Annotated in this window: 57 protein-coding genes (2 of these 57 only partly in view); 32 read left to right on the forward strand and 25 right to left on the reverse strand. The window is 65.5% G+C overall.

The window, feature by feature from the left end; genetic code table 11:
* Positions 1-590, forward strand: partial view of an ATP-binding cassette domain-containing protein gene (locus tag P7644_RS18090; RefSeq protein WP_404300627.1) — the 3' end only. The gene continues 1,297 nt to the left of window position 1, outside the view; 590 of the gene's 1,887 nt are visible here — the last part of the coding sequence; its start codon lies off the left edge, out of view; it ends in the stop codon at positions 588-590.
* 12 nt (positions 591-602) lie between these two features.
* Here the strand turns inward: P7644_RS18090 and P7644_RS18095 are convergent, their stop codons facing one another.
* The 7 genes from P7644_RS18095 to P7644_RS18125 form a co-directional block, all read right to left on the reverse strand.
* A complete protein-coding gene (locus P7644_RS18095) occupies positions 603-1,715 on the reverse strand; it encodes a chemotaxis response regulator protein-glutamate methylesterase (RefSeq protein WP_404300628.1) in 1,113 nt (370 codons plus the stop codon).
* 37 nt (positions 1,716-1,752) lie between these two features.
* Positions 1,753-2,475 carry a chemoreceptor glutamine deamidase CheD gene (gene cheD / locus P7644_RS18100; RefSeq protein WP_404303248.1) on the reverse strand — a complete coding sequence of 241 codons (723 nt, stop codon included), beginning with the start codon at positions 2,473-2,475 and terminating at the stop codon, positions 1,753-1,755.
* A gap of 28 nt (positions 2,476-2,503) precedes the next feature.
* Positions 2,504-3,415 (reverse strand): CheR family methyltransferase, encoded by a 912-nt coding sequence (locus P7644_RS18105; RefSeq protein WP_404300629.1) that lies wholly within the window; start codon positions 3,413-3,415, stop codon positions 2,504-2,506.
* Complete coding sequence (locus P7644_RS18110; RefSeq protein WP_404300630.1) at positions 3,415-3,903, reverse strand: chemotaxis protein CheW; 489 nt, start codon at positions 3,901-3,903, stop codon at positions 3,415-3,417. Before P7644_RS18110 ends, P7644_RS18105 begins: the two co-directional genes overlap by 1 nt.
* Positions 3,904-3,937: 34 nt before the next feature.
* Complete coding sequence (locus P7644_RS18115; protein ID WP_404300631.1) at positions 3,938-6,064, reverse strand: chemotaxis protein CheW; 2,127 nt, start codon at positions 6,062-6,064, stop codon at positions 3,938-3,940.
* A gap of 51 nt (positions 6,065-6,115) precedes the next feature.
* Complete coding sequence (locus tag P7644_RS18120; protein ID WP_404300632.1) at positions 6,116-6,478, reverse strand: response regulator; 363 nt, start codon at positions 6,476-6,478, stop codon at positions 6,116-6,118.
* A gap of 64 nt (positions 6,479-6,542) precedes the next feature.
* Positions 6,543-6,992, reverse strand: coding sequence for a hypothetical protein (locus tag P7644_RS18125; RefSeq protein WP_404300633.1), 450 nt, complete (start codon positions 6,990-6,992; stop codon positions 6,543-6,545).
* A 103-nt stretch (positions 6,993-7,095) separates the two neighbouring features.
* Here P7644_RS18125 and P7644_RS18130 point away from each other — a divergent pair, with 103 nt between their 5' ends.
* Together P7644_RS18130 and P7644_RS18135 are read left to right on the forward strand one after the other, a co-directional pair.
* Positions 7,096-8,217, forward strand: a complete 1,122-nt coding sequence (locus tag P7644_RS18130; protein WP_404300634.1) for an ATP-binding protein — start codon at positions 7,096-7,098, stop codon at positions 8,215-8,217.
* A complete protein-coding gene (locus P7644_RS18135) occupies positions 8,214-8,843 on the forward strand; it encodes a response regulator (protein WP_404300635.1) in 630 nt (209 codons plus the stop codon). Before P7644_RS18130 ends, P7644_RS18135 begins: the two co-directional genes overlap by 4 nt.
* A 97-nt stretch (positions 8,844-8,940) precedes the next feature.
* Here the strand turns inward: P7644_RS18135 and fliR are convergent, their stop codons facing one another.
* The 13 genes from fliR to fliF all read right to left on the reverse strand — a co-directional run bounded on the left by fliR (position 8,941) and on the right by fliF (position 20,264).
* Positions 8,941-9,711: a flagellar biosynthetic protein FliR gene (gene fliR, locus P7644_RS18140; protein WP_404300636.1), complete on the reverse strand. Its 771-nt coding sequence runs from the start codon at positions 9,709-9,711 to the stop codon at positions 8,941-8,943.
* Positions 9,712-9,716: 5 nt separating this feature from the next.
* A complete protein-coding gene (gene fliQ / locus P7644_RS18145; RefSeq protein ID WP_404300637.1) occupies positions 9,717-9,986 on the reverse strand; it encodes a flagellar biosynthesis protein FliQ in 270 nt (89 codons plus the stop codon).
* 10 nt (positions 9,987-9,996) lie between these two features.
* Positions 9,997-10,752, reverse strand: coding sequence for a flagellar type III secretion system pore protein FliP (fliP, locus tag P7644_RS18150; protein ID WP_404300638.1), 756 nt, complete (start codon positions 10,750-10,752; stop codon positions 9,997-9,999).
* Entirely contained in the window at positions 10,745-11,086 is a 342-nt protein-coding gene (locus tag P7644_RS18155; protein ID WP_404300639.1) for a FliO/MopB family protein, read from the reverse strand. The genes fliP and P7644_RS18155 overlap by 8 nt, the downstream gene beginning before the upstream one ends.
* Positions 11,087-11,111: 25 nt before the next feature.
* Positions 11,112-11,534, reverse strand: coding sequence for a flagellar motor switch protein FliN (gene fliN, locus P7644_RS18160; protein WP_404300640.1), 423 nt, complete (start codon positions 11,532-11,534; stop codon positions 11,112-11,114).
* A complete protein-coding gene (gene fliM, locus P7644_RS18165) occupies positions 11,524-12,528 on the reverse strand; it encodes a flagellar motor switch protein FliM (RefSeq protein WP_404300641.1) in 1,005 nt (334 codons plus the stop codon). The genes fliN and fliM overlap by 11 nt, the downstream gene beginning before the upstream one ends.
* Positions 12,529-12,543: 15 nt before the next feature.
* Positions 12,544-13,125: a flagellar basal body-associated protein FliL gene (gene fliL, locus P7644_RS18170; RefSeq protein WP_404300642.1), complete on the reverse strand. Its 582-nt coding sequence runs from the start codon at positions 13,123-13,125 to the stop codon at positions 12,544-12,546.
* Positions 13,126-13,289: 164 nt separating this feature from the next.
* A complete protein-coding gene (locus tag P7644_RS18175) occupies positions 13,290-14,939 on the reverse strand; it encodes a flagellar hook-length control protein FliK (RefSeq protein ID WP_404300643.1) in 1,650 nt (549 codons plus the stop codon).
* Positions 14,940-14,944: 5 nt separating this feature from the next.
* Positions 14,945-15,403: a flagellar export protein FliJ gene (gene fliJ, locus P7644_RS18180; RefSeq protein WP_404300644.1), complete on the reverse strand. Its 459-nt coding sequence runs from the start codon at positions 15,401-15,403 to the stop codon at positions 14,945-14,947.
* 5 nt (positions 15,404-15,408) lie between these two features.
* Complete coding sequence (gene fliI / locus P7644_RS18185; protein ID WP_404300645.1) at positions 15,409-16,827, reverse strand: flagellar protein export ATPase FliI; 1,419 nt, start codon at positions 16,825-16,827, stop codon at positions 15,409-15,411.
* Complete coding sequence (locus P7644_RS18190) at positions 16,817-17,557, reverse strand: FliH/SctL family protein (RefSeq protein WP_404300646.1); 741 nt, start codon at positions 17,555-17,557, stop codon at positions 16,817-16,819. The genes fliI and P7644_RS18190 overlap by 11 nt, the downstream gene beginning before the upstream one ends.
* Positions 17,544-18,539, reverse strand: coding sequence for a flagellar motor switch protein FliG (fliG, locus tag P7644_RS18195; RefSeq protein ID WP_404300647.1), 996 nt, complete (start codon positions 18,537-18,539; stop codon positions 17,544-17,546). Before fliG ends, P7644_RS18190 begins: the two co-directional genes overlap by 14 nt.
* Positions 18,540-18,569: 30 nt before the next feature.
* On the reverse strand, positions 18,570-20,264 hold the full coding sequence (fliF, locus tag P7644_RS18200) for a flagellar basal-body MS-ring/collar protein FliF (RefSeq protein WP_404300648.1): 1,695 nt from the start codon (positions 20,262-20,264) through the stop codon (positions 18,570-18,572).
* A gap of 175 nt (positions 20,265-20,439) precedes the next feature.
* On the opposite strand from fliF, the gene fliE reads away from it, so the two are divergent.
* Positions 20,440-20,751 carry a flagellar hook-basal body complex protein FliE gene (gene fliE, locus P7644_RS18205; RefSeq protein WP_404300649.1) on the forward strand — a complete coding sequence of 104 codons (312 nt, stop codon included), beginning with the start codon at positions 20,440-20,442 and terminating at the stop codon, positions 20,749-20,751.
* Between the two features lie 343 nt (positions 20,752-21,094).
* Here fliE and P7644_RS18210 read toward each other — a convergent pair whose 3' ends face one another.
* Both P7644_RS18210 and fliS read right to left on the reverse strand, forming a co-directional pair.
* The gene (locus P7644_RS18210; protein ID WP_404300650.1) at positions 21,095-21,418 is read right to left on the reverse strand and encodes a flagellar protein FliT; all 324 of its coding nucleotides are present in this window, start codon (positions 21,416-21,418) and stop codon (positions 21,095-21,097) included.
* 9 nt (positions 21,419-21,427) lie between these two features.
* A complete protein-coding gene (fliS, locus tag P7644_RS18215; RefSeq protein ID WP_404300651.1) occupies positions 21,428-21,832 on the reverse strand; it encodes a flagellar export chaperone FliS in 405 nt (134 codons plus the stop codon).
* A 361-nt stretch (positions 21,833-22,193) separates the two neighbouring features.
* On the opposite strand from fliS, the gene P7644_RS18220 reads away from it, so the two are divergent.
* The 18 genes from P7644_RS18220 (at position 22,194) to P7644_RS18305 (ending at position 46,328) form a co-directional block, all read left to right on the forward strand.
* Positions 22,194-23,018, forward strand: coding sequence for a flagellin (locus P7644_RS18220; protein WP_404300652.1), 825 nt, complete (start codon positions 22,194-22,196; stop codon positions 23,016-23,018).
* Between the two features lie 129 nt (positions 23,019-23,147).
* On the forward strand, positions 23,148-24,533 hold the full coding sequence (fliD, locus tag P7644_RS18225; RefSeq protein WP_404300653.1) for a flagellar filament capping protein FliD: 1,386 nt from the start codon (positions 23,148-23,150) through the stop codon (positions 24,531-24,533).
* Positions 24,534-24,876: 343 nt separating this feature from the next.
* Positions 24,877-25,704: a flagellin gene (locus P7644_RS18230; protein ID WP_404300655.1), complete on the forward strand. Its 828-nt coding sequence runs from the start codon at positions 24,877-24,879 to the stop codon at positions 25,702-25,704.
* Between the two features lie 22 nt (positions 25,705-25,726).
* Complete coding sequence (locus P7644_RS18235; protein WP_404300656.1) at positions 25,727-27,409, forward strand: hypothetical protein; 1,683 nt, start codon at positions 25,727-25,729, stop codon at positions 27,407-27,409.
* Complete coding sequence (locus P7644_RS18240) at positions 27,406-28,746, forward strand: SDR family NAD(P)-dependent oxidoreductase (RefSeq protein WP_404300658.1); 1,341 nt, start codon at positions 27,406-27,408, stop codon at positions 28,744-28,746. The genes P7644_RS18235 and P7644_RS18240 overlap by 4 nt, the downstream gene beginning before the upstream one ends.
* Positions 28,747-28,834: 88 nt before the next feature.
* The gene (locus P7644_RS18245) at positions 28,835-29,530 is read left to right on the forward strand and encodes a class I SAM-dependent methyltransferase (protein ID WP_404300659.1); all 696 of its coding nucleotides are present in this window, start codon (positions 28,835-28,837) and stop codon (positions 29,528-29,530) included.
* A 263-nt stretch (positions 29,531-29,793) separates the two neighbouring features.
* Positions 29,794-31,617, forward strand: a complete 1,824-nt coding sequence (locus P7644_RS18250; protein ID WP_404300660.1) for a tetratricopeptide repeat protein — start codon at positions 29,794-29,796, stop codon at positions 31,615-31,617.
* A 405-nt stretch (positions 31,618-32,022) separates the two neighbouring features.
* Positions 32,023-35,754, forward strand: coding sequence for a hypothetical protein (locus P7644_RS18255; RefSeq protein WP_404300661.1), 3,732 nt, complete (start codon positions 32,023-32,025; stop codon positions 35,752-35,754).
* Between the two features lie 106 nt (positions 35,755-35,860).
* On the forward strand, positions 35,861-36,655 hold the full coding sequence (locus P7644_RS18260) for a TylF/MycF/NovP-related O-methyltransferase (RefSeq protein WP_404300662.1): 795 nt from the start codon (positions 35,861-35,863) through the stop codon (positions 36,653-36,655).
* Positions 36,656-36,749: 94 nt separating this feature from the next.
* On the forward strand, positions 36,750-37,610 hold the full coding sequence (gene motA, locus P7644_RS18265; RefSeq protein ID WP_404300663.1) for a flagellar motor stator protein MotA: 861 nt from the start codon (positions 36,750-36,752) through the stop codon (positions 37,608-37,610).
* 3 nt (positions 37,611-37,613) lie between these two features.
* A complete protein-coding gene (gene motB / locus P7644_RS18270; RefSeq protein WP_404300664.1) occupies positions 37,614-38,543 on the forward strand; it encodes a flagellar motor protein MotB in 930 nt (309 codons plus the stop codon).
* 77 nt (positions 38,544-38,620) lie between these two features.
* A complete protein-coding gene (locus P7644_RS18275; protein WP_404300665.1) occupies positions 38,621-39,007 on the forward strand; it encodes a response regulator in 387 nt (128 codons plus the stop codon).
* 2 nt (positions 39,008-39,009) lie between these two features.
* Complete coding sequence (locus tag P7644_RS18280) at positions 39,010-39,642, forward strand: protein phosphatase CheZ (protein ID WP_404300666.1); 633 nt, start codon at positions 39,010-39,012, stop codon at positions 39,640-39,642.
* A 296-nt stretch (positions 39,643-39,938) separates the two neighbouring features.
* Positions 39,939-41,129 carry a flagellar biosynthesis protein FlhB gene (locus tag P7644_RS18285; protein ID WP_404300668.1) on the forward strand — a complete coding sequence of 397 codons (1,191 nt, stop codon included), beginning with the start codon at positions 39,939-39,941 and terminating at the stop codon, positions 41,127-41,129.
* Positions 41,126-43,216, forward strand: a complete 2,091-nt coding sequence (flhA, locus tag P7644_RS18290; protein WP_404300669.1) for a flagellar biosynthesis protein FlhA — start codon at positions 41,126-41,128, stop codon at positions 43,214-43,216. The genes P7644_RS18285 and flhA overlap by 4 nt, the downstream gene beginning before the upstream one ends.
* Positions 43,213-44,817: a flagellar biosynthesis protein FlhF gene (flhF, locus tag P7644_RS18295; RefSeq protein WP_404300670.1), complete on the forward strand. Its 1,605-nt coding sequence runs from the start codon at positions 43,213-43,215 to the stop codon at positions 44,815-44,817. Before flhA ends, flhF begins: the two co-directional genes overlap by 4 nt.
* On the forward strand, positions 44,807-45,607 hold the full coding sequence (locus tag P7644_RS18300; RefSeq protein WP_404300671.1) for a hypothetical protein: 801 nt from the start codon (positions 44,807-44,809) through the stop codon (positions 45,605-45,607). The genes flhF and P7644_RS18300 overlap by 11 nt, the downstream gene beginning before the upstream one ends.
* A gap of 4 nt (positions 45,608-45,611) precedes the next feature.
* A complete protein-coding gene (locus tag P7644_RS18305; protein WP_404300672.1) occupies positions 45,612-46,328 on the forward strand; it encodes an RNA polymerase sigma factor FliA in 717 nt (238 codons plus the stop codon).
* A 254-nt stretch (positions 46,329-46,582) separates the two neighbouring features.
* On the opposite strand, the gene P7644_RS18310 is transcribed toward P7644_RS18305, so the two are convergent.
* The 3 genes from P7644_RS18310 to flgA form a co-directional block, all read right to left on the reverse strand.
* Positions 46,583-46,921: a hypothetical protein gene (locus P7644_RS18310; RefSeq protein WP_404300673.1), complete on the reverse strand. Its 339-nt coding sequence runs from the start codon at positions 46,919-46,921 to the stop codon at positions 46,583-46,585.
* Positions 46,922-46,961: 40 nt separating this feature from the next.
* Positions 46,962-47,285 (reverse strand): flagellar biosynthesis anti-sigma factor FlgM, encoded by a 324-nt coding sequence (gene flgM / locus P7644_RS18315; RefSeq protein WP_404300674.1) that lies wholly within the window; start codon positions 47,283-47,285, stop codon positions 46,962-46,964.
* Positions 47,286-47,378: 93 nt separating this feature from the next.
* Positions 47,379-48,119, reverse strand: a complete 741-nt coding sequence (gene flgA, locus P7644_RS18320; protein ID WP_404300675.1) for a flagellar basal body P-ring formation chaperone FlgA — start codon at positions 48,117-48,119, stop codon at positions 47,379-47,381.
* Positions 48,120-48,341: 222 nt separating this feature from the next.
* On the opposite strand from flgA, the gene flgB reads away from it, so the two are divergent.
* The 10 genes from flgB to flgJ form a co-directional block, all read left to right on the forward strand.
* Positions 48,342-48,758, forward strand: a complete 417-nt coding sequence (flgB, locus tag P7644_RS18325) for a flagellar basal body rod protein FlgB (protein WP_404300676.1) — start codon at positions 48,342-48,344, stop codon at positions 48,756-48,758.
* Positions 48,759-48,782: 24 nt separating this feature from the next.
* Complete coding sequence (gene flgC / locus P7644_RS18330; RefSeq protein ID WP_404300677.1) at positions 48,783-49,187, forward strand: flagellar basal body rod protein FlgC; 405 nt, start codon at positions 48,783-48,785, stop codon at positions 49,185-49,187.
* A gap of 13 nt (positions 49,188-49,200) precedes the next feature.
* On the forward strand, positions 49,201-49,875 hold the full coding sequence (locus P7644_RS18335) for a flagellar hook assembly protein FlgD (protein WP_404300678.1): 675 nt from the start codon (positions 49,201-49,203) through the stop codon (positions 49,873-49,875).
* Between the two features lie 36 nt (positions 49,876-49,911).
* Positions 49,912-51,189 carry a flagellar hook protein FlgE gene (flgE, locus tag P7644_RS18340; protein ID WP_404300680.1) on the forward strand — a complete coding sequence of 426 codons (1,278 nt, stop codon included), beginning with the start codon at positions 49,912-49,914 and terminating at the stop codon, positions 51,187-51,189.
* A gap of 25 nt (positions 51,190-51,214) precedes the next feature.
* A complete protein-coding gene (gene flgF, locus P7644_RS18345) occupies positions 51,215-51,955 on the forward strand; it encodes a flagellar basal-body rod protein FlgF (RefSeq protein WP_404300681.1) in 741 nt (246 codons plus the stop codon).
* A gap of 62 nt (positions 51,956-52,017) precedes the next feature.
* Entirely contained in the window at positions 52,018-52,791 is a 774-nt protein-coding gene (gene flgG / locus P7644_RS18350; protein WP_404300682.1) for a flagellar basal-body rod protein FlgG, read from the forward strand.
* A 22-nt stretch (positions 52,792-52,813) separates the two neighbouring features.
* Positions 52,814-53,527: a flagellar basal body L-ring protein FlgH gene (locus P7644_RS18355; protein ID WP_404300683.1), complete on the forward strand. Its 714-nt coding sequence runs from the start codon at positions 52,814-52,816 to the stop codon at positions 53,525-53,527.
* On the forward strand, positions 53,528-54,499 hold the full coding sequence (locus tag P7644_RS18360; RefSeq protein WP_404300684.1) for a hypothetical protein: 972 nt from the start codon (positions 53,528-53,530) through the stop codon (positions 54,497-54,499).
* Between the two features lie 424 nt (positions 54,500-54,923).
* A complete protein-coding gene (locus tag P7644_RS18365) occupies positions 54,924-56,048 on the forward strand; it encodes a flagellar basal body P-ring protein FlgI (RefSeq protein WP_404300685.1) in 1,125 nt (374 codons plus the stop codon).
* Positions 56,048-56,320: the start of a flagellar assembly peptidoglycan hydrolase FlgJ gene (gene flgJ, locus P7644_RS18370; RefSeq protein WP_404300686.1), read on the forward strand. It continues 663 nt past the right edge of the window; 273 of the gene's 936 nt are visible here — the first part of the coding sequence; its start codon is at positions 56,048-56,050; its stop codon lies off the right edge, out of view. Before P7644_RS18365 ends, flgJ begins: the two co-directional genes overlap by 1 nt.

The following is a 56,320-nucleotide window of genomic DNA, read 5'->3' on the forward strand; positions in this document are numbered from 1 at the left end:
CACTCTCGGGCGGCGAACGCAACCGGCTGCTGCTGGCGCGGCTATTTGCCCGCCCGGCGAATGTGCTGGTGCTGGATGAACCGACCAACGACCTGGACATCGACACGCTGGACCTGCTGGAAGAGCTGCTGCAGAGTTACGACGGCACGGTGTTCCTGGTGAGCCACGACCGGACCTTCCTGGACAACGTGGTCACCAGCACCATCGCCAGCGAGGGCGGGGGCCTGTGGCGCGAGTACGAAGGCGGGGTGCAGGACTGGCTGACCCAGTCGCGGCGCAGCCGCGAACTGGCTGGAGCACCAGCGGCGGCCGGCAGGAATACCAGTCAAAATGACGTCAAGCGCTCTCCAGAAAAGCGCGAGCAGCTACAAAAAAGAAAGCTGAGCTACAAGGAGCAGCGCGAGCTGGAGCTGCTGCCCACACAGATCGACGCGCTGGAGGCCGAGCAAAAGGCCATCCGTGACGAGCTGGCCGATGGCGGCCTGTATGCCCGCGATGGCGCCCGCGCCACATCGCTGCACGAGCGCGACGGCGAGATCGAGGAGCTGCTGATGCAGGCGCTGGAGCGCTGGGCCGAGCTGTCGGCCTGAGGCGCCCGCAGCTCAGATGCGGTGGTGCAGCCGCTCGGTGGATCCACGCAGGCGCGCGATCAACGCCGGGGCGATCTGCGTGAGCGGCAGTACCTCGTCGGCCGCGCCATGGGCGATGGCCTCGCGCGGCATGCCGAAGACGATGCAGCTGGCCTCGTCCTGCACGTAGTTGTAGCTGCCCGCGTCCTTCATTTCACGCATGGCTGCCGCACCGTCGGCACCCATGCCGGTGAGCATGATGCCGTAGGCATTGCGTCCCACGACAGCTGCTGCCGACTTGAACAACACCTCCACCGAGGGCTTGTGCCGGTTTACGGGCGGCCCGTCGTCCACCACGGCTACATAGTTGGCGCCACTGCGGGCGATGTAGAACTGCTTGCCCCCAGGGGCAATGTAGGCGTGGCCGGGCAGGATGCGCTCGCCACTCACGGCCTCTTTCACCGTAATCTGGCACAGGCTATTGAGCCGCGCCGCAAAACTGGTGGTGAACCCCGGCGGCATGTGCTGGGTGATGACAATGGCCGGTGAATCGGCCGGCAGGTGCACCAGCACCTCACGTATGGCCTCGGTGCCGCCGGTGGAGGCGCCTATGCAAATCAGCTTCTCGGTGGACAGGCGCCCCAGCAGCGCCGATGCCGCTGGCGGGGGCGCGGCAACCGGCGCACCAGCGCTATCGGGTTGCGCGATGGCGCTGGCGCTGCGCACCGGGGCGCGGCGCACATGAGCCGAGGCCGCCACGCGGATCTTGTCCACGATCTGCGTGGCCAGGTCGTTCAGTCCGCCGGCCAGGCCTACGCGCGGCTTGGCCACAAAATCGACGGCGCCCAGTTCCAGTGCCCTCATCGTCACCTCGGCGCCACGCTCGGTCAGTGTGGAGATCATCACCACCGGCATGGGCCGCAGACGCATCAGGCGCCCAAGGAAGTCGATGCCGTCCATGCGCGGCATTTCCACATCCAGCGTGATCACGTCGGGATTTTTCTCACGAATCATTTCACGTGCGATCAGCGGATCGTTGGCCGTGCCTATGCACTCCATGTCGCTTTGGCGGTTGATGATCTCGGCCAGCAGGCTGCGCACCAGCGCCGAATCGTCCACCACGATGACGCGTATCTTGCCCTTCATATCGCTTGTTTCCCCTCTTTCTTTGCGCAGGCAACGATCAGAACAGATCGACCGACCCGCCACTGGTAGCGCGTACCACCGTAGCCGCATTGCCGCGTGTCTCTTGCGCCAACGCCTCCGGGTGGGCATGTGCCAGTCGCTTGACCATGGCCTTGCCGGTCACCGGAAAAAATACCACCTTGCGCGGATAAATGTCGAGCACATCCTCGGAGACTATGGGTATGCGCTCGGTGGCCAGATAGTCACGCACGAAGCGGGTGTTGCGCTCACCCACGTTCATCGTGGTGAAGTTGGCCATGACCTGGCCGCCGCCGAAGATCTTCGCTTGCAGGGTTTCGCGGCGTGCGCCCAGCTTCATCATCTCGTTGATCAGCAGCTCCATGGCATAGGAGCCATAGCGCCCCGAGGAGTCGACGCTGTCGCTCTCCGGCAGCATGAAGTGGTTCATGCCACCCACGCGCATACGGCTGTCCCAGAGACAGGCGGCGATGCACGAGCCCAGCACCGTCATGATGGCCAGCTGTTCCCGCGCAACGAAATATTCGCCCGGCAGCACCTTGACGGCGTTGTGCAGGAAATGGTGGTCAAAGAAGAAGAATGCGGCCTCGCCCGGCTTGCGCGGCTGTGCCTTGAGCTGCTGCAGCGTGCTCTGGGGCGCAGGCTCGGCGCCGGCCTGCGCACCGGACGCCAAGGGCGTGACACGCGGCACATGCCTGCGCTCGGGCAGTGCACCGGGCTGCAGCGATGGTGCTATGGGCATGGTGCTCATGTACGGCTTGTGCCTCGGGTCAAATTCGCTCATAGACCGTCTTGCCACGCAAGACGAACAGGTCGCGCGCATCGGTGAAATTTTCCGCATGCCCCACGAACAGCATGCCGCCGGGCTTGAGCACGCGGTGAATGCGCTCGAGCACACGCCGCTGCGTGGGCTCGTCAAAATAAATCATGACGTTGCGGCAAAACACCGCATCGAAGGGCTCGCGAAATGGCCAGCCATCGCGGATCAGGTTCACGCTCAGGAAATCGATGGGCTGGCGCAGCTCCGGGCGCACACGCGCCAGGCCTGCGTTGTCACCCTTGCCTCGCATGAAAAACCGCTGCAGCTGCGCCTGACTCAGGCCTTTCAAGCCTTCGAGCCGGTACACGCCACGCGCCGCCGTGGCCAGCACATTGGAATCAATGTCGCTGGCGGTCAGCTTGAACTGAGCGCGTGGCTGCAGCGCCTCAAGCGCAGTCATGACGATGGAATAGGGCTCCTCCCCCGTGGAGGCGGCGCTGCACCAGACGCTCCATGGCCCAGCAGGGCGCGTACGCAACAGCTGGGCAAAAATTTCAAAGTGGTGCTGCTCGCGGAAAAATGCCGTCAGATTGGTAGTGAGCGCATTCACAAACTCCTGCCACTCAGGCCCGTCACAGCTTTCGAGCCAACCCAGGTAGTCACGAAAGCTGTTGTGCCCGGTCTCGCGCAGGCGGCGCGACAGGCGGCTGTAGACCATGGCATGTTTGCCGTTGTGCAGGTTGATGCCCGCATGCTGGTAAATCAAGGACTGGACGCGTGAAAAGTCGGCCTGGGTCCAGGCGAACTCACGTCCCTGGGCGTCCTGGTCAGCGTCTGCATCCCCCGCCTCCTGGCGGACGCCGGAGCGCACATGGGCGCGGTGCACGGTTGGGGCGTTGACGCTTCTTCGGTGCGAGTGCATCAGCTTGCGGCCGTCGCCAGCCCCATATCCACCCCGGACATCAGCCGTTCTATGTCCAGCAGGATCAGCATGCGCTCGCCCACTGAACCCAGACCGCGTATGCACTGCGCGTCTATGCTGCTCTCAAGCTCGGGCGCGGCGCGCAACTGCTCCGGTGCCAGCTCCATCACGTCGCTGACCGAATCCACGACGATGCCGACCACGCGCTCGCGCAGATTCAGGATGATGACTACCGTGAAACTGTTGTACTCGGCCTGCTCACAGTCAAAGCGCAGACGCATGTCCACGATGGGAACGATGGTGCCGCGCAAATTGATCACGCCCTTGATGAAGGCTGGTGCGTGAGCGATGCGCGTGGGCGCCTCATAGCCCCGGATTTCCTGCACCTTGAGGATATCGATGCCATATTCCTCTTGCCCCAGACGGAAGGTGAGGTATTCCTTCGCCCCTGCCGCCACGATCTCCACACCCTTGTCCACCACGTTCATGCCTTGACTCCTCGATATTTCAGCTTTACCCGCATCAATGCCGTGCGCGGCGCACCAGCGCGCCCGTGTCCAGAATCAAGGCCACGGTGCCGTCGCCCAGGATGGTGGCGCCCGATACATTGGGCACCTTGCGGTAGTTGGTCTCCAGGTTCTTCACCACCACCTGGTGCTGACCCAGCAGCTCATCGACAAGCACCGCCACGCGGCTGCCATCGACCTCGACGACGACCATGATGTTGTTGCCGACGCTCGGCTCATCGGCGGGCCGCGGCACCTGGAATATCTTCTCCAGCGCCACCACCGGCATGTATTCGTCGCGCACCTTCACCAGTTGCGCGCCCTGGGCCACGGTATTCAGATCGCCGGCGTTCACCTGGAACGACTCCACCACAGACGACAGCGGCAGGATGTAGACCTCGTCGCCGACACCGACCGACATGCCGTCCATGATGGCCAGCGTAAGCGGCAAGCGCACCGATACGCGCATGCCATAGCCCTCGGCCGAGTCGATCTCCACCGAGCCGCCCAGCGAGCTGATATTGCGCTTGACCACATCCATGCCCACGCCGCGCCCGGACACATCGGTCACCACATCCGCGGTGGAGAAACCCGGCGCAAAGATCAGTTGCCAGACCTCGCCGTCGGGCATGGAGTCGGAGACATCCAGACCACGTTCGCGCGCTTTTTTGAGGATCTTCTCGCGCGACATGCCCTTGCCGTCATCGCGCACCTCGATGACGATGGAGCCGCCCTGGTGCGCTGCGGACAGCGTCAGCGTGCCTTGCTCGGGCTTGCCCACGGCCAGGCGCTCCTCGGGCAACTCGATGCCATGGTCCAGGCTGTTGCGCACCAAGTGGGTCAGTGGGTCGGTGATCTTTTCGACCAGACTCTTGTCCAGTTCGGTGGCCTCGCCGTGGGTGACGAAGTCCACCTTCTTGCCCAGCTTGCCCGCCAGGTCGCGCAACATGCGCGGGAAGCGGTTGAAGACGATGGACATGGGAATCATGCGGATGGACATCACTGATTCCTGCAGGTCGCGCGTATTGCGGTCCAGGTCGGCCAGGCCGGCCAGCAACTGCTGGTACAGGCCCGCGTCCAGGCCGCGGCTGTTCTGCGCCAGCATGGCCTGGGTGATAACCAGTTCGCCCACCAGGTTGATGAGTTGGTCCACCTTGTTCACGGCTACGCGTATGGTGGAGGACTCCATGGATGCATGGTTCGCTCCCCTGGACTCCGCCGAGGCGCGGGCCGCCGCCGGCCGTGCGGCAGCAGGCGCAGCCGATGCGGCCAGGGCGGCGACGGCCACCTCGTCGACAGGCACGCCCGGCGCACCGGCAAAGAAGCCATAGGGCTCGGCCGTGGCCGCTGCAGCCTGTTGCGCGGAAGCAGGATCGACTGCAACAGCGGGGGCGCCATGGATGGCCACCTGTTCCTTGGCGACGTGGAAGGCAAACAGATCCAGCAGGTCCTCATCGCTGGAGGCGGTTTGCACTGCAAAGCGGCGCATGCCGGCGCGCTCATCGTGCAGATCCTCGATATGCCCCAGGCCGGGAATATCGCGGAACAGTTCCTTGATGGCATCGGCCAGTGCCGGCTGATCAAGCGGGCCGATGTGGATTTCCAGCGCACGCATCCCGCCTGTGGCCGGTGCGGATGCGGGCGAGAGCATCGGCGCAGGCGTCGGCATGGAGGCAGGCGCGGGTTGCGGCTCGATAGCGACCGGCACTGCCGGTGCGGCGCCTGTCACGAGCTCGCTGATGCTGCGCACCAAATCCTGGGTGGATAGGGCCTCGCCCTGCCCACCCGCCTGGTGACGCGCCAGCAGGCTGCGCGAGGCATCGGCCGACTCCAGCAGCACATCCACCATCTGTGCGATCAGGCGCAACTCGTGGCGGCGCAACCTGTCCAGCAGCGACTCCATGTGGTGCGTAAGCTCGGCCACGTCGGCAAAGCCGAAGGTGGCGGCGCCGCCCTTGATGGAGTGGGCGCAGCGGAAAATGCCGTTGAGCTCCTCGTCATTGGCGGCATCCAGGTCCAGGTTCAGCAACATCTGCTCCATCTGGTCCAGGTTTTCGCCCGCCTCCTCAAAGAAGATTTGATAGAACTGGCTGAGGTCGAAGTCCGCGCCTGCGCCGGCGCTCTGTGGGGAGGTGTCCGCCATGTTTTCCGGATTCCTGTGTACTGCGTGAATGGTGGTGCGGGCAGACGCTTGTCAGCGGATGACCTTTTGTATGACTTCGATGAGACGCACGGGGTCAAAGGGCTTGACCAGCCAGCCTGTGGCGCCGGCGGCGCGGCCCGCCTGTTTCATCTGGTCACTGGACTCGGTGGTGAGGATCAGAATGGGAGTGTTCTTGTAGCGCGGATGCTCGCGCAGCTTGCGCGTCAGGCCGATCCCATCCAGGCGCGGCATGTTCTGGTCGGCCAGCACCAGGTGGATGGCGTGGGCCTCGGCCTTTTCCAGCGCATCCTGGCCGTCCACCGCCTCCACTACATGGTAGCCCGCACTGGTGAGCGTGAAGGACACCATTTTCCGCATGGACGGTGAATCATCGACGGCAAGAATGGACTGCATGAAGGCTCCAACGACTCTTGTTTGATTGAATAGGTTCACGTATGGAACAGGCGCCGGCAGTGCTTCAAAACAGCTCCACCGAACCAGCCGCCATTTCCCGTTGCGCCACGGGGTTGGGGCGCTCGGGTGCCATGCCATCGACCGGCGCCGCGTCCTCGCCCTCGTCGCCGCCCATGACCTGGGCCGCCAGCCGAAAGGCGCTGGCCTGCAGCGTGAGGCAGGTGTGGCTGATGAGCTGCGTGGCCATGTCGTGAAACTGCAACTCGGTCACCGCGCTGCGCAGCGCCGTGCGCAAGGCCAGCAGTTCGCTCGACTCTGCTACGAGAGCCTCCGTCAACAAGGCATTGGCCTCGCCAAATCGGGCGAGCAGATTGTCCGTCGCATGATCGAGCAATCCCTCCAGGCGATGCAGGTCATGCGTGGCCATCAGCAGGCAATCCTGCAACTCGGCCGCCACCATCACGGGAACCGGCACCGCAGGTCCCTCGTCTGGCGTATTCAGCGTAGATTGCATGCTTTCTCCATGGCTGCCGGCCACTCGCTGCGGCAATTTCCCTGTACCGGCCTGGATACTTCCCGTCGGAAGCCGTAGACCCACTTGTTCCAATATGTATCCTATGATACCTATTTCCACAAACCCCGACGCTCCAAAAAGACCTGTGCGAGTACTGCATCTTGAAGATTCGGCCGCAGACCATGCGCTGGTGCGGCTGACTTTGCGCCGCGCAGGCCTGCACCACGAGATCCGCCAGGTGGAATCACTGGAGGAATTCTCGCAGTGGGTCGGTCGGGAGAGCTACGACCTGATCCTGGCCGACTACCGCCTTGCAGGCTTCACCGCGCTGGATGCCTGGCGCGTGGTGGAAGAACAACCCGCTCACCCGCCCTTCGTGCTGCTGTCGGGCGCCATCGGCGAGGCGGCCGCGGTGGATGCCATGCGCCTGGGCTTTGCCGACTACCTGCTCAAGGACGACATGGCGCGCCTGCCGCATGTGCTGCAGCGCGCCATCGAGGTGGCCGAGGCGCGCCGTGCGCGCGAGCAGGCCGCGGCCGAGCTGGCCGCGTCCGAGCAACGCCTGGCCGATCTGGCCGAGCATCTGCAGACCTCGATCGAGGAGGAACGCACGGCCATCGCACGCGAGATCCACGACGACATCGGCGGGGCTCTTGCCGCCGTGAAGTTCGACCTGGCCTGGATATCCCGCCACAGCCAAGAGGACGGCCTGCGCCAGCATGCCGCGAGCGCCACCGAGATGCTGCAGCACGCCATGGACGCGAGCCAGCGCCTGATGATGAGCCTGCGCCCGCCGGTGCTGGACCAGGGACTGGTGGCCGCCGTGCGCTGGCTGGCCGAGTCGTTCGAGCGCCGCACGCGCGTGCCCGTGCGCATGAGCGCCAGCCGCGAGGCCATGGACATGCCCAGCGCGCTGCAGCTCGTGGCCTACCGCACGGCACAGGAGGCGCTGACCAATGTGCACAAGCATGCCCAGGCGAGCCGCGTGCACATCGACCTGTCGGACCACGAGGGCGTGCTGACGCTGGAGGTGCAGGACGACGGCCGTGGCATCGCGCCCGAGATGCTGCAAAAACCCCGCTCCTTCGGACTCAAGGGGCTGCAGGAGCGCGCCCGGCGCGCCGGCGGCTGGCTGGACATCAGCAGCCGGCCCGGCCAGGGCACCTCAGTCATCATGAGCCTGCCGCTAACATCGGGCGCCTGTAATGCAGGAGAAGAGCCGTGATCCATGTGGTGCTTTGCGACGACCACGCCGTGCTGCGGCGCGGCATACGCGACACGCTGACCGAGTCGCCCGAGATTCGCGTGACCGGCGAGGCCGGCAGCTACCCCGAGCTGCGCGAGGTGCTGCGCAGCGCCGCCTGCGACGTGCTGCTCCTGGACCTGAACCTGCCCGGGCGCAGCGGCCTGGAGGCGCTGGCCAGCCTCAAGGAGAGCCACCCCGCGATCAAGGTGCTGATCGTCTCCATGTACCCCGAGGACCAGTACGCGCTGCGCTGCCTGAAGGCCGGCGCGCATGGCTATGCGAACAAGGCGGGCGACCCGGTGCAGCTGATTGCCGCGGTGAAGACCGTGGTCGAGGGGCGCAAATACCTGACTCCCGAGGTGGCCCAGCTGCTGGCCGACAGCCTGGCCCAGCCCACACCCGAACTGCCGCACGAGGCGCTGTCCGAGCGCGAGCTGCAGACGCTGGTGAAGATCGCCTCGGGCCGGCGCCTGTCGGACATTGCCGAGGAGTTGCTGCTGAGCCCCAAGACGGTGAGCGTGTACCGCGCGCGCGTGCTGGAAAAGCTCAAGCTGGCCAACAACGCCGAGCTCACGGTGTACGCGATACGCAATCGCCTGGTATGAAAAAAATAGCTGTTTGCGCTTGATATTCAAGCATTTCAAATAGATTTCATTTGAAATCTATTGAAAATCAAACGCAGACAGCTATCTTTTTTATGGCTCAGCGCCCCACGGCAAACAGATCCATGGACTGCTGCAGCAGTGTCAGCATGGGCTGCTCCAGCATCGGCAGCGTGGCCGTGATGCCCAGCATGCCCACGGTGAGCGTGACCGGAAAGCCCACGGCGTAGATGTTCATCTGCGGCGCCACGCGCGAGATGATGCCCAGGGCGAGGTTGACGAACAGCAGCAGCGCAATCATGGGCAAGGCGATCCACAGCGCGCTTGAAAACAACGAGGCGCCCAGCTCATGCAGCCGCATCCGCGCCACGGCCTGCAGGAAATGGCCGCTCACGGGAAAGCTGTCGAAACTCTTGACGACGGCCATCAGCACCATCAGGTGGCCGTTGATGACCACGAACAGCAGCATGGCGACGTTGCCGAAGAAACGCGCCACGGCGCTCACCTGGGCGTTGGCCAGCGGGTCGAAGAAGGAGGCAAAGTTCAGGCCCATTTGCAGGCCTATGACCTCGCCCGCCAGCTCCACGGCGACAAACACCAGGCGCACGGCAAAGCCGATGGCCAGACCCACACCCACCTGCTGCAGCACCGCTCCGGCAGCCTGGCGGCCATTGAGGTCTATCACCGGCTGCTCCGGCAGCACGGCCTGGGCGCACAGCGCCACGAAGAAGGCCAGCCCGATGCGCACGCGCACCGGAATGGCGCGCATGGAGAACACCGGCGCCGCCGTGAACAGGGCCAGCACGCGCAGAAAAGGCCATAGCACCGGCGACAGCCAGGCCATGATCTGGGCCTCGGTGAAGGTGATCAAGGCGCCTATCCGACCACGGATGGAATGGATTCGATGGTGCGGCGCAGGTAGTCCACCAGCGTGGAGATCATCCACGGCCCGGCGATGGTGAACACCACCACCGCCGCCAGCAGCTTGGGCACGAAGGCCAGCGTGGCCTCGTGGATCTGCGTCACGGCCTGGAAGATGCTCACCAGCAGGCCCACGGCCATCACCACGCCGAGCACCGGCAAGGAGATCATGAGCAGCAGGGTGAGCGCATCGCGCCCCATGGTCAGCACGAATTGGGAGGTCATGAAAAATCCTTCAGGTCGCGAAGCTGGCGGCCAATGAACCGATGAGCAGGTTCCAGCCATCGGCCAGCACGAACAGCATGAGCTTGAACGGCAGCGCCACCAACACCGGCGACAGCATCATCATCCCGAGCGACATGAGCACGCTGGAGACCACCATGTCGATGATCAGGAACGGGATGAAGACCATGAAGCCGATCTGGAACGCGGTCTTCAGCTCGCTGGTCACGAAGGCCGGCACCAACACGCGCAGCGGCGCGGTCTCGGCCGTCACGCCCTCGTCCAACCGGGCCAGGCGCGCGAACAGCGCAAAGTCGGACTGGCGCGTCTGCTTGAGCATGAAGCCGCGCATCGGCGCCTCGGCCTTCGCGAGCGCCTGCTCGAACGACAACGCGTTGGTGGTGTAGGGTACATAGGCCTCCTGGTAGACCTTGTCCAGCGTCGGCCCCATGACGAACAGCGTGAGGAACAGCGACAGGCCTACGACCACCTGGTTCGGTGGCGCCTGCTGCGTGCCTATGGCCTGGCGCAAAAGCGACAGCACGATGACGATGCGCGTGAAGCCGGTCATCATCAGCAGCACCGCCGGCAGGAAGGACAGCGCGGTGAAGAACAGCAGCGTCTGGATCGGCACCGAATAGCTGGCGCCGCCCGCGCCCGAGCCAATCACCAGCGGCAGCGTGCCCGCTGCGCCGGCCTGTTGCGCATGGACCGCGCCCGCCAGCAGCAGGCAGGCCAGCGCCGCGCCCGTACGTAGGCGTTTATGCATGGCCGCCCTCGCCCGGCACACCGGCCTGCACGCGCGCCGCGGACATTTCCGATGCAAAGTTCGGCGCCTCGCCGGCCGCGGCCGACAGCACATGCAGGCAGTTGATGTGCTGCGCCGTCACCCCCAGCACCAGCAGCGTGCGCTGCTGCGGCGGCCCGACCTCCACCGTGACCACACGCTGCTGCGGACCCACGGCCACGGCCGAGAGCACGCGCGAGCCGGCGCCCGCGCCCGCCTGCAGGCCGGCGCGCCGCTGCTGCAGGCGGCGGATCAGCCATGGCAGGGCCGCCAGGGCGGCCACGAACAGCACGATCAGCAGCAGGGTCTGGGTCATGCCCGCCGTACCAGCCATACCCGCGTCACCCACGGCTGACACGGCGCAGACGCTCGGACGGCGTGACCACGTCGGTCAGGCGGATGCCGAACTTGTCGTTCACCACCACCACCTCGCCCTGGGCAATCAGGTAGCCGTTGACCAGCACATCCATGGGCTCGCCGGCCAGCGCATCCAGCTCCACCACCGAGCCCTGGGCCAGCTGCAGGATGTACTTGATCGGCACCTTGGTGCGCCCCAGCTCCACCGACAGCTGCACCGGAATGTCCAGCACCATGTTGATGTCATGCACCTGGGCATCGCCGCCGCTGCCGTAGGGGCGCGCGGGCTCGCCCGACAGGGGGCCGCCCTGCTCGGCATGGGCCGCCTGCGCGTCGCTGCTCTTTTGTTCTTCCAGGGCCTCGGCCCAGCCGGCGAACGGGTCGTTTTGATCGGATTCAGTTGACATTTTTTTCTCCAACCCAATGGGCATCCCTGCCGCGCAGGCATTCCTCGATGCGGATCGCGTACTTGGCGTTGTGCGTGCCGTACTGGCACTCAAAGACCGGCACGCCCTCAATCGTGGCGCGTATGCGCGGCTCGCGTTCGAGCTCGATGAAGTCGCCCGGCTTCATGGCCAGCAGCTGCTCCACGGTGGCGTCGGCACGCGCCAGCTCGGCCACCAGCGTCACCTCGGCGGCCTGGATCTCGCGCGTGAGCACGCGCACCCAGCGCCGGTCCACCTCGATGGCATCGCCCTGCGTGGCCGAATACAGCACGTCGCGGATCGGCTCCAGCGTGGCATACGGCATGCAGATATGGATGGCACCCGCCAGGTCGCCGATCTCCAGCTGAAAGGCCGTGGACACGACGATCTCGCTGGGCGTGGCGATATTGGCGAACTGCGGCTGCATCTCCGAGCGCTGGTAGGTCAGCTCCAGCGGATAAATGCCCTGCCAGGCCTTCTTGTATTCCTCGGTGATCACGTCCACCAGACGATTGATCACGCGCTGCTCGGTGGCGGAAAAGTCACGCCCCTCGATGCGCGTCTGGAACTTGCCCACGCCGCCGTACAGCGTGTCGATGATGCCGAACACCAGGGACGGCTCGCACACGATCAGGCCGCTGCCGCGCAACGGCCGGATGGAGACGATGTTGAAGTTCGTCGGCACCACCAGCTCGCGCAAAAAGGCGTTGTAGCGCTGCACCGAGACCGCGCCCACCGAGATCTCGGGGCTGCGGCGGATGAAGTTGAACAGGCCGATGCGGAAGTTGCGCGCAAAGCGCTCGTTGACGATCTCCATCGTCGGCATGCGGCCGCGCACGATGCGCTCCTGGCTGGAGATGTCGTAGTTGCGGATGACACCCGCCTCGATCTCCTCCTTGACGGTCTTCTGGCTCTCGCCCGTCACGCCCTCGAGCAGGGCATCGACCTCTTCCTGGGACAGAAAGGATTCACTCACGGCAGTGCCCTCCCCTCACTGGATGATGAAACTGGAAAACAGCACCTGGCGCACCGGGCTGTCGTCCACCTTGGGACGCTGCGGCACGACCTCGTCGTCCTCGCCCTCGGGATCGCGCCGCACCGGACGCTTGAGCGGCTTCGGCTCCGTGAGTCCGAGCGGGCGCAAGGCCTCGCGGCGTATGTCCCCGGCCAGCTTTTCCTTGCCCTCGCGCGTCAGCAGCTCATCGGTTGTGCGCTGCGACACCAGCAGCAGCACGCTGCTGCGAATGCTGGGCATATAGGTCTTGAGGAGTTCGGAGGTCTTGGCGTCCGCCAGCTCCAGCGTAATACCCACCTGGGCAAAACGATCGCCGCCCGGGTCGGCCAGGTTCACCACCATGTTCTCCATGGGCAGGAAGGTGGGAGGCGTCTTGGGGGCGGCCGCCTGGGCCTTGGCGACTGGCGCATCTTCCTCGTCGACGGCACTGCGCTTGGCCAGCAGCAGCCACGCGGCCGCGCCGCCAGCTACCAGCAGCAGGGCAAGAACGGCCATGCCGATGATCAGCTTCTTGCTCTTGCTCTTGGTCTTGGCCGGGGCAGCAGTGGGTTCGGACACGTTGGTGCTTTCTTGCGCGGTAGTCGCGTCAGGCGGTCGGGAGGGGCATACGAGATTTGCCCGATGGCCGATTATTCAATACCGCCCGCCCCCCGATCGCGTGAATAAAAGCCCAAAACCCGGTATTTCATGCGCTTGGCCGGGCCGCAGCCCCAAACGCAGCCTCACACAAAGATATCCACGCCGCGCTCGCCCACCCCCTGCCCGCGATGCGGCGCGCCACCCACCGGGGCCGCAGCCTGCACGCTGGAGCGCTGCGCCCCCTGGCGACCCGGCGCGCGCTCGTCCTGGCGCGCCGCTGCGCCACCGCCCCCGCTGGTGCCCACCGTCATGCCGGCCAGCTGCAGGCCCTGGCGCTGCAGCATATCGTGCAACTGATCGCGGCCGGCGTCGAGCCGCTGGCGCGCCTCGGCCTGGTCGCTGCGCAAGGTCACATGGGCCTGCTCACCCGTGAGTGCCACCTTCACCTCCACGGGCTGGCCGCCCTGGTCCAGCGTCAGCTCGGCGTTCTGGGTCTTGTGGTGCACCCAATAGCTCACCTGTTCGGACATCTGGTCGGCCAGTTGATCGGCCAGCCGATCCCCGGCGCCGCCCTGGCCTGCCTGGGCGGCAGCGGCAAGGACGCCATCCGGCCCCTGTCGCATCGGTGGCCCCAGGCCCTGCAGGCCGCCCCCCGCCGCCAGCGCCGCATCGCTGGCCTGCGGCACGGCATCGCCCGCACCCGTCGCGGCGCCCATGGCCCCGGCTGCGGCCTCGCCTGCCAGGGCGGGCGCTGCCCGCTCGACCTCGACCCGCGCCAGGGGCTGCGCCATGGTCTGCAGGACATCCTGGCCCCCCATGGCCGGCGCGCCCGCGGCCTGGCTCGCCCCCTGGGCATGCGCTGCGGCCTGCGCCGCCACCGGCTCCATGCCAGCCTGGGCAGCGGCCGCACGCATGGCGGCATGGACATGGCCGCGCCCCGGGGCCGCCGCGCCCTGGACGGTATCGGCGGCTTGCCATGGCTGCGTGCGCGCCATACCGCCACGGCCCGTAGGCACAGCCACGCCCTCAGCCTGGGGCATGCCATTGAGGACCGCCACCTCGGCGGCGCCATCGAGCCTGGCCGTCTGCCCCACCAGGCTGTCCAGGCCCTGGCGCACCAAGCCCAGGCCCACGCGCCCGGCCAGGGCATCCGTGCCACCCTCCATTGCCGCCCCCACGCCCTGGGCCAGTGCAACCGTGGGCTGCAGGCCAGTCATCCATGCCGCCAGGGCCGCCGCATCGGGCAGGTTGGCGGCAGGCGGAAGCGCCTCGGCATCTGCGTTGCTCGCGGCGCCGGACTCCATGGCGGGCACCGCGCCCGGCAGGCCCATGCCGCCACCCATGAGCGCGTGCCGATCCTCCCGCGGCGTGGCGCCCACCCCCGCACTTGCCGCAGCCTGCATGGCGCCGGGCACACCGCCCTGGACATCGGCCCCTGCATCGACCACCGCGTCCATGGTGGTGCCAACGGGCAGTTGCGGCGCTGCGGCCATGGGCTGGCCGTCCGCTGTGGGCGGCGCCTGGGCCGCCGTGGACATGGGCCCGGCGGCCACCCCGCGCGGTTGCTGATGGACGAAGTCCATGGCCTGTGCCGCCGTAGACATGGGGCCGGCGGCCACCTGGGGCCGCTCTGAAGCCTCCCCTGCGCCCTGCCCCATGGCCGCAAGCAGCAGTGCAAAACCTGCTTCCTGGGCACCATCCTGTGCCGTGCCGGGCTTGCCGGCCATGCCCTGCGCGGCGCGGGCCACAGGCACGGCCTGAGGCACCAAGGAAGAAGTACGTGTCTGTTCCATCGCTCTTACCCCTGATTCAGTGAATCCGCCCGGGCAGCCGCGCGCTGCGACGCGCGCTCATCGGTCTGTTTTTGTTCGCGGCGCTGTTGCTGCTGCGCCAGCTCGGCGCGGCGGCGCTCCAGCACCTTGCGCAGGCTGGCCAGGCGCAGTTCGGCCTGCAGCAGCGTCTGCCGTGCCTGGGCCACGCGCTGGTCCTGGCCGCGCAGCGTCTGGGTCTGCAGCCCTATGGCGTGATCGAGCCGGCCCATGAAGTGGTAGTGGTGGTGCATCACCTCGGGCTGCACGGCCGCGCCCGCCTTCAGGCCCCAGCGGCCCTGGGTCTCGGCGGCGTAGCCTGTCAGCTGTTCGAGCTGCGCCTGCGCCGCCTGGCGCGCACCCTGCACGTTCTTGAGCGCCTGGCGCGCGGCATCGCGCTGGCGCTCGGCCAGATCCACGGCAACCACAAAGGCGTTCAAGGAGCTCATCTACCTCAGCCCTCCAGCACCTGGCCCATGAGCGCCAGGCAGTCGTCCATGGGGGCAGCCTCGTGCATGCCCTGCTGCAAGAATCCCACCATGCCCGGCTGCAGGCGTATGGCCTCGTCCAGCAGCGGGTCGGAGCCGCTCATGTAGGCCCCCACCTGGATCAGGTCACGGCTCTTCTGGTAGCGCGAGTAGATCGCGCGAAAGCTGCGTGCCATGTCGAAGTGCTCGCGCTGCACCACGTTGTGCATGACGCGCGAGGCCGACTGCTCGATGTCGATGGCCGGGTAATGTCCGCCTTCGGCAAGAGTGCGCGAGAGCACGATATGCCCGTCCAGGATGGCGCGCGCGGCATCGGCGATCGGGTCCTGCTGGTCGTCGCCCTCGGACAGCACGGTGTAGAAGGCGGTGATCGAGCCCACGCCGTTCAGGCCATTGCCGCTCCTCTCCACCAGCGCCGGCAGCTTGGCAAAGCAGCTCGGCGGGTAGCCCTTGGTGGCCGGCGGCTCGCCGATCGCCAGGGCAATCTCGCGCTGCGCCATGGCGTAGCGCGTCAGCGAATCCATGAGCAGCAGCACATGGGCCCCGCAGTCGCGGAAATGCTCGGCAATCGCCGTGGCATAGGCCGCGCCCTGCATGCGCAACAGCGGCGGCGCATCGGCCGGAGCCGCCACCACCACGGAGCGGCCGCGATCCTCTGCGCCCAGGATGTCTTCCACGAACTCCTTGACCTCGCGCCCGCGCTCGCCGATCAGGCCCACCACGATGACATCGGCCCGGGTGTAGCGCGCCATCATGCCCAGCAGCACCGATTTGCCCACGCCCGAGCCCGCAAACAGCCCCAGGCGCTGGCCGCGCCCCACCGTCAGCAGCGCATTGATGGCGCGCACGCCGGTGTCCAGCGGCTCGCGCACCGGATCGCGCTCCATGGCGTTGATGGGGCTGCGATCCATGGGCAATGCCGTGACCCCCTCCAGCGGCCCGCCATGGTCCAGCGGCTGGCCCTGCGAATCGACCACGCGGCCCAGCAGGCCGGGGCCCATGGGCAGGCGCAGCACGCCCATGCTGGTGTCCACGGGCTCGGCCGCCGCGGCGCCCAGCTTCGGCGCGGGTACATGGGCCGCGGCCGGCGTGACACTGGCGCCGCTGGACAGGCCATGGATGTCGCCCGCGGGCATCAGAAAGGCCTTGTCGCCGGCAAAGCCCACCACCTCGGCCAGCACCGGCTCCTGGCCCTGCATCTGCACCTGGCCCTGCATCTGCACCTGGCACTGCGAGCCCACGGGCACGCGCAGGCCCGCCGCCTCCAGCACCAGGCCGGTCAGGCGCGTGAGCGTGCCGCGCACCTCCAGCGGCTGCGTTTGCGCCATGCGCGCGCGCGCCTCGGCCAGCAACTCACCCCAGGCGCCGGCGGGTTCAATCGGCATGGGCATCCTCCCGCCAGGCGGCCGTCAGCCCCAGGGCGGCAATGGCGCGGCGCCAGCGCTTGTCCAAGGTGCCGTCGATCACCATGCCGGCGGACTCCACCAGGCAGTCGCCCGGCTGCACGGCGGCGTCGGCCTGCCACTCGATGCGGGTGCTGGAAAACTCTTCGCGCAACGGCTTCTCCAGCGCCGCCCAGTCAGCTGGATGCAGGCGCACCGTGGCCGGCCGGCTTTCGGCCGCCAACATGCCCAAGGCCTCGCGCACCACGGGCAGCATGGCCTGTGGGTTGCCCTGCACCTCACGGCGCACCACCTGGCGCGCAATGTCGCAGGCCAGCTGCAGCACCTCTTGCGCCATGGTCTGCTGCAGGCCGGTCAGGCTCTGCTCCAGACTCTGCGCCACCTGCGCCAGGCGCTCGGCGGCCGCGCGCCCCTGGCCGGCGACATAGTCTTCAAACTGCTGCTGCGCGGCAAGCTGCGCCTGCTCCTGCCCTTCGGCCAGGCCACTCTCATACCCTTCGGCATGCCCCTGGGCATGGGCCTGCTGCAGCAAGGCCTGCTGCTCGCCCTCGTCCAGGGCCGGCGGCGGCACTGGTTCGGGTATTTGTGGCTGCCGCTCCACCAGGGGGCGCAGCGTGCCCGCGTCATGCACATCGCCAAACTCCCAGCGCATGACGTCGCCCACCTCTTCGCGCGGAATGAAGCGCGTGTAATAACGATTAGACGAAGGCATCGTCGCCTCCAGCGGTCAGCGCAATCTGGCCCTCGTCGGCCAGGCGGCGTACCGTCTTGAGGATTTCCCGCTGCTGCGCCTCGACCTCAGACAGGCGCATGGGACCGCGCGATTCCAGGTCTTCGCGCATGGCGGCGGCGGCGCGCGAGGACATATTCGCCAGGATCTTGTCACGCACCTCGGGCTGCGCGCCCTTGAGGGCCACGACCAGGGTCTCGGAGGCCACCTCGCGCAGCACGGTCTGGATGGAGCGGTCGTCGAGCTTAGCCACGTCGTCGAAGATGAACATCTTGTCCATGATCTTCTGCGCCAGGTCGATGTCGTAGCCACGGATCGACTCCAGCACCGCCGCATCCATGCCCGAACTCATGAGATTGATGATGTTGGCCGCCGCCTGCACGCCGCCCAGCGAGCTCTTGCGGATCTTGTCGCCACCGGCCAGCACCTTGAACAGCACCTCGTTCAAGTCCTTGAGCGCCGTGGGCTGAATGCCCTCCAGCGTGGCAATGCGCAGCATCACCTCGCCACGCTGGCGCTCGTTGAACTGCGCCAGGATGCCCGAGGACTGATCCGGATCCAGATGCACCAGGATGGCGGCCACGATCTGCGGGTGCTCGTTGCGCAGCAGCTCGGCCACCGACAGCGGGTCCATCCACTTCAGGCTCTCTATGCCCGAGACATCGCCGCCCTGCAGGATGCGGTCGATCAGCAGGGCGGCCTTGTCGTCGCCCAGGGCGCGCTTGAGCACCGAGCGCACATAGTTGCTGGTATCGGACACCAGCAGGCTTTGCGCCGCCGCCTCGTTGGTGAAGCGGTTCAGCACCTCGTCCACCTTCTCCCTGGACACGGTGCGCATGCGCGCAATGGTTTCACCGAGCTTTTGCACCTCCTTGGGCGAGAGGTGCTTGAAGACCTCGGCGGCCTCCTCCTCGCCCAGGGACATCAGCATGATGGCCGCGTCGTTCAGTCCCTGCTCATCCATACCGGTCTCGTTCTCTGATGCGGGCAGGCGTCACTCGCCGTTGACCCAGGTTTTGATGATCGTGGCCACGGCCACGGGGTTGTCGCGCGCCAGCCGGCGCGCGTCCTCCAGGCGCAGCTGCTCGGCCGTGGGCTGCAGGTCTTGCGGCTGCACCGGCGCCGCCAGCGCGGGGCGCTCCAGCTCCTCGGAGGCCACGGCACTCAACTGCCCCCCCTGCAACTTGGCTGCCGCCAAATCCGCGTGCGGCCTGGCCTTGAGCGCCGGCCGCACCAAACCCAGCAGCAGCAGGGCCACGGCCAGCGAGATGCCCACGGGCCAACCCAGGCTCCTGGCCAGCTCCACCACCTCGGGCTGCCTCCACAGCGGCAGCTCGGTGCTGACCACCTCATCGACCAGGAAGGGCGCATTCATCAGATTCACCGAGTCGCCTCGCTCCTTGTTGTAGCCAATGGTCTCGCGCACCAGGGCCGTCATCTGCTCGACCTGCTCGGGAGAAAGCGCCTTGCTCGTCGGGGCCTTGCCGGGGGTTTCGCTCACGCTTTGGTAGTTGACCACCACAGCCGCATTCACGCGCTTGATGGCGCCCATGCCGCCACGCGTCACGCGCGTGGTCTTGTCCACCTCGTAGTTGGTGATGGATTCACGCCGGCCCTGCCCCTGCGCGCCCGGTTGCTGCTGGGCGTTGGCGGCCGTGGGCTGCGGGTTGGCGCCGTTGATGGGCGCGGTGGAGTTTTGCGGCGGCTGGTTGCTCACTGCGCCGGGCACGCCCGTGGGCGGCTGCGCACCCTGGAGGCCGCCGCTCTCCACCACCTGCTGGCTGCGCACGGCGCTGGCGTCCGGCGCCAGATTCGGGCGGTGCTGCTCGGTGGTGGATTCGGTCTGGCTGAAGTCCACCTCGGCCGTCACCTGGGCCTTGACATTGCTCTTGCCCACCACGGGCTCCAGCAGGTCCAGGATGCGGCGTGTGTACTGCTGCTCGATCTGCTGCACATAGGCCAGCTGCTGCGCGTCCACGCCATTGCCGCCGGCCCCGTCGGGCGATTGCGACAAGAGCTTGCCCGTGTCGTCGAGCACGCTCACGGCCGAGGGCGCCAGCTCGGGCACGCTGGAGGCCACCAGGTGCACGATGCCGGCGAGCTGCGCGCGATCCAGCACCCGGCCCGGGTACAGGGCCAGCAGCACCGAGGCCGAGGGCTTTTGCTGCTCGCGAAAAAACCCATTTTGCTGCGGCAGCGCCAGGTGCACGCGCGCGCTCTGCACCGAGGCCAGCGCCTGGATGGAGCGCGTGAGCTCGCCCTCCAGCCCGCGCTGGAAATTGAGCCGCTCCTGGAACTGGGTCACGCCGAAACGGTTCGTCTCCATCAGCTCGAAGCCCGTCACCGAACCCTTGGGCAGGCCCTGCGTGGCCAGGCGCAGGCGCACGTCGTGCACGCGCTCGGCCGGCACCATGATGGCGCCGCCGCCCTCGGTGTACTTGTAGGGCACGTTCATCGTGGTCAGCTGGGCCACGATGGCACCGCCATCCTTGTCGTTCAGACCCGAAAACAGCACCCGATAGTCGGGCTGGCGGCCATAGAAAAACGCGGCCGCCAGCACCCCGAGCAGCAGCAGCGCGGCCGCCCCCAGGCGCATGCGCGCGCCGCGGTCAAGCGTGGCCAGCCGCTGCTGCCAGCCGGCGCTGGCGGCGGAATGCGGGGGGACAGGGACTTCGGCAACTGCAGACATCATGCTTTCCACAAAAAGGCGGGGCCAGGCGGAACTCTGGCAGTGCTGCGATTATTCAGGTCCGGCCCGGCGCCGTTCGCGGGATAAGCCCCCTCTTTGGCCATCTTTTCCCCGAGCTGCACTCCTGCCAGCGGCCTAGGATTACACCATCGCCCCAACTCCCGACGTACCGGCCATGGACCTGCGCATCAACAGCACCCCGAACCCGCTGACCAGCACCCAGCTGGCGCGCCGCGTGACGGCGCCGCAGCCGGGCACCCAGGAGGTGGGCTTTTCCTCGGCCTTCAAGAACGCCCTGCAATCGGTCAGCGCCGCGCAAGACCGCGCCGGCGACCTGCAGCGCGAGGTGCAGATGGAAAACCCCAGGGTCAGCATCGAGGAAACCATGGTCGCCATGCAGAAGGCACAGGTCGGCTTCCAGGCCACGCTGCACGTGCGCAACCGCATGGTGCAAGCCTATACCGACATCATGAACATGCAGGTGTGAGGCGGGCCACCCTCGCAAACGCTCCTTGATTAATAGCTATAAGCGCTTTCCAGAAAAGCACTGCAGCCATTTTTAGTCACTTATAGCCACACAATGTGGCTGCCCAGCACCCAGCGTCAGAAACCGTCATTGCGGCGACCGCCGCAATCCAGATGCTTGCATGTGCCACAAGCCGTCCCTGCTCCCTCGGCCCCGGATCGGAGTGCGGGGTGACGTTCTTGCGCCGGAATGACGGGCTTCATTCAGAGGGTGAGAGGAAATCAAAAAAGAGCCGGCCACCTTGCGGCGCCGGCTCTCCAGCCTTGGGCTCGTCCCACGCGGCGCCACCGCGCCGCGGCATACATCAGTGCAGCACCTGCGGCTTGCCTTCGAACGGGTGATCGAACTGCGCCAGCCAGGGCTCGGCCAGGATGCGGATCTGCGCGTCGTTGCGCAGGATGCGCTGCATGATGCGCGTCTTTTCCTTGCGCTGCTCGGGCGGCAGTTCCTGGTCTTGCGAACGGTAGCGCAGCTGCTCGATGAGCACGGCGCAGGCGCCTTCGCAGCGCACCACCTCGTCCCAGTCATGGTGCTTGGCAGCCTCCAGCATCCTGGCGCTGCTGTCCTCGATGGCCTTGTAGTAGTCGATCAGCATCTCGGGAGCCTTGATGTTCTGTGTGACTTGCATAGCTCCAACTCAGGCGCGCGCCTGCCCCCCGATTTCGTTCCAGCCGTCCATCACCGGCTGCATCACCTGCAGCACCTCCTCGACGATGGCCACGCTGTTGCCCGCCTGGGCCTGCGCCAGGCGCATCAGGCAGTAGGCATACAGCCGCTGCAAATTGGCCCCCAGCTCGCCGCCGGCGTTCACATCCAGGCTGGACATCAGGCCCTCATCGATCAGGCGCGAAGCCTTGGAGATCAGGCGCACCTTGGTGGCCACGTCCTTGCGCTGGATGGCGCCTATGGCACCGTTCAGGCAGGTGCGCAGCTCATTGAACAGCAGGCCGATCAAGCCATGGGGCGAGGCGCCGAGCACCTGCGAATTCAAGTCCACCTGCCGGTAGGCGGCCGACACTCTGGCTCCGGGAGGGGTATACATGCTGTTTCCTTCCATTGTCTGTACTCCAGCCTGTTATCGGCCAGCCCCCATATAAGTTGAGGCCCAGTGCATAAAAAAAATAGCACGTGCAAAGCAGCAATCAGTCATGCGCCCATCATGCCGCCGCGCCGCCCGGACCATGGGGCAAAAAAGGCAGCAAAACACCGCCAAGTCGGCATATCGCCCACAGCCGCCCCTGCTGACAATCCGGCAACCGTTGGGCGCCTGAATTTCCTAAAGTTTTGCTTGTAACGTTCGATAACACACTCAACGGGCTTCAGCAGAGGCCTGTTGCCAGAGGGGCAAGCGCACCGCTGGCACTGGGTCAAACACTTTTCTCTCACGCCAAGGAGCTTTCATCATGGCCATGACCATCAACACCAACGTTGCCTCGCTCAACGCACAGCGCAACATCGCCGCCACCTCGTCCAGCCTCTCCACCACCATGTCGCGCCTGTCCTCGGGCCTGCGCGTCAACAGCGCCAAGGACGACGCCGCCGGCCTGGCCATTGCCGACCGCATGAGCACCCAGGTGCGTGGCATGAACGTGGCCATCCGCAACGCCGGCGACGGCATCTCCATGGCGCAGATCGCCGAAGGTGGCCTGTCCGGCATTGGCGACATGCTGCAGCGCATGCGCGAGCTGGCCGTGCAGGCTTCCAACGCCACCAACAAGGAGGAAGACATTGCGAAGCTGGGCAAGGAGTTTGCCCAACTCGGCGAAGAAGTCACCCGCATGGTCGGCGCCACCCAGTTCAACGGCAAAAAGATCTTGCAGAGCAGCACCAGCCTTGTGTTCCAGGTAGGCGCCGGTGGCAGTGCCGCCTCGTTCGATGAGATCAGTGTTGCCGCTATCGATTTGTCCAGCGCCTTCAGTGGCATCACAAGCCTCGGCTCCACCGCCTCGGGCGCCCGAACCATGATTGGCACCCTGGATGCCGCCCTGGAAGCGGTCAACGAGAACCGCGCCACCCTGGGTGCCACCCAAAGCCGGTTCGAGAACACCATCTCCTTCCTGCGCACTGCGGTAGAAAACCAGTCTGCCGCCCGTGGCCGCATCGTGGACGCCGACTTCGCCGCCGAATCCGCCAACCTGAGCCGCTCGCAAGTCCTGCAGCAAGCAGGCACCGCCATGCTGGCCCAGGCCAACCAATCGGCACAGAGCGTGCTGAGCCTGCTGCGCTAACATGCAGCATCGGCGGTCTGCAACCAGCGGGCTGCCGCCATAGGCTAGGCAGCAAAGGCCGAAGAACCCGTTTCTTCGGCCTTTGCCCTATCAAAAAACCGTTCACACCACCCCTTACAGGAGCCGCACATGTCCACCATCTCCTCCCCTGGCATTGGTAGCGGCCTGGACGTCAACGCCATCGTCAGCCAGATGATGAAGCTGGAGCAGCGCCCGCTGCAGCTGCTTCAAACCAAGGCCAGCGGCATTGAAACCAAAATATCTTCTTACGGACAGGTCAAGTCCGCCATGGCCGCGCTGTACGACGCAGCCAAGGGGCTGACCAACCTGGACACCTGGCGCGGCAAGCAATTTGCCAGTGGCGACGAGACCATCCTCAAAGGATCGGCCAGCAGCAGCGCCCAGGCCGCGCAATTTTCCTTGCAAGTCAACCACCTGGCGCAGTCGCAATCCGTGGCCACCAGCAGCCTGCCCAGCGGCAGCGGCATTGGCACCAGCGGCACGCTGACGCTGGAGCGCGGCAAATGGAGCGCCGACCAAAGCGGCTTTGCCGGCGCAGGCTCTGCCATCGACATCACCATTGACGCGGGCGACAAGCTCACCGACATCGCCAAGAAAATCAACGACACCAAAGACGCCGGTGTCAGCGCCGTGGTCATCAAGGACGCCAGCGGCGAGCGCCTGCTGCTGCGCAGCAACACCACCGGAGAGGAAAACGGCTTTGCCCTGTCGGTCTCCGACCCCGGCCTGAACATACTGGCGCATGACCCGGCATCGGTCGCCGCCGACAACGGCGCCAGCCGCACCCAGGCAGCCAAGGACGCCAGCTTCAGCATCAACAGTGTCGAAGCGCGCTCGGCCAGCAACACTGTGGAAGACATCGTCCCCGGCGTCACGCTCAATCTGCTGAAGCCCTCCGACAAGCCGATAGACATCACCATCAGCGACGACACCAAGGCCATCAAAGACAAGATCGAAGCCTTCAAGGACGCCTACAACAAGCTCAACTCCACCATCAGCGGCCTGACCAAGTACGACCAAGGCAGCAAGAAAGCCCAGCCCCTGCAGGGCGACAACACCGTCGTCGGCATGCTCAACAGCCTGCGCGGCCTGGTGGGCAACCCCAACAGCGCGGGCGACTACTTCAGCAGCCTGGGGCTGGAGGTGCAGCGCGATGGCTCGCTGAACATCAACAGCACCAAGCTGGACGCCGCCCTGAAAGACCTGCCCAAGCTGGAAAAGGCCCTGACCGACGGCACCGACGGCCTGGTCACGCGCATTCGCGAATTTGCCTTCAAGGCCAATGGTGTTGAGGGCAACATCACCAGCCGCACCAAAGCCCTGCAAGACTCGCTCAAACGCAACGAGTCCGACCAGGAGCGCATAAACCTGCTGCTTGATCAGCGCCAAAAAAACATGCTCAAGCAATACCAAAGCCTGGACGCCAACATGAGCACCATGAACTCCCTGTCGAGCTTCATGAACAACCAGATCGGGCAGTGGAACAAGAGCTGAGCCATTGGCGCGGCATGGCAATGGCTGCAGAGCCCGTCATCCCCGCGCAGGCGGGGATCCAAAGTGCCACTCAGACAGTTGCTTCGTCACTGCGGTGGATCCCCGCCTGCGCGGGGATGACGGGAGAAATCGCTACTTGAGTCAAAAAGTCAGATTGCAAAAACCAAGGCTGTGCCCGCAAGAACCGAACAGCATCTTGAAAGCCCCGTTTATCGGGGCTTTTGTTTTTGCCCCCTTCCGCAAAATTGCACCCACACCCGGTAGCCATGGAACGCGACAGCGGACACCCCGTCAACAGGCCCCGAGTGGAACGTCAATCCAACGCCCCTGAAGGAATCTGATCATGGCCATGACCATCAACACCAACGCGGCCTCGCTCAACGCGCAGCGCAACACTGCTGCCAGCGGAGCCAGCCTCGCCACCACCATGGCGCGCCTGTCCTCGGGCCTGCGCGTCAACAGCGCCAAGGACGACGCCGCCGGCCTGGCCATTGCCGACCGCATGAGCACCCAGGTGCGTGGCATGAACGTGGCCATCCGCAACGCCGGCGACGGCATCTCCATGGCGCAGATCGCCGAAGGCGGCCTGTCCGGCATTGGCGACATGCTGCAGCGCATGCGCGAACTGGCCGTGCAGGCCTCCAATGCCACCAACAAGAACGAAGACATCACCAAGCTGAACAAGGAGTTCGTCGAACTGGGCGCAGAAGTCACGCGCATGGTCGATGCCACCCAGTTCAACGGCCAGAAGATCTTGAAGAGCAGCGCCAGCCTTGTGTTCCAGGTAGGCGCCGGTGGCAGTGCCGCCTCGTTCGATGAGATCACCATTGCCGGTATTGATTTGACGAGCGCCTTCAGCGCAGTCACAAGCTTGGGCTCCGCCAACTCCACGGCTCGAGACATGCTCGCGATCCTGGATACCGCCCTGGGGACCATCAACGACCACCGCGCCACCCTGGGCGCCACCCAAAGCCGGTTTGAAAATACCATCTCCTACCTGCGCACTGCGGTAGAAAACCAGTCTGCCGCCCGTGGCCGCATCATGGATGCCGACTTCGCCGCCGAATCCGCCAACCTGAGCCGCTCGCAAATCCTGCAGCAAGCAGGCACCGCGATGATTGCCCAGGCCAACCAACTGCCCCAAAACGTGATGCGGCTGCTGCAAGGCTAAGCCGCCACCACAAGGACTGTTTATGCCAGTGACCAGAGCCGACCAATACCGCAGCGCGCTGCTAGAGCAACTGCTGGAGCAGCAACGCCATACGGAGCTGGAGGACTTCGTCACCCAGGAATGGGACAAGGACCTGCTCGGCGACGCGCTGCTCAATGCCGCACGCGCACTGCGCTTCACCAAGGCTGTCATCTTTCTTTCCACCCTCGGGGTTGCGAACCTGGAGCAATCCGGCGACCGCGCCATGTGGCTGGTGGCCTACCAAAGCCTGGCCCAGGGGCGTGAGGCCGAAGGCTTTGACACCCTGGCGCCGCAGCTGCCCATCGTCTGGGTGGTGCGCCAGATACTCCAGCCGGGCGCCAGCACTGCAGTGCAGCAATGCCAGGGCGAGGCCATCGACTGGCTGGACGCCATGGAACTGTCCATCGACTACCTGCGGCTGGATTTGCTGGAACACATCACCCAGCACCTGGGCACGCAAGACCTGCCGGCGAATGCCTGGCTGGTTGCCGCCAAAACCCTGATAGAGCGCGCCAGACTGCTGGGCGCATCACAAGATTTGGCACGCTATGCACACTGCATGGAGCGCATTCGCCAGCAAATCGACACCGACAGCGAGGAATACGCCAAAATCCGCAACGCCTTGGCCGCCCACGCAGCACGCAGCTACCTCAAAGTCCAAGACGCCGAGAGTGCCAAGCGCATGGCCCTGGCAATAGAGCCAGACACCGCCATGATGCGGCTGGAGCATCTCACCTGCATGGCCGAGGCGCACTGCAAAGCCGACGAATTACCGGCATCCCTGGGATATCTGGACAAAACCCTGGAACTGGCCCTGCAGCCAGAAATTCTGCAAAGCTTCAAGGAAGAAAAGCAGAAGAAAAAAAAGTCCAAGTCCAAAGATTCAACATTCAGCTCTGACGCCGCTGGCCAGGCCTTGCAGGCGCTCCAGGAAGCCGTTGCCCCCAGCGGACAAAAGGTGTTTTTAGTCTCCGGGACCCTGCTGGGCTATGCCCGCGAAGGAAAAGTCCTGGGGCACGACAAAGATATCGACGTAGGCATTGTGGGCTGGATCAACCAGTTTGATGTTCTGAATGCCATATTGAGCAGCCGCCAGTTTCAGGTGTATATCGAAACCTTTGCCAAGAAGGAAACCTACGTCGTCCCGGTACTGCACATTGCCACCGGCATTGCCATTGACCTGTTTTTCTACCACCCCGAAGGCGACAAATACGTCACCGGCATACAGCACATGTTTGGCTATTTGCAACGCTTTGCCTTCACCCCCTTTGAGCTGCAACCCATTGAATTCCTGGGCGCACAGCTCTACGCACCCAGCGATATTGAGCTGAAGCTGCGCGAAAACTACGGCGATAGCTGGCGCATTTCCGACCCGGATTACATCTCGCACCTGGAGTCGCCCTCGACCGTGGGAATGGGCGGCCTGGTGCATCAATTGGTCGGCCGCCTGACGGTTTACTCCTGCCTGCGCAAGGGCCAGCCCTCCAAAATGCTGCGCGCGCTGTCTGTACTTGAGCAATACCAGCAGCACCCGGGCGGCATGGCTCCAGCACTCATGCAGCGGCTGCGCGACCTGGCTGGCCGGCTGGATGAACTCATGGCACCGGACGCCGCTGAAAACCCCGGCACGCCAGACAGCACCGAGAGCCCCGACACGGCCCTCGCCCAAGGGGCCTATGCATGAGCGGCCAGATCGCCTACGTACTGCTGGCCGGCGGCTCCGGCACCCGCCTGGGCGCGGAGACACCCAAGCAATTCATCCGGGTTGCCGGCAAGACGGTGCTGCAGCACAGCTATGAGTGCCTGAGCAGCTTTGACCCGCAGGCCCGCATCCTGGTCACGGTGCCCGCAGACTCGGTGCAAACCGCCCGGGAGTTGCTGCGCGGCACCCGCGCCGAGATCATCATCGGCGGCGCATCGCGCCAGGAATCGGCTTGGGCGGCACTACAACATTTGCAGCAAGATCCACCCGTCCACGTTGTGCTGCACGATGCTGCGCGTCCATTTCTGGACCACCAGATCCTGCACGGCGTTGCCGCCGCGCTGCAAACCTGCGACGCCGTGGACGTGGCCATCAAAACCGCCGACACCATCATCGTCGCCCGCGACGGGCTGATACAGAACATCCCCAAACGCGACCACTTGTACCGTGGCCAAACCCCCCAGGGCTTTCGCTATGCCGGGCTACTGCGCTGTTACGAAGAACTGGGCACCGAGCGCCTGGGCGAATTCACCGACGACTGCGGCATCTACCTGGCCTGCAACCCGCTCAGCCCCGTGCGCATCGTCCAGGGCAGCAGCGAAAACATCAAAATCACCGACCCGGTGGATTTGATCTTGGCCGACGAGCTGTTTCGCATCCGCCAGCAGCGCGTCAACCCGAACCTGGACGGGCTGGACATGCAGGGGCGCTACGCGCTGGTATTTGGCGGCAGCGCCGGCATCGGCAAAGCCATTGCCCAGGTGTTGCAAGAGGCCGGCTGCACCGTCCAAAGCCTGTCGCGCAGCAGCGGCTGCGACATTGCCAACCACGCCCAGGTGGCAGACGCCATAGCCGCCGCACAGCAAACCTGGGGCCGCATAGACCACATCGTCAACACCGCGGGCCTGCTGCTCAAAGGCCCGCTGACCAGCCAGGCGCCCCAGGACGTGGCGCAGCAAGTGGCCATCAACCTGCTGGGCGCACTCAACGTCGCCCAGTGCAGCCATGGCGTGCTGAAGGCATCGCGGGGCATGCTGCTCAATTTTTCATCGTCATCATTTACCCGGGGCCGGGCGGAATATGCGCCCTATTCCGCCTGCAAAGCCGGCGTGGTGAACATGACCCAGGCGCTGGCCGACGAATGGATGGGCGACGGCATCCGCGTCAACTGCATCGTGCCCGGACGCACCGACACCGCCATGCGCCGCAGCAACTTTGCCCAGGAAGATTCACGCACCCTTTTAAGCCCCTTCGAGGTGGCATTAACCGCAGCCAAACTCATGAGCAGCAACGAAACTGGAGTCATTGCACGTGTCTGAAAACCCATACTCAACATGCCCGGTTTGCGGCGGAAATACCAAACCCGTCACTTACACGTTAAAAGCCGGACACCCTAAAGGCAAAACCATGACCGGCACGCAGTGCATTGGGTGTGATTTGCTGCGCTTCCCAGAAAACACTGCCTCTTATCTGAACGTACTGGAAAACTCAGAGCAAGAACGCAGACTGCAAGAGCGCCGCAATGCCAATGCAGAGCGCCCTGGCCGGGAGTTTCATATGGCGCAGATGTGCATTGAAACCCTGACCCGTTTCAATGCCAGCGTGAGTTTTTTCGGCGCCGGCATCAACACCGACTGGCAATGGCTGCAACGCGCCTATCCAGAGGTGCAGACCAAGCTGGTGGACCTGGAGAACATGCAGTCGGTGCCCCATTTTGAAACCATAGCCGATGCCACCCCGTCCGACATCGTGGTGGCCAGCGAAGTCATCGAACACTTTGAAGAGCCTCTGGCGCATTTTGAATCGCTGCTGCGCCTGGTGAAGGACGACGGCATTTTGATTTGCGGCACCAACCTCTATAACGGCAAGGATATATCTCACGACTTCTATCCTTTCACGCCCGGCCACGTGACTTACTGGACCCCTTATGCACTGGCCTACGTGGGCATGCAAAAAGGATTTTTTGTGGATTTTCGTACCCCCGAGTTATATGCCGCCAAAGGGGCAAACAAAAGATATATATTATTTTTCAAAAGCCCGGAAACCATTTACCGTTTGGGCGTGTATTTTGGCAACCATGTGCACGCGCCGTCAGAGCCTTGACAGGCAGCCTGTGGGGCCGGTCACGGGTTGTTGTTGAAGCGTCATCCCCGCGCAGGAACGTCACCCCGGACTTCGATCCGGGGCGGGGATCCAAGTGCCATCCGGTCAGTTGCTTCGTCACTGCTGTGGATCCCTGCCTGCGCGGGGATGACGGTGATTCACGTTTCAACAGGAATCGCCACTTGAGCAGAAAAACAGCATCTAGCCCTTATCTGACAAGCGTCACAAGCTATTAAAAATAAAGCAAAACAGGAGGAACCCCCATGCTCAACCCCCACCCGCAGCCTGATTTTGTCCAGCTCATTGAGCAAGCCTGGGGCCGCCAGCTGCACCTGCTGCGCCTGCTGGAAAACGCCGACCAGCTCGTCGCCGGGGGACACGAGCCGCTGGCCGCCGTGCTCTACCAGACCTGGCTCAAGCGCAACCGCACCACGCACGACCACCTGGCCTGGTTCAACCTGGGCGTCATCCTGTTCAACCAGAAAGACTGGGACAGCGCGCGCGAGGCCTACAGCCGCGCCCTGCAACTGAACCCGCAGTTCTTGCAGCCGCGCTTCAACCTGGGGCTGGTGTACGAACAGATGGGGCAAAGCGACAGCGCCACCGCCCAGTGGCTGCACATTGCCAGCAGCGCCGCCGCCGACAACCCCGAGGAGCGCCCGGTACTGCTGCTGGCGCTCAACAACCTGGGGCGCCACTACGAAGACCAGCACCGCTACGCCGAAGCCCAGGCCGCCCTGACACGCAGCCTGCTGATCGAGCCCAACCAGCCGCAAGTCATACACCACTGGGTCTTTCAGCGCGCCAAGCAATGCGTCTGGCCGGTGTACCAGCCGCTGGGCGGCCTGACCGAAGAGGCGCAGCGCCAGAACACCTCGGCCATGGCCATGATCAGCCTGTCCGAAGACCCGGCCATGCAGCTGGCCGCCGCCCGCCACTATGTGGCCAGCTCGCTCAACCTGGACGTGCCGCGCCTGGCGCCCGGCAAGCCCTACGGCCACCGTAAGCTGCGCATTGCCTACTGCTCGTCGGACTTCTGCCTGCACCCAGTCGCCATGCTCACCGTGCAGCTGTTCGAGCTGCACGACCGCGAGCAATTCGAGATTTACGGCTTTGACTGGAGCCGCGAGGACAACTCGCCCCTGCGCCAGCGGGTAGAGGCCGCGATGGACCACTTCATCCGCATCCACCACCTGAGCGACCAGGCCGCCGCCGAGCTCATCCGCGAGCATGAAATCGACATCCTGGTGGACCTGCAGGGCCAGACCCTGGGCGCACGCGCCAACATGCTGGCCTACCGCCCCGCGCCCATACAGATCACCTACCTGGGCCTGCCCGCCACCACCGGCCTGCCATTTATTGACTACGTCATCGCCGACCGCTACCTGATCCCCGAGTCGGCCCAGCCCTACTACTCCGAAAAGCCGCTCTACCTGCCCGACATCTACCAGGCCAGCGACCGCCTGCGCGAAGTGGGCCCCACCCCCACGCGCGCCGACTGCGGCCTGCCCGAGCACGGCTTTGTCTTCTGCTCCTTCAACAACAACTACAAGTTCAACCCCTCGGTGTTTGCCGCCTGGATGCGCATCATGCAGCGCGTGCCCGGCAGCGTGCTGTGGCTGCTGGCCGACAACGTCTGGGCCCAGGAAAACCTGCGCCGCGCCGCGCTGGAATATGGCATCACCGGCGACCGCCTGTACTTTGCCCCCCGGCTGCTGCCCCAGCACTACCTGGCACGCCTGGCCGTGGCCGACCTGTTTCTGGACACCTACCCCTTCAACGCCGGCACCACCGCCAACGACGCGCTATGGATGGGGCTGCCCGTGCTGACCATGAGCGGCCAGACCTTCGCCTCGCGCATGGCCGGCGCCCTGCTGACCGCCGCCGGGCTGCCAGAGCTGATTGCCCCGAACCTGCAAGCCTACGAAGACAAGGCCGTCGCCCTGGCCCAGTCGCCCGCCGACTGCCAGCGCCTGCGCCAGCACCTGGCCGACACCCGCGAGCACGGCGTGCTGTTTGATACCCCGCGCTTTGTGCAACACCTGGAAGCCGCCTTCCAGCAACTGTGCGCCACCACGCTGCATTGAAAAACTTCAAAACAGCCTGATTAGCGACATATCTCAGACAGCACTCGGTCAACAAACGCCACGTCATTCCGGCGAAAGCCGGAATCCAGGGGTTTCAGTGCTGCGAGGCTCCTGGATTCCGGCTTTCGCCGGAATGACGGTGATCTGAGGTATGTGCCTAATCAGGCAAAACAGTAGCAAACTCGCTCTCACATTACGCAACACGCTATCAAAAAACAATAAATACAGGGTTATCACCAGCGCCCCTGCAAAAACAGCTAAACAAACATTTACACCTGCCGATATAACGCTCAAAGCGTCTTGCTTTTCGCCTTTCCCTGCTGCTCTACAGCCCCCCTTTTTTGTGCCTAGTGGTCTCGCGGCATAGTGACTGAGGCACCTCGCTTTAACGATAAGGAGTTCATCATGGCCATCACTTTCTCGGGACTCTCGGTTGACCAGCTCTCGGCGCTGACCACCCAGGAAATCAAGACCATCTCGGGCAATAGCGACGAGGTCAAAAAGCTCTCCGGCACGCAGCTCCAGGCGTTCTCGGCAGAACAGATAGGGGCTCTCGATGAAAGCACCATCCTCCACCTCAGCGCCTCGGCACTCAAGGCGCTGTCTGCGGACCAGGTCAGCCATGGACTGACTTCCACCCAATTTGCCGGGCTCACCTCCACCCAGCTCAAGTCGCTGACCACCGGGCAAATGGCCGCCCTGCAGTTTGAGCAGATTGACACCTTCCGCGGCAATACCGACAAAATGAAGGCGCTGTCCGCCGTACAGGTCAGCGCCCTCAGTGCCGAGCAACTGCGCCGCATTGAAGACGCAGACGATGACACAGCCCAGCTCACTGACGCACAGCTCAAAGGCCTGAAGGCCGGGCAGCTGGACATTGTCGAGAGCCTGACCACGGCCCAGGTCAGGGTCTTGACGGCTCAGCAAGTCAGCACCCTGACCGAAGAGCAGCTGCGCAAACTCTCGCCCACCCAGGTTGGTGCACTCACCTCCGGGCAGGTGCAGTCACTCAAGTCCACCCAGCTGGAAGCCATTGACGCCCTGGGCTCGGCCGTGTCCATGCTGTCGGCCAAGCAAGTCAGCACGCTCACCTCTGACCAGATCGGGCGCATGTCCACCGACCAGCTGCAAAGCCTGACGGGCACGCAGTTCAAGGCCTTGGGCAACAAGGTGGCCAACTTGACCGACGAGCAGGTGCGCGGCCTGGGCAATGTGCAGGTGCGCGCCATGACTGCGGCACAGCTCACCGCCTTGTCCACGAGCCAGGTGGCGGCCCTGACCACCGACAACCTCAAAACCTTGAACGCCGTACAAATTGGCGGCCTGGGCGCAGATGTGAGCGCCTTTACAGATGAACAACTCAGCGCCCTGCTGCCCTCGCAGGCGGCAGCACTGAAAACCGATCAAATCGCCGCTCTGTCAGGCAGCCAGCTGTCGTCCCTGTCCACCACCGCCGTCAAGGCGCTGACGGCCGCCCAGGTGGGCAAGCTCAGCACCACCCAGCTCCAGGCGCTGACCGAAGACCAACTGGGCGCCCTGACCACCGCCCAGGTACGCACCCTGGCTGCAGACACCAACGGCATTGCGGCGCTGAGCGCCACCCAGATTTCCGCCCTGTCCACCACCGCCATCGCCTCCTTGAAGACCGAGCAAATCGCCGCCCTGTCTTCAGACCACCTCAAGGCCATGTCCACCGGGCAAATCAACGCCCTGTCCGCCGCCCATGTCAAGGCACTGAAGGCCGATGCCGACGGCATAGGCGCCCTTGGACAGGATCAAATTGCCGCCCTGTCCACGCGCGCGGTCGCGGCCTTGAGTACGGCTCAAATTGCCGGCCTGTCCACCGACCAAATCCAGGCCTTTACCGTCGACCAGGTCGAAAAGCTCGGCAAGGCCGTGATGGGAAAACTGGATAGCAATCAGCTCAAAGTCATGGCCTATGACGAGGTCGCCAAACTGGTGCCCACGCTCAGCAGCAACCAGATAGCCGCCCTGACCACCGACCAGGTGCAGTCGCTGAGTACCGCACAGTTCAAGGCACTCACCACCGCCCAGGTGGCCGCATTGACTACCGAACAAGTAGCCGCCTTGACGACCGAGCAACTGGCCAAAATGACCACGGCGCAGGTGCGTGCACTCAATACCGGCGCTGTCACCAACCAATTGCAAAGCCTCAATGAAGAGCAAATTGCCGCCCTGTCCGATGGCGCCATTGCTGCCCTCAAGACCGATCAGGTCAACAAGCTCAGCAAGGAGCAGATCACCGCCCTGGGAGACACCCAGGCCGCCGCCCTGACCGCAGCACAGGTGCGCGTGCTGGATGCCACCCAGCTCAAGGCATTGGAGAACCAGGACATCAACGCCCTGGCAGGCAAGATCCAGTCCGACCAAGTCGCGGGCTTGGCTGACACGCAAATTGCTGCACTGGGCGCTGCGCAAGTCAAGGCACTGACCACCGCCCAGCTGCAAAATTTGAGCACCACCCAAATGGCCATGCTCAGCTCCACGCAAACCGCCGAGCTGAGCAGCACGCAGGTGGCGGCGCTGTCGTCTGACCAGCTCAACAGCCTGTCGTCCGACGCCCTGAAGGCGCTGACCACCAACGCTCTGAAGGGGCTGGGCACGGCACAGCTGCAGAAATTGGGTACCGAACAAATCCGCAACCTCAAGGATGAGCAGGTTGCCAGCCTGTCGGCCACCCAAGTTGCCGCACTGACCGGCGATCAGGTCAAGGCGCTGGAAAGCGCTGACATCGTCGCCCAACTGGGCAAATTCCAAAGCACCCAAATCCAGGGCTTGAGCGACACGCAGATCAGCTCTATGGGTACTACACAGGTTGCCGGCCTGACATCCGCACAGGTGCGCGCCTTGACCACTGGCCAAATGGCGGCCATGAGCTACCTGCAGATTGAAAAGTTCACTACCGGCCAGGCACGCGCCCTGACTACAGAGCAACTGAGCAAGCTGACCGCCAGCCAGCTCGGCGGCATGGAGACCGAAGACCTGGCCGCCCTGACGACCACGCAGATCAAGGCCTTCACGTCGGACCAGCTCGGCCACCTGTCTGGCACCCAGGTGAAAAACCTGACCAGCACCCAGCTGCGCGCCCTGGGCTCAAACGAATTGGGCAGCATTCTGGGCAAACTGGAAACCAACCAGATCGGACAGCTGAGCAACGCTCAGGTGAAAGCCATGACCACCGCCCAGCTCTCGGGCATGAGCACGCAGCAACTTCAAAAGCTGACGCAATCGCAGCTGCGCGAGCTTAACGGTGCGCAAATCAATGTGGTGCGCGACATCATGGTGGCCAACGACATCGCCCAGATGTCCACCGACCAGATCGAGGGCATGAGCCAAGCACAGTTGCAAGGCCTGACATCACGCCAGGTCGACGCCATGAGCTCGGATCAAATCCAGGCGCTGAGCACGCAACAAATCGGCTACCTGCTGCCCAAGCTGAGCGACCTGAAAGACCTGAGCACCAACCAGGTGGCGAACCTGGACATGACCCAGCTCACCCTCGCCAAGGTCACCGATGGCACCAATGGCATGACCAGCGACCAGTTGCGCGCGCTGACTACGACGCAGCTGGTGGCCAATCTGTCCAATGGAGCCGGCGGCTCCTCTGCCAACGCCATGCTGCAAGACCTGGGCACCGACGTCGGCAAGCTCTCCGAGGCGCAAATCGTGGCGCTGGGCTCTACCGGCCTCAATACGCTGGCGTCCACACAAATCACCAGCCTGACCGATGCGCAAATTGGTTCGCTGACTGCCGAACAGCTCGACAACCTGACTACTGATGTGTTCAAGGAGATCGACGTTACCAAGCTGCAAAACACGCAGATTGCCAGCCTGGACACCGCCAAGGGCCTGACCAGCCTGACTGCAGCACAAATCGGCGCCATGACGGCATCGCAAACCCGCGCGCTGACAACAACGCAGGTGGCAGCCTTGGATGCCACGCAGCTTGGCGCCATCAGCACAACCAACGCAGCCCAGCTCACCCTGTCGCAAGTAGAAGCGATGACCAGCACTCAGTTGACTGCGCTCACCAATCGCACTGCCATGACCGACGACCAAAAAGACGTTATCAAAACCAAATTTGGTGCCACTGACTACGCCACGCTGTTCCCTTGATATAAGCCGCGCAGCCCCCGCGGCCGCCAAGCCCCCTGCCCCGCCCCTGGTGCAGGGGGCTTTTTATCAATAATGCCCCTCCCTCATTCCCGCAAAACCACCGCCCATGCCAGCCGCCCTGCCCCCACTGCCCAGCCTGCCCGACCTGCCCATGGACCGGCTGAACAACTTTGCCACCCCCGTGTCCTGGGGCATTACCGACCCGCAGCGCTTTCAGGAGCTGATGGAGGAGCTGAAAACCCTCTTTACTCCCGGCTACTACATGGGCGACAACCTGATTACCTGGGGGCGCAACCTGTCGGCCTTTGAAGATCCGGCCTTCGTCCAGGCCCTCTCCAGCAACATCCAGAACCCGTCCGACGAGGCCATTGCCTGGCGCCGCTACCTGCTGGTGTGCAGCGCCTGCCACGCCATGCAGTTGGACGGTGATTTTGTGGAGTGCGGCGTGTACCTGGGCACGGGCATCAAGACGGTGATCGACTATTTCGGCAAGCAGCGCTTTGGCAAGCCGTTCTGGGGCTACGACACGTTTGATTACCACCCCGCCGCCAACCATAACTTTGCCGAGCAGCGCGCCGGGCTGTTTGAGAAGGTGCAGCAGCGCTTTGCCGACTACCCCCAGGTGCAGCTGATCAAGGGCTTTTTGCCCGACTCTTTTGCCCAGGGCTGCCCGGACAAGGTGGCCTACCTGCACATTGACCTGAACAACGCCGAGGGCGAGATTGCCACGCTCGAGCACCTGTGGGACCGCGTGGTGCCCGGCGGCATGGTGGTGCTGGACGACTATGAATGGGCGGGCGTCTACCGCGCCCAAAAGCGCGCCGAAGACCAGTGGTTCCAGGCACGCGGCTACCGGGTGTTTCCGCTGCCTACGGGACAGGGGTTCGTCATCAAGCGCTGAAGGGAGCGGGGCGCCCCGTCGCTCAAATTGAACCGCATGCCCAGTGCTGATCGTTCATTTGACCACTGAAGGGCTCTGACACAATCCTTGCACTATGTTTGTCATTCTTGGCTACCTGATCACCTTCGGCAGCATCTTCGGCGTGTTCATCGCCCATGGCGGCAACGTCAAGGTGCTGCTGGAGGCCCTGCCGTTCGAGATGATCACCATCGGCGGGGCGGCGGCCGGGGCGTTCATCGTCAACAACCAGCCCAAGGTGCTCAAGGCCACCATGGCGGCCCTGCCGCAACTGCTCAAGGGCAGCAAATACACCAAGGCACGCTACATGGAGCTGATGGCCATGCTCTATGAGATCCTGCAGAAAGCGCGCAAGGAGGGGCTGATGGCCATCGAGGCGGACGTGGAATCGCCCAAGGATTCGGAGATTTTCAAGAAATTCCCCACTGTGGGCACGGACCACCATGTGCTGGAATTCACCACCGACTACCTGCGCATGATGGTCTCGGGCAACCTGAATGCGCACGAAATCGAGGCGCTGATGGACAGCGAGATCGAGACCCACCACCAGGAGGCGCATGCCCCCGTGGCCGCGCTCACGCGCCTGGCCGGCGCGCTGCCGGCCTTCGGCATCGTGGCCGCGGTGCTGGGCGTGGTGAACACCATGGGCTCGGTGGGCCAGCCGCCGGCGGTGCTGGGCGGCATGATCGCCTCGGCCCTGGTGGGTACCTTCCTGGGCATCTTGCTGGCCTACGGCGTGGTGGAGCCGCTGGCCGGGCTGCTGGAGCAAAAGAGTGAGGACGCGGCCAAGGAGTTCGCCTGCATCAAGTCCACGCTGCTGGCCAGCATGCAGGGCTACAACCCGGCCACGGCTATTGAGTTTGGCCGCAAGGTCTTGTTCTCGGGCGACCGACCGAGCTTCACGGAGCTGGAAAACCACGTCAAGGGCAAAAAGTAAGCCATGGCCGAGAAAAAGCTCCAGCCGATCATCATCAAGCGCGCCAAGAAGCGCCCCCACGCGGCCCATGGCGGCGCCTGGAAGATTGCCTACGCCGACTTCGTGACGGCCATGATGGCCTTCTTCCTGCTGATGTGGCTGCTGGGCTCCACCGCCCAGGGCGAGTTGCAGGGCATCGCTTCGTACTTCGCTTCGCCGGTCAAGGTAGCGATGCAGGGCGGCGATGGTTCTGGCAACAGCTCCAGCGTGATTCCGGGTGGGGGCAACAATCTGGCCAAGGTCTATGGCCAGGAGCGCCGTGCGGACTCCGAGAGCAAGAACAATCCGCGCAGCATCGACACAATTCGCGCCGAGCGCGCGCGGATAGACGCGCAGCGCATCAAGGCGCTGCAGTCCAAGATCGACGCCATGATCACCGAGAACCCGCGCCTGAACGAGTACCGCTCGCAGATCCGCATCGACGTGACCCCCGACGGGCTGCAGATCCAGATCGTGGACCACCAGAACCGCCCCATGTTCGACAGCGGCAGCGCACTGGTCAAGCCTTACATGCGCGACATCCTGCGCGAGATCGGCGCCGCCTTGGGCGGCGTGGAAAACCGCATCAGCCTGGCCGGCCACACCGACGCCTCTCCTTACGGCAACGGCGATCGCGGCTACAGCAACTGGGAGCTTTCGGCCGACCGGGCAAATGCCTCACGCCGCGAGTTGGTGGCCGCCGGCATGCCCGATGCCAAGCTCGGCCGCGTGGTGGGCCTGGCGGCCAGCGACCTGCTGGAGCCGGACAATCCACGCGCCGCGGTGAACCGCCGCATCACCATCACCGTGCTCACGCATGAGGCCGAGGAACGGCTCATGGGCAAAAAAAACGCTGTATTGCCTTTGCCGGAGACCATCGCCGAAAAACAGGACAATCCTGCCAAATCCCCCTAAAACCAGTAACCAACTGTTTTTCGGTTGCTGAAGTTTTACCGACAATAGCCCCCCCACCTGTTCCGAAAGGGTCCTTCGTGTCCACTGCCCTTCGTTTTTTGATCGTTGATGATTTTTCCACCATGCGGAGCATCGTGCGCAACCTCCTCAAGGAAAGCGGCTACACCGAGGCCGACGAGGCCGAGGATGGCGTGGTGGCGCTGAACAAACTGCGCAACAGCAAGTTCGACTTCGTGGTCACCGACATCAACATGCCGAACATGAACGGCTTTCAGTTGCTGGCCGAAATCAAGAAGGACGACACGCTCAAGCACCTGCCCGTGCTCATGGTGACGGCCGAGGCGCGCAAGGAAGACATCGTGGCCGCGGCCCAGGGTGGTGCGGCCGGCTACATCGTGAAACCCTTCACCAAGGCCACGCTGGAAGAGAAGGTGACCTTGATCCTCAAGAAAATGGGGCTGTAACCATGGAAGTGGCGGATCAAAGCCTGGCGGCGCCCACGGGTGCCGACGACGTGCACCAGAAGATCGGCCTGCTCACGCGCCAGCTGCACTCGGCGCTCAACGAGCTGGGTTTTGCCGACCCGCTGCGCGGCAGCATGGGCGAGCTGCCCGATGCGCAAAACCGCCTGTCCTACATTGCCCGCCTGACGGGCGAGGCGGCGGAAAAAGTGCTCACCCGCGTGGAGCAGGCCAAGAGCCAGCACGACTACATTGCCAGCGAGACGCAACGTGTAGTCACCTCGCTGGTGGCCGACCCCGTGGCGGCCGTGGCCAAGGGCGAGATCTACAACTTCCTGACGGACATGCAGCGCGTGACCCGGGAGGCCGACATGCACCTGACCGAGATCATGATGGCGCAAGACTTCCACGACCTCACGGGCCAGGTGATTGCCCGCGTGGTGAGCCTGGCGGGCACCATTGAGCAGCAGCTGGTGCAGCTGCTCATCCAGACCGCGCCGGCGGGCGCCGCCCCGCCCAGCGCGCCCACACCGACGCGCGAGCACCTACAGGGCCCCGTGGTCGACCCCGAGGCCACGCCCGACGTAGTCACCAATCAGTCACAGGTGGATGATTTGCTGGCCAGCCTGGGGTTTTGAGGGCCTTGGCGGAGCGCCGGCATCAACGTGCCAGCGCACATCTTTTTTGATAGCACACTGCGCTTATTTGACGGGGATTTTACCCCCTCCCTCTCTGGGGGTGGGCAGGGGTGGGGGCCGGCGACGCTGGGGCGTTGATGCCGGCAAGAGGCCGGCGCTCCGGCCCCCATCCCCGCCGTCCCCCAGAGGGGGAAGGAGCAAGAGCCGCCGTGAATAACACCGCCCCAGCCCCTTTATTCGGGCTTTAGCTTTTCTCCCGCCTCCCGACAATGGCCTGACCCTCTAGTCATGCCGCCATGAGTTCCAGCCAAGACAAACAACTCCCCGCCACCGAGCGCAAGCTGCAAAAGGCACGCAGCGACGGCCAGGCCGCGCGCTCGCGGGATTTGTCGCATCTGGCGATTCTGGGCGTGGGGGCCCTGGCGCTGCTGGTGCTGGCGCCCTGGTTTGTCGAATACCTGCAGCGCGCGCTACGCCAGCAGCTGGCGTTCGACGCCGCCACCGTGCAGGCCACGGGCCAGATGCTGACGCGCCTGCAGACCGTCACCGGCATAGGCCTGCTGGCCAGCCTGGCGTTTGCCCTGCTCACCAACACTGCGGTACTGCTGAGCAGCATCGCTGCAGGCGGCTGGATCTTCAGCCTGAAACCCATCACCCCGCAGTTCAACCGGCTCAACCCGCTGTCGGGCTTTGCCAACCTGTTTTCCAAGCAGCAGCTGACCAACGTGGCCAAGATGGTGCTGATGACCAGCATCCTGAGCTTTGTCGCCTGGCGCTACATGCGCGGCAGCATCGAGAAGATGGCAGCGCTGGTGCTGCAGCCCTCGCCCATGGCGCTGGCCCACGCGGGGCAGTGGATCGTCTCGGGCATGGCCTTGCTGCTGCTGGTGGTGTTCGTGTTTGCCGTGATCGACGTGCCGCTGCAAGCGTTTTTCTTCAAGCGGCGCCTGAAGATGAGCCATGAAGAGGTCAAGCAGGAGCACAAGGAGTCGGACGGCAACCCGCAGCTCAAGGGCCGCCAGCGCCAAAGGGCACGCGAGATTGCCGACCGCGCCAGCATCAGCGCCGTGCCCAAGGCCGACTTCGTGGTCATGAATCCCACGCACTACGCCGTGGCCCTGAAGTACGACGAGGCAGCCATGGGCGCGCCGCAAGTCATCTCCAAGGGCACGGACCTGCTGGCCTTCAGGATCCGCGAGCTGGCGCAGCAGCACGGCGTGCCGGTGCTGCAGTCGCCGATGCTGGCGCGTGCGCTGTACGCCCATGCCGAGCTGGAGCAGCCCATCCCCACCCAGCTGTACACGGCCGTAGCCCAGGTGCTGGCCTATGTGTACCGCCTGAAGGCGGCGCTGCGCGGCGAGGGCGGCATGCCGGGCGAGCAGCCCGTGCCCGATGCACACATTCCGCCCGAGCTCGATCCGCACCACAAGAGCGCGGCCGCCACCACGGCAGACGGCGCGGCGGCCAATCCGCTAGATAAGCTATGACGACGTCCTCCCCGCTCCATTTCATGCGGCAGTGGGCCGGCGCCCACGGCTCGGCGCTGCAGGGCCTGGCGGCGCCGCTGCTGGTGGTGGCCATCCTGGCGCTGATGGTGCTGCCCATTCCGGCCTGGCTGCTCGATACCTTCTTCACGCTGAACATCGCCGTGGCGCTGATGGTGATGATGGTCGCGGCCTACATGCTGCGGCCGCTGGACTTTGCCGCCTTCCCCTCGGTGCTGCTGCTGACCACGCTGATGCGCCTGTCGCTCAACGTCGCCTCCACGCGCGTGGTGCTGCTCGAAGGCCACACCGGCCCGGGCGCGGCCGGCGCGGTGATCGAGGCCTTCGGCCATTTCTTGATCGGCGGCAACTTCGCCGTGGGCCTGATCGTGTTCGCCATCCTCGTGGTCATCAACTTCGTCGTCGTGACCAAGGGCGCGGAGCGCATCGCCGAGGTCTCGGCGCGCTTCACGCTGGACGCCATGCCCGGCAAGCAGATGGCGGTGGACGCCGACCTGAACGCCGGCTTGATCGACGAGAAGGAGGCCAAGCGCCGCCGCGCCGAGGTGCAGGAGGAGGCCAATTTCTTCGGCTCCATGGACGGCGCGAGCAAATTCGTGCGCGGCGACGCCGTGGCCGGCATCCTGATCCTGCTCATCAACATCGTCGGCGGCTTTGCCATCGGCATGCTCTCGCACGGGCTGTCGGCGGGTGATGCGGCCAACAGCTACATCCTGCTGGCGGTGGGCGATGCGCTGGTGGCGCAGATTCCGGGCCTGTTGATCTCGGTGGCTGCGGCCATGGTGGTCTCGCGCGTGGGCAAGGAAAAGGACATGGGCCAGCAGATCGTGCAGCAGCTGTTCATGTCGCCGCGCGTGCTGGGCGTGACCGCGGGCGTGCTGATCCTGCTGGGCCTGATACCGGGCATGCCGCACGCCGTGTTCCTGATCATGGGCAGCGGTCTGGCCTGGGCCGCCTGGCTGCTGCTGCAGCGCCAGAAGCAGGCGGCCATGGTGCCCGAGGCGCCGCCGCCCCCGATGGGCGATGGCGAGGCCAGCTGGGACGACCTGCAGCCCGTGGACCTGCTGGGCCTGGAGCTGGGCTACCGCCTGATCGCGCTGGTGGACAAGAACCGCCAGGGCGACCTGCTGACGCGCATCAAGGGTGTGCGGCGCAAGTTCGCGCAAGAAGTCGGCTTTCTGCCGCCCGCCGTGCATGTGCGCGACAACCTGGAGCTCAAGCCCAGCGCCTACCGCGTGCTGCTGCGCGGCGTGGTGGTGGGCGAGGGCGAATCCTTCCCCGGCATGTTCCTGGCGATCAACCCAGGCGGCATCAGCACGCCGCTGATCGGCACGCCCACGACCGACCCGGCCTTCGGCCTGCCCGCGCACTGGATTGATGCGGCGCAGAAGGAAGCGGCACAAATGGCGGGTTTTACCGTGGTTGATCCGGAAACCGTGATGGCCACGCATTTGTCACACTTGATGCAAGTGCAGGCCGCCAAGCTCCTGTCGCGCACCGAGGTGCAGCAACTCGTGGAGCATGTGGCCAAGCTGGCCCCGAAACTGATAGAAGAAGTAGTCCCCAAGATGGTCTCGATCACGACGTTCCAGAAAGTGCTGCAGCTCTTGCTGGAAGAGTCCGTGCACATCCGCGACATCCGCACCATCATCGAAACCCTGGCCGAGCATGCCGGCAGCACGCAGGACCCCGCCGAACTGGCGCGGCGTGTGCGCATCGCCCTGGCGCCGGCCATCGTGCAGCAGATCTACGGCCCCACGCGCGAGCTGAGCGTGATCGCCATCGAGCCCGGCCTGGAACGCCTGCTGGTGCAGGCCCTGGCCAACGCCAACGGCCCGGCGCTGGACCCCGGCGTAGCCGACCTGCTCACGCAGAAGGCGGCCGAGGTGGCGCTCAAGCAGGAGGAGCTGGGCATGCCCGCCTGCCTGCTGGTGCCCGATGCCATCCGCGGCACCATTGCCCGCCTGGTGCGGCGCGTGGCGCCGCGCCTGCAGGTGCTGGCGCACAGCGAGATTCCTGAAACCCACACCATCCGCATCGGACCCATCCTCCAAGGTGCCTCGTCATGAACATCAAACGCTTTACCGCCCCCACCGCCCGCGAGGCCCTGGCCAAGGCGCGCATGGCCTTCGGCGAGGGCACGCTGATCCTGTCCAACCGCCCCACGGCAGACGGCGTGGAGGTGATGGCCACGGCCGAGGAGGCACTGTCGTCCAGCCTGCAGGGCGACGCCGGCCGCGCCCCCGCCAGCCGCCTGCAGGAGCGCGCCGACGACATGGCCGCGGCCAAGCCGGCGCGCAGGCCCCAGGAGCAGCCCCGGCCTGCGCCCGAGAGCGCCGCTGCGCCCGAGCGCAACACCGTGGCCAACGACACGGAGCAGCTGGCCATGAGCACGCTGTCGTTCCAGGACTATGTGCGCGAACGCATGCTGCGCCGCCGCCACGAGGCGCTGCACGGCGCCGCCCCCGCCTCCTTGGGCGAGCGCGCGGCGCTGGAGCGCGGCCTGCCCCAGCCCCAGTTCGAGCGGGCCTTCGAGCGCCAGCCCGAACCGGCCCTGCAGCAAGCCGCCCCCCAACCTGCCGCACAGCCCCAGGCCATGCCCGTGGTGCGCCACAACCCGCTGCGCGCCATGCATGCCGCCCTGGGGGCCGAGCAGCTCGCGCCGCGCCGCGCCGAAAGCCCGGCCGCCGCCGCCCCCACGCTGGCCGCAGGCGCGGGGCAGCAGCACCTGATGAAGGAACTGCAGTCCATGCGCGACCTCATCGAAGACCGCTTCAACACCCTGGCCTGGCTGGGCCAGGCGCGCCAGAACCCGATCCAGTCGCAGCTCATGCTCAAGCTCATACGCGCGGGCTATTCGCCGGCGCTGTCGCGCGCCCTGCTGGAGCACCTGCCCGAGCAGCTGGGCGCCCAGGAGGCCGTGCGCTGGCTCATGGAGGTGCTGGAGCGCAACCTGCGCACCGACGCCGTGCAGCAGCCGCTGTACGAACAGGGCGGCATCTACGCCATGGTGGGCGCCACCGGCGTGGGCAAGACCACCACCACGGCCAAGCTGGCCGCCCTGTGCGCGCGCATCCACGGCCCGGGCAGCGTGGGCCTGATCACGCTGGACACCTACCGCGTGGGCGCACACGAGCAGCTGCGCAGCTACGGCCGCATGCTGGGCGTGGTGGCCCACCTGGCGCATGACCGCGCCGCGCTGCAGGACCTGCTGGGCCTGCTGGCCGGCAAGAAGATGGTGCTCATAGACACCACGGGCGTGGCGCCGCGCGACCCGCGCCGGCGCGAACTGCTGGAGGTGCTGGACCTGCCCGGGGTGCAGCGCCTGCTGGTGCTCAACGCCAGCAGCCATGGCGACACGCTGGACGACGTGCTCGGCGCCTTCAAGACCAGCGGCGCGCAGCAGGCCATCCTGTCCAAGGTGGACGAGGCCGTGAAGCTGGGCCCGGCGCTGGACGCGCTGATCCGCCACCAGCTGGAGCTGCGCGGCGTGACCAACGGCCAGCGCGTGCCCGAAGACTGGGAGAGCGCCGATGCGCACCGGCTGGTCGCCAGCTCCATGCGCAGCCGGGTCAGCTCGGCCTTCGACCCCAAGGTGGAAGAGCTCAACTTCTTCTTCTCGCCCGCCACCGAAGCGGCCCACGAACAAGGACTGGCCCATGTTGCTTGACACCGCCGTGCACCAGGCCCTGGGCCTGCACAACTACACGCCAGAGCGCGAACTGCGCCTGCTGCCCGTGGTCAGCCAGCCCGACGGCGGCCCCTGGCTGGAACTGCTATGGCAGTTGTGCGCGCACCTGCAACGCCTGGGCTACCCGGTGGCGGTACTCGATGGCACGGCCCTGGAAAGCCACCACAGCCCGGGCCTGGCACAGCTGCTGGGCACGCGGCCCTGGTCCGGCGCCGAGGCGCTGGACGGTGCTACCGGCGGCCACTCGCTGGCCGTGCTGCCCGCCGCGCGCGGCCTGGCATGGCTGGCCGGCCAGGCGCAACTCGGCAACAACGCGGCCATGCACCGCCTGCAACCGCTGCTGCGCGGCTACGCCGCCGTAGTGTTGTACGCCCCGCCCGAGCAGCTCGCGCCGCTGCTGCTAGGCAGCGCCAGCATACCGCTGGTCATGACCGGCCCGGGCGCACAGGGCATGGTGCGCAGCTACCGCCAGCTCAAGCATATGGCGCTGCACGCGGGCGTGCGCTGCACGGTGGCCGCCATCGTGCCGCCGCAGTCCGGCACACAGCCACGCCAGACCGCCGAGGCCCTGGCCACGCTGCAGCGCAGCGCCCACAAGCACCTGTGCCAGCAGATTCACACCACCACGGTGGCCGCCGCAAGAGCCCAGGACATACAGCGCCTGGCCCTGCAGCTGATGGAAAATGCAGGCACTCTGGACACCGCCATGCCGCTGCTGCACGCGCGTGGCGCCCGTGCCAGCGCCACGCCCCTGGATCGGAGCCACTGACCCGATGTACACCGCCAAAGGCCAGCTCGACCGCAACGCCATGTTCCACCAGCATGTGCCGCTAGTGCGGCGCATCGCCCACCACATGATTGCCAAGCTGCCACCGAACGTGGAGCTCGACGACCTGATCCAGGTGGGGCTGATCGGCCTGAACGACGCACTCTCGCGCTACGAGGTCACGCAGGGCGTGCAGTTCGAGACCTTTGCCAGCCAGCGCATCCGCGGCGCCATGCTCGACGAGCTGCGCGACGGCGACTGGATGAGCCGCAGCTCACGCAAGAGCCAGAAGGACATCGAGCAGGCCCTGCACCGCGTGGAGCAGCGCCTGGGCCGCAGCCCTGCAGAGTCGGAGATCGCTGCCGAGCTCGGCCTGAGCCTGCAGGACTACCAGGCCCTGCTGGGCAAGGTGCGCGGCACCCAGCTGGTGTACCTGGAGGACATGAGCCGCAGCGACGAGGGCGAGGAAGGCTTCCTGGACCGCCATGTCGCCGACGAGGGCGCCGACCCCATGGCCGTGCTGCGCGACCAGCGCCTGCGCGCCTCGCTGGTGCAGGCCATCAAGGCCCTGCCCGAGCGCGAGCAGCACATCATGGGCATGTACTACGAGCACGACATGAATCTGAAGGAAATCGCCGCCGTGCTGGGCGTGACCGAGTCGCGCGTATGCCAGCTGCACAGCCAGGCGATCGCACGGCTGCGGACCAAGATGCGGGGGCATTGAGGGTTGTTGGGCTCAAACAGCGATTCCTGTTGAAAAGAGCGCCACCGTCATCCCCGCGAAAGCGATCCACAGCAGCGGCGAATCAACGGGAATCGCTACTTGATATTTTTTGGCACCATCGCTTTGTGGGTTTGTGTTTATAGCTATTCTTTTTGAGGGTGGCTAACCGGGTCTCGCCCCGGCCAGTCACCCTCAAAAAGAAGAGCTACCAACGCACGACCACAAAGCGTTAGAAAAGAATTAACCGTAAAAAATCACCCAGGCGCCCGATAGATCCTTGCCCCCTTCGCACCAAAGGAAGGCCCATAGGTCACCCCCTCCACCGGCGGCAACAGCGACGCCGCCTGCCGTTCGGTCAGTGCCAGCACGCGCGCCAGCTGGTTGCGCACCAGGTTCAGCTGCTGGGCGATGGCCTGTACGCGCCGGGCCACCCCGGCCGGCACCCCCGCGCCCAGGGCCTGCGCGAGGGTCATGGCCGCCTGGCGCAGCTGCGTGGCGGTTTGCTCCAGGATCTGGGGGTCGGAAGACAAAAGCGCAGTCTGCATCTCCTGCAGCTGCGCTTCGATGAGGGAAAGGGTGTTGTCGAGCGACATGGGCCAAGTCTAGCGCCCGTCACCCACCAGGCGTAATGGATCAGCCGCGCGAGCGCGACAGGGTTTCGTGTGCGTTGGACAGCAGCTTGTCGGCCACCACCTCGGCATTGACCTTGAAGGTGCCGTTTTCTATGGCGGACTTGACGGCCTTGACCTTGCCGGCATCGAAGTCGGCCGTACTGCGGCCTGCGTCCACGCCACGTGCAGCCGACGACAGCGTGACGGGAACCCCTGCGGCGGCACGCGATGCACTCTGGGCGGCAGCCTCGGCGGCCGGCGCGGGCGCTGCCGCCTTGGCCTGTTGCCTGGCGGCAGCGGCCTGCGACAAGAGGTTCGCGGTATCCGGGTTGTTTCCTATTTTCATCACACTCTCCACGGCCCCGCGCAGCTGCAGGGCCAGTAGCCATGTTTTCGGCCAGTGGAGGGCGGACTTTAGCGCTTTATGCGGCGCAATGACTCATAAAGCAGCCTCTATTGTCCCATCTTCAAGCACAATGCCGGCTATCACCCGGCCACTAGTCATGCGGACGCGCACATTCTGCCCCTCGCTACCGGCGCTCAGGGCCTGGCCCGACGCGGTGACCGCGTAGCCCGGCCCCTGCGCCACCACGCGCACCTGGGCGCCTGACTTGAACAGGTCGGGCGCGCGCACCATGTTCTGGCGCAGCGCCTGGCCGGCAGCCAGCGGCCTGGCGGCGACCCGCCCGACCCAGGCCTGGGGGTTGGCGACGATGGCGGCGCTCTCGGCCGCCCAGTCCACCTCGGCCTCGATGGCGTCCTGCTCGGCAAGCACCGCACCTGCGGCCACGTTGCCGGACAGCACCCAGGCGGGCCCGTAGGCCTTGACGGTGAGGGGCAGGAACACGTTCCAGCGCACCGCCCCGTCCAGACAGCGCAGCCCCAGGCGCGTGCGCCCCCACAGGCGCGCACCGGCAGGCAGATAGGGCTCGACGCGGGCGCAGGCGGCCAGGCGCAGGCGCGTGTCAAGCTGGCCCATGCTCACCTCCAGGCGCAGCGGCAGGGCGCCCGCCGGGGCCTGGGCCAGCGCCGCGTCCAGCCAGCGTTGGGTAATGGCACCCAGCTCCGGCGTCTGGTCGTGCTGGGCCTGGGCCGGCAGCCCCAGGGCGGCCACCAGCACCAGGAAGGACAGGCGCAACAGGGCGGCAGGACGCAGGCGGCGGGACACAAAAGGCGGCATGGCAAGGCTCCGGCAAACAGGGACGGCACCCGATGACTGTGGGCGCCGTTTCTCAGCCGTCACTGTAGGTGGCACCCGGCCCGCGTGAAGCGCCAAACAACGCAGCAATACCCGCTTTCTTCGCACTTTAGAAAAGCGCGGGCATTTCCATAATCGACGCACGCCACCAAGCCCCCCGGGACGTGGCACCCAAGCCCTTCACCACCAACACTGCAGGCCACCATGCTCGACAAGATGACCCAGCGACTGGACTTTCACGGCAACGCGCTGCTGCTGCGTGCCGAGCGCCAGCGCACCATCGCGAGCAATATCGCCAACGCCGACACCCCTGGCTATGTGGCGCGCGACTTCAAGTTCGCCGACGCCATGCGCGCCGCGCAGAACCTGCAGGCCGGCGGCGGCATGCGCCAGCAGGGCGTGAGCGATGCGCGCCACATGCCGCTGCCGGCCGCTGCCAGCGGCAGCTCGGACAGCCAACTCGGCTACGGCCTGCAGACCCAGCCCAGCCTGGACGGCAACAGCGTAGACATGGACCGCGAGCGCGCCGCCTTCGTGGACAACGCCGTGCGCTACGAGGCCACGCTGCGCTTCATCAACGGCAACGCCAAGACCATGCTCAGCGCCATCCAGGGCCAATAAGGAATAGGAAAGCGAGCCGCCGCCATGTCCATGTTCTCCATCTTCAACGTCTCGGGCAGCGCCATCAGCGCGCAGTCGCAGCGCCTGAACGTCGTGGCCAGCAACCTGGCCAACGTGGACGCCGTGGCCGGCCCCGACGGCCAGGCCTACAAGGCACGCCAGGTGGTGTTCCAGACCACGCCCATGGGGCCGGACGGCGCCGCCGGCGTGCGCGTCAGCACCATCCAGGAAAGCGACGCGCCGGGCCGGCGCGTGCATGACCCGGCAAACCCCCTGGCCGACGCCGAGGGCTATGTGACGCATGCCAACGTGAATGCGGTGGAGGAGATGGTGAACATGATCTCCGCCTCGCGCTCGTACCAGAACAACGTCGAGGTCATGAACACGGCCAAGTCGCTGCTGCTCAAGACCTTGCAGATGGGCCAATAAAAGGAATAGCGCCATGTTCATCTCCCCCATAGACACCAGCGCCCTGGATGCCGGCGCCCTCACCACCAACAAGAACGGCAGCTCCAGCAGCACCAGCACCGACCCGGCCGCCATGCAGGACCGTTTCCTGAAGCTGCTGGTGGCGCAGCTGAACAACCAGGACCCGATGAACCCGCTGGACAACGCGCAGATGACCACGCAGATGGCCCAGATCAACACGGTGACAGGCCTGCAGACCCTGAACCTGAGCATGCAGACCATGGCCGAGCAGTTCAGCACCATGCAGCAGATCCAGGGCATTTCGCTGATTGGCCGCTCGGTGCTGGTGGAGGGCAACCGCCTGGCACTGGACGACGGCAAGCAGGGCCAGGGCCGATTCGTGCTGGACAACGCCGCGGCCCAGGTCAAGGTGGACATCGTCACCCCCGGCGGCGTACTGGTGGACAGCCTGGAGCTGGGCGCCTTGGAAAAGGGCCGCCAGCAGTTCGACTGGGACGCCAGCCAATACCAGGGCAACCCGGCCGAGCTGCGCTTTCAAGTCACCGCCAGCACCCAGGGCCAGCCAGTGGTCGCCACGCCGCTGATGCAGTCCAAGGTGATGGCCACGGGCTCCAACGCCGGGGCGCTGACGCTGACCCTGGAGAGCGGCGAAACCGTGAACTACGCCCAGGTCGGCGGTGTGATTTAAAGCAACAACCCCTTCAATAGCATCGAGGAGAACATCATGGGCTTCCAACAAGGACTCTCGGGCCTGAACGCCGCGTCCAAGAACCTGGACGTGATCGGCCACAACATCGCCAACGTCAACACCACCGGCTTCAAATCCTCGCGCGGCGAATTCGCCGCCATGGTGGCCTCGGCCATCGGCATTTCGGGCGGCATGAACGCCGGCATTGGCGTGGAGGTGGAGGCCATTACCCAGCAGTTCAGCCAGGGCAACATCAACGTCACCGGCAACAGCCTGGACGTGGCCATCAACGGCAACGGCTTTTTTGCCGTCAAGCAGACCGATGGCTCTCCGGCCTTCACCCGCGCCGGCAACTTCAAGCTCGACAGCACGGGCAACCTGATCACCAACAATGGCAGCCAGGTCATGGGCTACCCCACCGACCCGGTGACCGGCACGCGCACCTCCAGCGCCCCCGCGCCGCTGACCTTCCCCACGGCGGCGCCTATTGCCGCCAAGCAGACCGACAGGATCGATGCCTCCTTCAACCTGGACGCGCGCGCACCCGCTGCGGCCAGCACCACGCCACCGACGCCGCGCTCCACCTATGGCACCTCCGTCAATGTGTACGACAGCCAGGGCGTCGCCACTGCCGTGAGTCTGTACTTCCAAAAGAGCGCGACACCCAACACATGGGAGGTGTACACCACTCTAGATAAAACCATAGAGCCTGATGGCGGCCCCAGGACGATCACATTCGATGGCAACGGCCAGATCACCTCGGTCACCCCTGCCCCCACGCCACCGGCCACTGGCCTCCAATTGACGTTGAACGTCGATCCAAGCGCCGCCAACCCCAATGCCGGCGCTGCTGCACCGAATGCTCCCACCCCCTTCGACGTCACACTGGACCTGACCAATGTCACCCAGTTCGGCACCAAGTTCACCGTGTCCGACCTGCAGCAAAACGGCTACACCTCCGGCCAGCTCACGGGCATCAACATCGGCCCCGACGGCGTCATCCTGACGCGCTACTCCAATGGCGTGACGCGCTCCGAGGGCCAGGTGGCATTGGCCAGCTTCCGCAATGCCCAGGGCCTAACCCCGGTGGGCGGCAACAACTGGGTGCAGTCCTTCGAGTCCGGCGAGCCGACCATGGGCGCCCCCACGGATGGCAACTTTGGCGCCCTGCGCGCGGGGGCGCTGGAGGAATCGAACGTGGACCTGACGGCAGAGCTGGTGAACATGATGACCGCGCAGCGCGCCTACCAGGCCAACGCGCAGACCATCAAGACACAGGACCAGGTCATGTCCACCATCGTGAACCTGCGCTGACCAGGCCTGAACCGGAGAACACGCCATGGACCGCCTGATCTACACCAGCATGACCGGCGCCAACGCCGCCGCGCACAGGCAGGCGGTGCTGTCGAACAACCTGGCCAACGTCTCCACCCAGGGCTTTCGCGCCGAGATGGCCAACTTCCGCTCCGTGCCGCTGCAGGGCAGCGGCTCGACCACGCGCGTGTTCGCGCTGGAGGCGACCTCGGGCCATGTCCAGACCCCCGGCCCGGCGCAGACCACGGGCCGCAACCTGGACGCCATGGCCGTGGGCAATGCCTGGTTCGCCGTGCAGGGCCTGGACGGCACCGAGGCCTATACGCGCGCCGGCCGCTTCGAGCTCACCAACGCGGGCCAGCTGGTCACGCCCGCCGGCCTGCCCGTGCTCTCGGACGGCGGCGCGCCCATCATGGCGCCGCAGGGCGCCGAGCTGACCCTGGGCCCGGACGGCCGCATCACCGCCAAGGTGCCCGGCCAGCAGCCCCAGGCCCTGGCACGGCTGAAGCTGGCCACGCCCCAGGCGGAGGATCCGCTTCAGCGCGGCGACGACGGCCTGTTTCGCAGCACCTCGGGCGAGCCCATCGCCAACGACGACACGGCGCGGCTGCAGGCCGGCGCGCTGGAGGGCTCGAACGTGAACCCGGTGGATGCCATGGTGGGCATGATCGCCGCGGCGCGCCAGTTCGAGCAGCAGATGCGCCTGCTGACCAGCGCCGAAACCAACGACAAGGCCGCCGCCCAGCTGCTCAACATCAATGGCTAAGGCCTGGCCGTCATCCCCGCCTGCGCGGCAATGACGGCAGGCCCTGCCCAAGGAGAAACTCCATGATCAATTCCCTGTGGATCGCCAAGACCGGCATGAGCGCCCAGCAGACGCAGCTGGACGTGGTCTCGCACAACCTGGCCAACGTCTCCACCACCGGCTTCAAGCGCAACTTCGCGGTGTTCGAAGACCTGATGTACCAGAACCACCGCCAGGTGGGCTCGCAGTCCGGCGACAACGCCGAGCTGCCCACGGGCCTGCACCTGGGCCTGGGGGTCAACGTCGGCTCCACGTCGCGCAACTTCCTGCAGGGCGGCCTGGAAAACACGGGCAACCAGCTGGACATGGCGATCAACGGCCAGGGCTTCTTCCAGGTCCAGATGCCCGACGGCACGACCGCCTACACGCGGGCCGGCAACTTCACGCTGAACTCCACCGGTGAAGTCGTGACGCCCGCCGGGCTGCGGGTGCTGCCGGGGATCACCGTGCAACGGGGCGACCTGATCGACATCGGCGCCGACGGCACGGTCTCCGTCACGCGCGCCGGCGTGACCACCCCCGGCCCCCGGATACAGCTCGCCAACTTCATCAACCCCGCCGGCCTGGAGCCCATGGGCAACAACCTGTTCCGCGAAACCGTGGCCTCCGGCGCGCCGGAGGTGGGCGAACCGCTCACCAACTCGCTGGGCGAAATCCGGCACAAGTTCCTGGAAAACTCCAACGTCAACGTGGTGGAGGAGCTGGTCACCATGATCCAGACGCAGCGCGCCTACGAGATGAACTCCAAGGCCATCCAGACCAGCGACCAGATGCTGGCCAAGCTGTCGCAGCTGTAATACACCCACGAGGAGCATCGCGATGACCCGCCTGCCGCGCCTGCTGAGCGCACTGGCCCTGGCCGCTCTGGCCACCGGCTGCGCCAGCCTCAACCCCGCCCCGCCCGTGGAGGTGCTGCCCACCGCGCCGCCGCTGTTGCTCGTCACGCCGGCGCCCAGCGGCCCGGCCACCGGCAGCCTGTTCCAGGCCGCCAGCTACCGGCCGGCCTTCGAGGACCAGCGCGCACGCTACGTGGGCGACATGGTGACCATCGAGATCCTGGAAAAGATCGACGCCAAGCAGAACAGCCGCTCTAACGTGGACCGCGACTCCTCGAACGAGGGCGGCATCAGCGCGCTGCCGCTGCTGCCCCCGAAGCTCGGGGCCAAGGTGGCCGAGCGCAGCAAGCTCGGCGCGGGCTACAAGAGTGAATTCAAGGGCGGTGGCGAAACCACCAGCAAGAACGAGTTCGAAAGCTACATCACCGCCATCGTCGCCCAGGTGCTGCCCAATGGCCACCTGGTCATTGCCGGCGAGAAGCAGGTGGGCGTGAACCGCAGCGTCGATGTGCTGCGCTTTTCCGGCACCATCGATCCACGCCACCTGCGTCGCGGCAAGGATGGCCACACCGGCAGCGTCATCGACTCACGCTACGTGGCCAATGTGCGCGTGGTCTCGCACGGCCTGGGCGAACAGGCCGAGGCCCAGGCCATGGGCTGGCTGGCGCGGGCGTTCAACACCGTGGTGCCGTTCTGAATGGCCCATCGCTCCATATGGCTGCAGCGCCTGGGCGCCGGGCTGGCGCTGCTCTGCAGCAGCCTGGCGCAGGCGCAGGACTTTCGTGACCCGGCCGGGCAGAGCTTTGTCGTCTGGCCCAACATCGCGGTGATCCGCGCCTCGGACCTGGCGGAGTACGCACAAGACCGCCAGCTGATTGCCGACCTGCACGCCGACAAGGCCGACCCGGCCAAGGTGGCCGCCGCCCTGCAGGGCGTGGACAGCCTGCAGGCCCATCACCAGCGCGCCGCCCTGGCCGACCTGGGGCGCAGCCTCAACGCCCAGCTGATTGCCGAGCTCGACACCCAGGCGCGCCACGCCAATGTGCGCACGCCCAAGCTGCGCTTTGACTTTGCCGACATCTCGCCCGAGCAGCTGCAGCGCCCGCTGGCGCAGGACGAACTCAAGGCCAAGGCCGGGCGCGTCACCCTGGCCGCCTACATCACCTACACCCGGCTCGACGGCGCACTGATCCAGGCCACGGCCACGCTGGTCAAGCTCAAGAGCGGCGCCTCGCAAAGCTTTACCGCCACGGCCCCGGCGCCGGCCCTGGCCGAGACCCTGGCGCGCCAGTTGTTCGACTATTTCCAGGGCACGCGCTTTGCCACACTCGCCAACCCGCTGCCCGGCAGCGAATGGCTCACCGCCGCACCCGGCCATGCCCAGCGCCTGGTCTCGCGCGATGCCGCCCTGCAGTACTGCCTGTCGCAAGGCGCCCGCCTGCCCAGCGCCAGCGAGCTGGACGCGGCCGGCGCCGCCGGGTTTTATGGCGGCGGCGTACGCCTGCAAGAGGCCCGCGTCTACCACGTACAAGGCGGCCTGTACGACCTGGCCCTGCCCCAGGAAGGCGAAGGCCGCGTACGCACCAACCACATTGCCAGCGTGCCCAATGGGCATTACTACTGCATCCGCCCGCAGGCCCTAGCGCCTGCCGCCAGGAAACGCAAATAAGCTATTATTTTTATAGCTTTCTGCGCTTTATCCACGGGAGAATTCACATAAAACAGCCTGATTAGCGACATATCTCAGACAGCACTCGGTCAACAAACGCCACGTCATTCCGGCGAAAGCCGGAATCCAGCGGTTTGAGTGCTGCGAGGCTCCTGGATTCCGGCTTTCGCCGGAATGACGGTGATCTGAGGCATGTGCCTAATCAGCATAAAACAACCAAAACCGGGGAAAGACGGGGATGGGGGCCGGAGCGCCGGCATCTTGCCGGCATTCCAGTTCAACCATCGCTGGCCCCCACCCCTGCCCGCCCCCAGCGGGGGAGGGAGTGAAAGGCCGCGCAGACGATTCCAGGGCTTGGATAAGCCGGCCCAAGCCCCCTCTTTTCACGCTTTAGTTTCGGCCATGGCAGCCCACAATCGGCGCCATGAAAGCCTTGCCCCCACTCCACATGCTGCATTGGTTCATGGCCCTGGTGCTGGCCCTGGGCCTGAGCGCACCGGCACAGGCGCTGCGCATCAAGGAAGTGGCGGCCGTGCAAGGCGTGCGCAGCAACCAGCTGTCGGGCTACGGCCTGGTGGTGGGCCTGGACGGCACCGGCGACCAATCCACGCAAATGCCATTCACGGCCCAGGCCATGAGCAACTACCTGCAGCAGATGGGCATCTCCCTGCCGCCGGGCGCGGGCACGCCCCAGCTCAAGAACGTGGCCACGGTGGTGGTCACGGCGCAGCTGCCGGCCTTTGCCCAGCCGGGACAGACGATCGACGTGGCCGTGTCCTCCATTGGCAACGCCAAGTCGCTCAAGGGCGGCACGCTGATCGCCACGCCGCTGCGCGGTGCCGACGGCCAGATCTACGCCCTGGCCCAGGGCAATCTGGTGGTGGGCGGCGCCGGCGCCGCCGCCGGCGGCTCCAAGGTGCAGATCAACCACCTCAGCGCCGGGCGCATCCCCGATGGCGCCCAGGTCGAGCGCAGCGTGCCCACGCCGCTGCACGACGGCGACAGCATCACCCTGGACCTGAACGCCACGGACTTTCAAACCGCACGCAAGGTGGCGCTGGCCATCAACGCCCGTGCCGGCCAGGGCGTGGCCACCGCGCTCAACGGCCGCACCGTGCAGGTGCGCGCGCCCCAGGAGCCGGACGCACGCGTGGCCTTCATTGCCGAGCTCGAAGAGCTGCAGCTGCCCGACTCCACGCCCGCCGCCAAGGTGGTCATCAACGCGCGCACCGGCTCCATCGTGCTGAACCAGGCCGTGACGCTGGGGCCCTGCGCCATCGCCCACGGCAACCTGTCCATCACCATCAGCAGCACGCCCGTCATCAGCCAGCCCAACCCGCTGTCGCTGGGCCAGACCGTGGTGGCGCAAAAGAGCGACATCACCATTCAGCAGGACGGCGGCAAGGTGATGCAGGTGCCGGCTTCGCCGCAGCTGTCGGACGTGGTGCGCGCACTCAACGCCCTGGGCGCCACCCCGCAGGATCTGCTGGCCATACTGCAGGCCATCAAGGCGGCGGGCGCGCTGAATGCCGAGCTGGAGGTGATTTGATGAGCTTCGCCCTGTCCAGCGCCAGCACGAGCACCGCGCGCCAGGCGCTGGCCGTGGACGGGCGCTCGCTGAATGCCCTGAAGTTCCAGGCCGTCCAGGGCGATGCGCAGGCGACCCAGGGCGCCACGCAGGAGGCGGCCAAGCAGCTCGAATCGCTGTTCATGCGCGAGCTCATCAAGAGCATGCGCGAGGCAACCATGAAGTCCGGCCTGCTGGACGGCGCCGAGGGCAACCTGGCGAACGACCTGTTCGACCAGCAGCTGTCGGTGCAG

It is taken from the genome of Alicycliphilus denitrificans, from assembly GCF_044792555.1.
Classification (GTDB): Bacteria; Pseudomonadota; Gammaproteobacteria; order Burkholderiales; family Burkholderiaceae_C; genus Alicycliphilus; species Alicycliphilus denitrificans_A.

Excerpts from the sequence above, each read along its gene's own strand:
- cheD (WP_404303248.1), bottom strand. The coding sequence starts at position 2,475 with ATGCCCATAGCACCATCGCTGCAGCCCGGTGCACTGCCCGAGCGCAGG.
- P7644_RS18280 (WP_404300666.1), top strand. The coding sequence starts at position 39,010 with ATGGAAGTGGCGGATCAAAGCCTGGCGGCGCCCACGGGTGCCGACGAC.
- P7644_RS18365 (WP_404300685.1), top strand. The coding sequence starts at position 54,924 with ATGAAAGCCTTGCCCCCACTCCACATGCTGCATTGGTTCATGGCCCTG.
- flgM (WP_404300674.1), bottom strand. The coding sequence starts at position 47,285 with ATGAAAATAGGAAACAACCCGGATACCGCGAACCTCTTGTCGCAGGCC.
- fliD (WP_404300653.1), top strand. The coding sequence starts at position 23,148 with ATGTCCACCATCTCCTCCCCTGGCATTGGTAGCGGCCTGGACGTCAAC.
- P7644_RS18255 (WP_404300661.1), top strand. The coding sequence starts at position 32,023 with ATGGCCATCACTTTCTCGGGACTCTCGGTTGACCAGCTCTCGGCGCTG.
- P7644_RS18190 (WP_404300646.1), bottom strand. The coding sequence starts at position 17,557 with ATGCCTTCGTCTAATCGTTATTACACGCGCTTCATTCCGCGCGAAGAG.
- P7644_RS18235 (WP_404300656.1), top strand. The coding sequence starts at position 25,727 with ATGCCAGTGACCAGAGCCGACCAATACCGCAGCGCGCTGCTAGAGCAA.
- flhA (WP_404300669.1), top strand. The coding sequence starts at position 41,126 with ATGACGACGTCCTCCCCGCTCCATTTCATGCGGCAGTGGGCCGGCGCC.
- motB (WP_404300664.1), top strand. The coding sequence starts at position 37,614 with ATGGCCGAGAAAAAGCTCCAGCCGATCATCATCAAGCGCGCCAAGAAG.
- P7644_RS18125 (WP_404300633.1), bottom strand. The coding sequence starts at position 6,992 with ATGCAATCTACGCTGAATACGCCAGACGAGGGACCTGCGGTGCCGGTT.
- flgE (WP_404300680.1), top strand. The coding sequence starts at position 49,912 with ATGGGCTTCCAACAAGGACTCTCGGGCCTGAACGCCGCGTCCAAGAAC.
- P7644_RS18095 (WP_404300628.1), bottom strand. The coding sequence starts at position 1,715 with ATGAAGGGCAAGATACGCGTCATCGTGGTGGACGATTCGGCGCTGGTG.
- fliF (WP_404300648.1), bottom strand. The coding sequence starts at position 20,264 with ATGTCTGCAGTTGCCGAAGTCCCTGTCCCCCCGCATTCCGCCGCCAGC.
- flgA (WP_404300675.1), bottom strand. The coding sequence starts at position 48,119 with ATGCCGCCTTTTGTGTCCCGCCGCCTGCGTCCTGCCGCCCTGTTGCGC.
- P7644_RS18240 (WP_404300658.1), top strand. The coding sequence starts at position 27,406 with ATGAGCGGCCAGATCGCCTACGTACTGCTGGCCGGCGGCTCCGGCACC.
- P7644_RS18210 (WP_404300650.1), bottom strand. The coding sequence starts at position 21,418 with ATGCAAGTCACACAGAACATCAAGGCTCCCGAGATGCTGATCGACTAC.
- P7644_RS18115 (WP_404300631.1), bottom strand. The coding sequence starts at position 6,064 with ATGGCGGACACCTCCCCACAGAGCGCCGGCGCAGGCGCGGACTTCGAC.
- flgG (WP_404300682.1), top strand. The coding sequence starts at position 52,018 with ATGATCAATTCCCTGTGGATCGCCAAGACCGGCATGAGCGCCCAGCAG.
- fliQ (WP_404300637.1), bottom strand. The coding sequence starts at position 9,986 with ATGACCTCCCAATTCGTGCTGACCATGGGGCGCGATGCGCTCACCCTG.
- motA (WP_404300663.1), top strand. The coding sequence starts at position 36,750 with ATGTTTGTCATTCTTGGCTACCTGATCACCTTCGGCAGCATCTTCGGC.
- P7644_RS18230 (WP_404300655.1), top strand. The coding sequence starts at position 24,877 with ATGGCCATGACCATCAACACCAACGCGGCCTCGCTCAACGCGCAGCGC.
- fliP (WP_404300638.1), bottom strand. The coding sequence starts at position 10,752 with ATGCATAAACGCCTACGTACGGGCGCGGCGCTGGCCTGCCTGCTGCTG.
- fliS (WP_404300651.1), bottom strand. The coding sequence starts at position 21,832 with ATGTATACCCCTCCCGGAGCCAGAGTGTCGGCCGCCTACCGGCAGGTG.
- P7644_RS18120 (WP_404300632.1), bottom strand. The coding sequence starts at position 6,478 with ATGCAGTCCATTCTTGCCGTCGATGATTCACCGTCCATGCGGAAAATG.
- fliI (WP_404300645.1), bottom strand. The coding sequence starts at position 16,827 with ATGCCGATTGAACCCGCCGGCGCCTGGGGTGAGTTGCTGGCCGAGGCG.
- flgC (WP_404300677.1), top strand. The coding sequence starts at position 48,783 with ATGTCCATGTTCTCCATCTTCAACGTCTCGGGCAGCGCCATCAGCGCG.
- P7644_RS18110 (WP_404300630.1), bottom strand. The coding sequence starts at position 3,903 with ATGAACGTGGTGGACAAGGGTGTGGAGATCGTGGCGGCAGGGGCGAAG.
- P7644_RS18175 (WP_404300643.1), bottom strand. The coding sequence starts at position 14,939 with ATGGAACAGACACGTACTTCTTCCTTGGTGCCTCAGGCCGTGCCTGTG.
- fliE (WP_404300649.1), top strand. The coding sequence starts at position 20,440 with ATGGACCTGCGCATCAACAGCACCCCGAACCCGCTGACCAGCACCCAG.
- P7644_RS18355 (WP_404300683.1), top strand. The coding sequence starts at position 52,814 with ATGACCCGCCTGCCGCGCCTGCTGAGCGCACTGGCCCTGGCCGCTCTG.
- fliG (WP_404300647.1), bottom strand. The coding sequence starts at position 18,539 with ATGGATGAGCAGGGACTGAACGACGCGGCCATCATGCTGATGTCCCTG.
- P7644_RS18155 (WP_404300639.1), bottom strand. The coding sequence starts at position 11,086 with ATGACCCAGACCCTGCTGCTGATCGTGCTGTTCGTGGCCGCCCTGGCG.
- P7644_RS18130 (WP_404300634.1), top strand. The coding sequence starts at position 7,096 with ATGATACCTATTTCCACAAACCCCGACGCTCCAAAAAGACCTGTGCGA.
- fliN (WP_404300640.1), bottom strand. The coding sequence starts at position 11,534 with ATGTCAACTGAATCCGATCAAAACGACCCGTTCGCCGGCTGGGCCGAG.
- P7644_RS18220 (WP_404300652.1), top strand. The coding sequence starts at position 22,194 with ATGGCCATGACCATCAACACCAACGTTGCCTCGCTCAACGCACAGCGC.
- P7644_RS18310 (WP_404300673.1), bottom strand. The coding sequence starts at position 46,921 with ATGTCGCTCGACAACACCCTTTCCCTCATCGAAGCGCAGCTGCAGGAG.
- P7644_RS18285 (WP_404300668.1), top strand. The coding sequence starts at position 39,939 with ATGAGTTCCAGCCAAGACAAACAACTCCCCGCCACCGAGCGCAAGCTG.
- P7644_RS18245 (WP_404300659.1), top strand. The coding sequence starts at position 28,835 with ATGACCGGCACGCAGTGCATTGGGTGTGATTTGCTGCGCTTCCCAGAA.
- flhF (WP_404300670.1), top strand. The coding sequence starts at position 43,213 with ATGAACATCAAACGCTTTACCGCCCCCACCGCCCGCGAGGCCCTGGCC.
- P7644_RS18300 (WP_404300671.1), top strand. The coding sequence starts at position 44,807 with ATGTTGCTTGACACCGCCGTGCACCAGGCCCTGGGCCTGCACAACTAC.
- P7644_RS18105 (WP_404300629.1), bottom strand. The coding sequence starts at position 3,415 with ATGCACTCGCACCGAAGAAGCGTCAACGCCCCAACCGTGCACCGCGCC.
- P7644_RS18260 (WP_404300662.1), top strand. The coding sequence starts at position 35,861 with ATGCCAGCCGCCCTGCCCCCACTGCCCAGCCTGCCCGACCTGCCCATG.
- P7644_RS18250 (WP_404300660.1), top strand. The coding sequence starts at position 29,794 with ATGCTCAACCCCCACCCGCAGCCTGATTTTGTCCAGCTCATTGAGCAA.
- fliJ (WP_404300644.1), bottom strand. The coding sequence starts at position 15,403 with ATGAGCTCCTTGAACGCCTTTGTGGTTGCCGTGGATCTGGCCGAGCGC.
- P7644_RS18335 (WP_404300678.1), top strand. The coding sequence starts at position 49,201 with ATGTTCATCTCCCCCATAGACACCAGCGCCCTGGATGCCGGCGCCCTC.
- flgB (WP_404300676.1), top strand. The coding sequence starts at position 48,342 with ATGCTCGACAAGATGACCCAGCGACTGGACTTTCACGGCAACGCGCTG.
- P7644_RS18360 (WP_404300684.1), top strand. The coding sequence starts at position 53,528 with ATGGCCCATCGCTCCATATGGCTGCAGCGCCTGGGCGCCGGGCTGGCG.
- P7644_RS18305 (WP_404300672.1), top strand. The coding sequence starts at position 45,612 with ATGTACACCGCCAAAGGCCAGCTCGACCGCAACGCCATGTTCCACCAG.
- flgF (WP_404300681.1), top strand. The coding sequence starts at position 51,215 with ATGGACCGCCTGATCTACACCAGCATGACCGGCGCCAACGCCGCCGCG.